Here is a 55396-nt window from a genome sequence, read left to right as displayed (position 1 = left end):
GCCTCGTCGAGCACCCTCGCCTCGTCGATCGCCGCCACGACCATCACGATAGTGGCTCGGCGCCCGCTCAGACTCGTCGCCTAGGCTGGAACGATGGCTACCGTGGCGCTCACCCTGGACACCTTCGAGAAGACCATCCTCGAAGGCGGCACCGTCTTCGTCGACTTCTGGGCGGCGTGGTGCGGCCCGTGCCGTCAGTTCGCGCCCAACTACGAGGCGGCCGCCGAGGCGAATCCCGACCTCGTGTTCGCGAAGGTCGACACCGAAGACCAGCAGCAGCTCGCCGCGGCGATGAACATCACGTCGATCCCCACGATCATGGCCTTCAAGGACGGCATCGGCGTGTTCGCCCAGGCGGGCGCGCTGCCCCGCCCGATGCTCGACGAGCTCGTCTCGCAGGTGCGCGCGCTCGACATGGACCAGGTGCGCGCCCAGCTCGACTCCGAGGAGGACGGCCGGGCGACGGGTACCGACGGCGTCTGACGTCCGATCGGCGGCTCAGCCCGCCTCCGGCGTGCTCGTCGTCGCGGGCACCGCGTGTTCGAGCCCTGACAGGTCGAGCTCGACGCCGAACGGGCGTGCGGCGCCGGTGATGCGGGCCGGCACCCGCACGTAGCCGCCGCGACGGGCGAGCGCGTCGAGCCGATCGCGCCAGTGCTCGTCGATCGCCTCGCCGAGGAATCCGGCGTGGCGGGGCCGGTCGCCGCCGACGAGCTGGACGCCGATGCGGTACCGCCGCGACAGCCATCGATTCGCCCGCGGCACGAGGACCGCCGGCTGGTCGGGCCCGCCGTGCAGTCGCGCGAGCTCGATCGCGGGCTGGTGCCTGCGGACATCGGCCACCGGTGCGACCGCGCGCACCTCGCGTTCGAGGTGCGGTGCGTCGACGAGTTCGAGCCCGTCGAGGGTCGCGAGGTCGCCCCACTGGTCGGGGTTGGTCGAGCGGCGACGCACGAGCCCGGCGACGACCCAGCCGATCGCGGCCACGAGGGCGATCGTGAAGGGCCAGAACAGCCATGGCGGCGACTCGGGGCGGATGGCGCTCGTGGCGATGAGCAGCACGACGACGACGAGGTACGGCAGCGGCTCCCAGGCGAGCAGGGGCTTCCGGCGGGGCGCAGACACGCCCTACAGGCTATCGCGGGATGCCTCGGAGCCGGGTTCAGCGGAGTGCGTCGAGCCGGCCCGCGACCTCGTCGAGCACCCGCTCGTCACCCGCGTAGATGCCGTCGGGCCGCGGCCAGTGCGCGACGACGTCGGTGAAGCCGAGTTCGCGGGCGCGCCCGACCGCCTCTTCGAAGGCACCGACGCTCGCGAGGCTCAGCCGCGCCTCCGAGTCGAGCGAGAGCGTGCGCGCGATCGACGCGCGCGCCCGCCCGGCCGCGTCGCACGCCGCATCGAGCCGCTCGACGAGGCGGGCGACGCCCTGCCACCAGGCATCCGTGCCGTCGTCGTCGCCGCCCGTGGTGATCCAGCCGTCGGCGACGGCGGCTGCGAGCGCGAGCCCGCGCGGGCCGTTCGCGGCGAGGTGCAGCGGCATGCGCGGTCGCTGGGCCGGTTCCCCGACCATGCGGGCGCCGTCGGCCGTGAACCACTCCCCCGCGAACGAGATGCCCTCGCTGCCGGGCTCCTCGAACCGGAGCAGGCGGTCGAGGCCGTGCACGAACTCCTCGAACCGGTCGGCGCGCTCGCGGGGCGTGAGCTGGGGCTGTCCGAGCACATGGGCGTCGAATCCGGTGCCGCCCGAGCCGACGCCGAGCAGCACGCGGCCGCCCGCGATCTGGTCGATGGTCGCGATGTCCTTCGCGAGGGTGACCGGGTGGCGGTAGTTCGGATGCGAGACGAACGTGCCGAGGCCGATGCGCTCGGTGACCATCGCCGCGGCGGTGAGGGTGGGAACGGTGGCATGCCATCGTTGGCCCGCGAGACTGCGCCACGCGAGGTGGTCGTAGGTCCAGGCGTGGTCGAATCCGTAGGACTCGGCCGCGCGCCAGTACCGGGCGGCGTCGGGCCAGTCGAACTGGGGCAGGATGACGATGCCGAATCGCATGGCGCCAGCCTAGGCCGCTCGATGCGGGTGCGGGGCGGGGTCGCTCGCGCGCCCGTCGGCAGCGGGCGGCGCTGCGCGCCGGCCTTCGACGACCGGCAGGGAGGCCGTCACCGGCACCGGCTCGGCCCCGAGCTCGACCGCCGGGACTCCCCGTGCCTCCGGCCGCTCGAGCTTGACGCACACGATGCCGCCGAGGATGAGCACCCCACCGAGGATCTGCAGCGGACCGAGGGCCTCGCCGAGCAGGATCCAGCCGGCGATCGCGGCGAACACGACCTCGGAGAGCCCGAGGAAGGAGGCGAGCCGCGAGCCCAGCATGCCGATCGAGGCGATGCCGGCGGTGTAGGCGAACGCCGTCGAGACGAGACCGACCGCGATGAGCGGGACGAACCACGGTGCCTGCGCGCCGAGGAACGCGACATCGGCGGTCGTCGCCTGCATCGGGAGCAGTCCGGTCAGGCCGGCGACCGCGAGGGCGACGGCGCCGACGACGAAGCCGGCGGCGATGAGCGCGACGGGCGGCAGCTGGTCGGCCGCCGTCTCGCCGATCGCGTAGTAGACGCAGACGCCGATCATCGCGAGCGCGGCGAAGGCGAGCCCGAGCGGGTCGAGGCCGCCGCCCCCTGGGCCGATCACGAGCACGAGGCCCGCGAGCGCGAGCACCGAGCCGGCCAGCACGACCCGCTGCGGCGTACGCCGCGTGCGCAGCCATGCGAACAGGACGAGCGCGATCGGGGCGAGGTACTCGATGAGCAGCGTCATCGACACCGGGATGCGCTCGAGCGAGGCGTAGAAGAAGAACTGCACGCCGGCGACGGCCACGAGCCCGTAGAGGAGCACGGTCCACTTGGCGCGCCACAGCGGCCGCAAGTCCCCGCGGAGCGCGATGAGGCCCGGGACGGCGAGCAGGAGCGCGGCGATGGAGATGCGCGCGAGCACCGCCGCGCCGGGCGACCAGCCGGCTTCGAGCAACGGTTTCACGAACACGCCGCCGATGCCGAACGAGAGCCCTGCCGCGAGTCCGAGCGCGATGCCGAGCACCCCGCGTCGTCGTGACGTCATGTCGCCTCCCAGCCCGATCGTCGCCGCCACCCTGCGTGTCGCCGCAAAGGCTGCCGCGTCATGAGTGAAGACCGTTATGCTCGTGACAGTACCCCTCACCCAGGTCAGGAGTCAAATGATTTTCACCGATGACACCGTCGCAGCGCTCGAGTTCATGGCGGCCCTCGCCGACACCGTGCCCGGCGCGTCGGAGTCGGGCGACGACGAGCTCGCGACGACGGCCCGGCTCACCGCCCTCATCGCGGCGTGGCAGTACTCGGGCCGGCACGACGGCGACACCCGCGAACTCGACGAGGTGCGCGAGGCTCGCGAGCGGCTGCGCGCACTCTGGGGCCGGCCGCGCGACGAGGTCGTCGACGAGGTGAACGCGATCCTCGAGGAGGCGCGCGCCCTCCCCCGCCTCGTGCGCCACGACGGCTCCGACTGGCACATCCACGCCACCTCGCCCGACGCGCCGCTCGCCGAGCGCATGCTCGTCGAGGCGGCGATGGCGCTCGTCGACGTCGTGCGCGCCGACGAGACCGCCCGGCTCCGCGAGTGCGCCGCCGACGACTGCACCGGCATCTTCGCCGACCTCTCGAAGAACGCCTCGCGGCGCTACTGCAGCACGCGCTGCGGCAACCGGATGGCGGCGAGGGCGCACCGGGCGCGCAGCGCCTGAACGGCGAGCCGAGCCGGCCGTCGGATCTGCGGCATCACCACGAGGCATCCCGACATGACGAAGGCCCCCGCCGATTCGGCGGGGGCCTTCGCAAGAAGTTCGCGGTGTCGTCGAGAGCCGCGCGGACTGCCGTGCTTAGCGGCGCAGCCCGAGACGCTCGATGAGCGAGCGGTAGCGCGCGATGTCGACATCGGCGAGGTAGCCGAGAAGACGACGGCGCTGACCGACGAGGAGCAGCAGGCCACGACGCGAGTGGTGGTCGTGCTTGTGCTCCTTCAGGTGCTCGGTGAGGTCCTTGATGCGCTTGGTGAGCAGCGCGATCTGGACCTCGGGGGATCCAGTGTCACCGGGGTGCGTCGCGTACTCTTCGATGATCGCCTTCTTGACGTCTGCTTCGAGTGCCATAGATGGGATCCCCTTTCTTCTCGTTGCGCGCTGCCCGGGGCGGGATGCCTGGGCTCTCTTGATGCGCGGCCGGTTTCACGGCAACCTCAATACTCTAGCAGAGCGGATGCCTCGGGGCCGACCACCCAGCACGACGCGGAGCGCGTCCGAAGTTCAGTCGAACGGCCGCTCGAGCAGGGTGAGCGCCGCGTCGACCGCCTCGGCCGGAGTGCCGTCGCCGCTGCGCGCCCACCAGCGCATCGCACTGAAGCCCGTCGTGACGTAGAGGTCGGCGAGCAGGTGCGCCCGAAGCGACGCCGGGTCGCCCAGGTACGGCTCGAGGAGTTCGTGCACGGCGCCGAACTTCGCCAGCCCGTGGGCGAGCACCGCGGGGTACGCATCGATGATGCGCAGGCGCTGCCGCGTCACCTCGATGAGCTCGGGCGGGAACTCGGCCATGGCGACGTAGGCGCGATGGAGGGCGGCGATGGACGCACGTCCGCCCGCCTCCGACGCGCCGCCGCCGCCGCCGGCGGCCGGGGACCGGTCGGCCGCCGGCGCGATCGCCGACTCGAACCGCGCCAGGGCCTCGTCGAAGCCGCCCCAGACGAGGTCGGGCTTCGACGGGAAGTACCGGAAGAGCGTACGGCGGCTCACCCCGGCGGCGTCGGCGACGTCGGCCATCGTGACCTCGTCGAACCCGCGCTCCGCGAAGAGGGCGAGGGCGATCGACGCGAGCGCATCGGCGTCGACCTCGATCGGGCGCCCGCGGGCCGCACGCGAGGACCCGTCGCCGGTCGGGCGGGCGTTCGGGGAGGCATCCATCGTCACACCGCCATTCTCGCGTGCCCGGGGTCGCATGGGGAACATTTTATGACACTCAGTGTTATAAAAGGTGGACCGGTCGCGAACCCGACCGGCGAACCCACCGCGACGCCGCGCATCCCACGACGCCGCACTCACCGCTGAGGAGCAGCAATGAACACCGCCATCACCCCCGGACGCTTCGACGGCAAGGTCGCGATCGTGACCGGCGCCGGGTCCGGCATCGGCCTCGCGACCACCGTGCGACTCGCCTCCGAGGGCGCGCGCGTGATCGCGGCCGACGTCTCGAAGGAGCGCCTCGACGCACTCGTCGCCGAGCACCCCTCGCTCGACATCGTCGCCGTCGCGGGCGACATCACCGTCGAGGAGAACGTGCAGGCGCTCGTCGCCGCCGCCGGCGACCGGGTCGACGTGCTCGCGAACGTCGCCGGCATCATGGACGCCTTCCTGCCGGCCGCCGAGGTCGACGACGCCACCTGGGAGCGGGTCATGAACGTCAACGTCACCGCCGTCATGCGGCTCACCCGCGCGGTGCTGCCCAAGATGGTCGAGCAGGGCACGGGCTCGATCGTCAACGTCACGAGCGAGGCGGGCCTGCGCGGCGCCTCGGCCGGTGCCGCGTACACGACCTCGAAGCACGCCGTCGTGGGCTTCACGAAGAACACCTCGGTCATGTACTCGGGATCGGGCATCCGCGTGAACGCGGTCGCGCCCGGCGGCGTGAAGACGAACATCGAGGCGCCCTTCAAGTCGGAGCACGCGGGCCGCGTGCTGGGCCCGGTGCTCGGCGCGCTCGCGCTCGTGCCGGCCGAGCCCGAGCAGCTCGCCGCCGCGATCACCTGGCTGCTGTCGGACGACTCGGCGAACGTGTCGGGCGTCGTGCTCGCCTCGGACGGCGGCTGGTCGGCGATCTGATCGCCCATCCGACGAGACGGATGCCTCGTGCCGCGACCCGCGGCACGAGGCATCCGTTGCTTCGGCGAGCGCGCGCGGCGAGACTGGGCGCATGGCCTTCGTGATCAAGCGCGTGTACGAGCCCGCCGAAGCGGGCGACGGCTACCGGGTGCTCGTCGACCGGCTGTGGCCGCGAGGCGTGAGCAAGGAGCGCGCCGAGCTCGACCTGTGGGACAAGGCGGTCGCCCCCTCCCCCGAGCTGCGCACCGAGTGGCACCACGCCGCCGACCGACTGGGCGACTTCGAGCACTTCGCGTCGCGCTACCGCGCCGAACTCGACGAGAACGCCGCAGCCGACGCACTGCTCGAGCTTGGGCGCGAGCATGATCGCGTGACGCTGCTCTACGGCGCACGCGACACGCAGGTCAACCACGCCGAGGTGCTGCTCGACTGGCTCGCCGGCCACGGAGCCGTCGTCGAGCGGAACTGACGCGTCGCGCGCGGCAGGCGAACCGCGGCGGGGTTGAGGCGAACCGCCGCGCAGCGTAGCGTGCGTCGTGACCCGAAGGAAGCGAGCATTCATCATGATTGCGCAGCATCGGACCCGCACCGCCGTCCTCGCCCTCGCGGCCGCCGCCGCACTCACGCTCACCACGGCGGCCGCCGCGCAGGCCAGGCCACCGGGCACACCGGCCATTCCGCTGAACAACGAGCAGGAGACGACCGGCGCCACCGGCGGCGGGCACGGCTTCATCGCCTACGAGATCGCCGACGGCGAGTTCTGCTACACCCTCGAGGTCGAGGGGCTCACCGCCGGCGCCGTGGCCGCGCACATCCACCTCGCCCCGCGCGGCGTCGCCGGCGGCGTCGTCGTGCCGCTCTCGGTGCCGAACGCCACGGCCTTCACCGTCGAGGACTGCGCCGACGCCGACGCGGCCGTGCTCGACGCCATCGCCGAGAACCCGCGCGCGTACTACGTCAACGTGCACACGCCGACGTATCCCGGCGGTGAGGTGCGCGGGCAGCTGAAGTAGCGCTCACGGCGCGTCGCGACGGCGGTCAGGGCACGAACGGGAAGATCGCCGGAGCACCCGTGTGCGCGTAGACGAGCACGAGGAACACGACGAGGTCGAACAGCAGGTGCACCACCAGCACGTAGGTCAGCGACTTCGTCAGCTTGAACGTGTAGCCCTGCACGAGTGCGAACGGGATCGTGAGCAGCGGCCCCCAGCTCTGGTAGCCGAGCTCCCACAGGAACGAGACGAAGACCGTCGCCTGCAGGAGGTTCGCCTGCCAGGCCGGGAAGTGCCGCAGGAGCAGCGCGAAGACCGTGCAGATGAAGAACAGCTCGTCCCACGTGCCGACCGCGGTCACCCCGACCGCGAGCCGACCGATCTCGTTCGCACCGTCGACCGCCGGCCAGTTCTCGTAGACCCCTGACCCGATGAAGTAGGCCGGCAGCACGAGCCAGCCGGCGAGCGTGACGCCCGCGAGGTAGGCCCACTGCGTGCGCGTCCACCGGCGGCCCGTGCGCCAGGGGAAGCGGATCACCCGTTCGCGGTAGACGAAGCGCGAGACGAGGAACGGCACCGCGACCGCGAGGCCCAGCACGAGCGCGAATCGGACCATGCCCGCATCGCTGAGGTCGGCCTTCAGCGACATGGTCGAGATGATCACGAGCCCGATCGCGATGAGCGCGAGGTCGGCGAGCAGCCGCTCGGTGCGCCCCGAACGGTCGCAGAGCCACGCGGCGAGGAGCCCGACCGCGATCATCGCGTAGCCCGCGATCGGCGCCATGAACCCGAACAGCAGCACGGCGGCGCCGCACACCAGGACCGCGGGCACGAGCGCGATCGGGTGCGCGCGCAACGCCGCCGCGTCGGCGGTGTCGGCAAGGTCGATCTTCGGCAACGGCGTGCGCCCTATTCGTCGTCGCCGAGGTCGCCGCGACGCGACGCCTCGGCCCAGCGGCCGAGGAACAGCGCCCCGGCCTCGTCGTGGATGAGATCGCCGGCGGTGAGCACCGGGTACCCGGTCGCGGGCACGCCATCGGCGGGGCGCACGTCGACGTGCCTGACCGACTCGCCCCGCTCGTGCAGCCAGTCGGCCATGCGGTAGTCGCCCCGCGAGTCGCCCATCGTGCGCCAGTGCCGCGGACGGACGCCGCGTTCGGCGAGCAGCTCGATCGCGCGTGCCGCGCCGAGATCCTTGCCGAGCCGCACCGACTCGACGTCGGTGGCGATGATGCTCGGGTCGACCCGCCAGTGCACGCGGCCCGAGGCATTCGGTCGTTCCTCGTCGCCCTGCACCGTGCCGAAGCCCCGGGCCGCGAGCGCCGCATGCGCGTGCGCGTCGAAGCGCGGCTGGGCCACGAGGTAGTCGCCGGATGACACGTGCACGTGCTGCTCGACCGACACCATCGCGCGCTTGGTCTCGTCGAAGAAGGCGACCTCGTCGAATTGCGACCGGACGACGTCGCGCATGTAGGCGGTGAACTCCTCGGGCATGGCGAGGTCGAGGTCGACGAAGACTTCGCCGAGCCCGCCACGATCGATCGCCGCCCAGACCGCCCCCTTCTCGCAGATCGCCCACACGGGCGCGCCGGGTTCGAGTCCCGCGTCGACGAGGGGCGGCACGACCCGTTCGGCGATGAAGGCGTCCGACCGGCCGGTGTTGAACACCACGGCGTTGCCGTCGTTCGCGAGGGCCGCGAGATCGCGCGCGATCGACGGGATCGCGATCGACCGGGTCACCGGGCTCGCGATGGGACCGTCGACGTCGAGCAGGAGGCCGAGGAGCGGGGCGCTGGTCACGCCACCAGCCTATGGCGCGGCGCGGCGCCGATGTCGCCGGCCGGTGCGACGATCGAGTCATGCAGCAGACGATCGTCCCTCCGTACCTGCTCGACCGCATCGCCGACGCCACCCACCGGTTCCCGCTCGCCGCCGAGGCGGCCCGGCGCTCGCTGCTGCACGACGCGCCGCGACGCGAACTGCGCGGGACGCCGCTGCTGCCGCCCGACCGCGCCGAGCCGCGACTGCCCGCCGCGCTGCCCGACGCGCCGTCGCAGCCCGACCGCCGCATCTCCGATGCGGAGCACGCCGAGCGGCTGCCGGGCCGGCTCGTGCGGCGCGAGGGCGAACGCGCGACGGGCGACGAGTCGGTCGACGACGCCTACAACGGGCTCGGCGACACGCACCGGCTGTTCGACCGCGTCTTCGGGCGCGACTCGATCGACGGCGCCGGAATGCCGCTCGAGGCGACCGTGCACTTCGGCGAGCGCTACGACAACGCGTTCTGGGACGGCGAGCGCATGGTGTTCGGCGACGGCGACGGCGAGGTGTTCCGCGGCTTCACCGATTCGCTGAGCGTCATCGGCCACGAGCTCGCGCACGGCGTCACCGAGCACACGGCGGGCCTGCGCTACCAGGGTCAGCCGGGCGCACTCAACGAGCACACCTCCGACGCGTTCGGCGCGCTCGTCGAGCAGTACGCGCTGGGTCAGGACGCCGAGGCAGCGACCTGGCTCATCGGCGAGGGCATCTTCACCGACGAGGTGCAGGGCAGGGCGCTCCGGTCGATGCTCGAACCCGGCACCGCCTACGACGACGACGTGCTCGGCCGCGACCCGCAGCCCGCGCACATGCGCGACTACGTCGAGACGACCGACGACAACGGCGGCGTGCACCTGAACTCGGGCATCCCGAACCGGGCGTTCGCGCTCGCCGCGCGCGAACTCGGCGGCTTCGCATGGGAGCACGTCGGCCGCATCTGGTACGACACGCTCACCTCCGGGCGGCTGAGCCCGACGGCGACGTTCGCCGAGTTCGCGGCCGAGACGGTTCGCCAGGCCGAGCGGCGCTTCGGCGCCGACTCGCGAGAGGCCCGCGCGGTGCGCACGGGCTGGCAGACCGTCGGCGTGCTGCCGGCGACCGACGGGGCCGAGCGCGGCGCCTGATCGAGGAGTAGCATCCAGCACGATGGAGGTCATCGTGCAGCGCACCGGGGGTCTGGCCGGCCTCCGCACCACGTGGCGCGTCGAGGTCGACGAGCAGCCCGACCCCGACGCCTGGGTCGTGCTCATCGGCGAGCTGCCGTGGCGCGAGGTGCCCCCCGCTCCCCCCGAGCCCGACCGCTACGTCTACCGCATCGAGTGCGCCCCGCACGAGGCGCTGCTCGCCGAGCGTCAGGTCACCGGTCCGTGGCGAGAACTGGTCGACCGGGTGCGCGAGACGGCGCCGCCGCACCGCGAACCGCCAGCAGCACCCCGAACGCGATGAGGCCCTGCGCCGCGAGGTAGGTCGACATCACGGCGAGGTCGTGCGCCGCGAACTCGTATCCGGGCAGGAAGCGCCCCATCGCGAGCACCGAGTCGGAGACCACGAACAGGGCACCGCCGAGGGCGATCCAGCCGCCGTGCAGCGAAGCGCTCACCGCCATCGCGCCGATGACGAGCGCGTACGCGACGACCGGCACGGCGAGCGCGCCGGCACCGGGCAGCAGGAGGGCGAGCATCGCGACGACCCACAGCGGATAGACGAGCGCCCAGGCCGGCGGGCGACGCCGGGCCCGAGGCATCCGCAGGAAGAGCACGATGTAGGCGACGTGCGCCGCCAGGAACGAGGCGAGGCCCGCCACGAACCAGGGGTCGCCCGGGAACGTCAGCAGCACGTCGCCGCCCCACGACAGCCCGATGCCGGCGAGCAGCAGGGCCGGCACTGGCGCGCCCGAACGACGGGAGACGATCACGACGGCGAGCGCGAGCAGCGGCATGAGCAGCGCTTTCGTCGCGGTCACGCTCCAGGCGGGGCCGACGTACTGGAGCACGAGGTGCCCGATCGAGACGACGAGGTAGGGGGCGAAGGCGGGCAGCACGCTCGAATCGTAGCCGAACGACGACGAAGGCCGGCGGGCGCTCGCCCACCGGCCTTCACAGCACGGACCGACTCAGCTGACGCCGAGCAGGTCGATGACGAAGATGAGGGTCTTGCCCGACAGCGGGTGACCGCCGCCGGCGGGGCCGTACGCCTTGTGCGGGGGCACGATGAGCTGGCGGCGACCGCCGACCTTCATGCCGGGGATGCCCTCTTTCCAGCCCGTGATGAGGGCCGAGAGGGGGAAGTTGATCGACTGTCCGCGACCCCACGAGGAGTCGAACTCCTCACCGGAGTCGAACTCGACGCCGAGGTAGTGCACGTCGACCGTCGAGCCGGGCTGGGCCTCGGCGCCGTCGCCGACGACGAGGTCTTCGATGACGAGCTCGACGGGGGCCGGGCCCTCGGGAGCGTCGATCTCGGGCTTGCTGTTCGTATCGGTCATGCCCTCAATCAAAACGGATTCCACGTGCCCGTGTCCATCGCGGACGGATGTCCACCGGGGTCTTGCGCTACTGGCGAACACCATGCACGCTGGAACCCTAAGAGATCCGTCGCCCCGTAGAGATGTCGGCAGTGCCACACCACAGGGCGGCGGATTTCTGTTGCGTTCCGGCACGCCGGGAGCACGACAGGGGCAGGCGGTTCCGCCGCCCTGCGGTGACCTCAGTCCTGCATCAGCCGAGACCTGATGAGGAAGCGAACGCCCTCGGGCGCCTCGATCGAGAACCCGCTGCCGCGACCCGGGACGACATCGACGGTGAGGTGGGTGTGCCGCCAGTAGGCGAACTGTTCGGCCGACATCCAGAAGCCGGCGACGCGCGCCGACCCCGAGGCATCCCGACCGAGCTCGAGCTCGCCGAGCAGCACGTCGGCCTCACTCGTGACGAACTCGCCCGCCGGGTAGCACATCGGCGAACTGCCGTCGCAGCACCCGCCGGACTGGTGGAACATGAGGGGACCGTGCATCGACCAGAGGCGGTCGAGCAGCGTCGCCGCCGCGGGTGAGAGCTCCACCCGCGACGACGACTCCCCCGCGATCACCACCCGGCCGACGACGCCGTCCGCGAATCGTTCGAGCGACAACGCGGCCCCGATTCAGAAGAACCCGAGCGGGTTCTCGTTGTAGCTCACGAGCAGGTTCTTCGTCTGCTGGTAGTGGTCGAGCGCGAGCTTGTTGTTCTCGCGGCCGATGCCCGACGACTTGTACCCGCCGAACGCGGCGCCCGCCGGGTACGCGTGGTAGTTGTTCACCCACACCCGCCCGGCCTGGATGTCGCGGCCGGCGCGGTACGCCTCATTGCCGTTGCGGCTCCAGACGCCGGCGCCGAGTCCGTAGAGGGTGTCGTTCGCGATCGAGATGGCGTCGTCGTAGTCGGTGAAGCTCGTGACTGCGACGACGGGGCCGAAGATCTCCTCCTGGAACAGGCGCATCCGATTCTGGCCCTCGAAGATGGTCGGCTGCACGTAGTAGCCCTCGCTGAGGTCGCCGCCGAGGTCGGCGCGCTCACCGCCGAGCAGCAGCTTCGCACCCTCCTGCTTGCCGATGTCGATGTAGCTCAGGATCTTCTCGAGCTGATCGTTCGACGCCTGCGCGCCGACGTGGGTCTCGGTGTCGAGCGGGTTGCCCTGCTTCGCCTGCTTCGTCCGTTCGATCGCGTCGTCCAGGAACGTGTCGTAGATCGATCTCTGGATGAGCGAGCGGCTCGGGCAGGTGCAGACCTCGCCCTGGTTGAAGGCGAACAGGCTGAAGCCCTCGAGGGCCTTGTCGTAGAACGAGTCGCGCCGATCGGCCACCGACTCGAACACGATGTTCGGGCTCTTCCCGCCGAGTTCGACCGTCGAGGGGATGATGTTGTTCGACGCGTACTGCAGGATGAGCCGTCCGGTCGTCGTCTCGCCCGTGAAGGCGATCTTGCGGATGCGGCTCGACGAGGCGAGCGGCTTGCCCGCCTCGACGCCGAAACCGTTCACGACGTTGAGCACGCCCGCCGGAAGCAGGTCGGCGATGAGCTCGACGAGCACGAGGATGGAGGTGGGCGTCTGCTCGGCGGGCTTCAGAACGACGGCGTTCCCCGCGGCGAGGGCCGGCGCGAGCTTCCACACCGCCATGAGCAGCGGAAAGTTCCAGGGGATGATCTGCCCGACCACGCCGAGCGGCTCCTGGAAGTGGTACGCCACCGTGTCCTCGTCGAGCTGCGTGAAGCTGCCCTCCTGCGCACGGATGAGGCTCGCGAAGTAGCGGAAGTGGTCGCTCGCGAGTGGGAGGTCGGCGTTCAGCGGCTCGCGGATCGACTTGCCGTTGTCCCACGTCTCGGCGACGGCGAGGAGTTCGCGGTTGCGGTCGATGCGGTCGGCGATCGCGTTGAGGATGCCGGCGCGGTGCGCGGCACTCGTGCGGCCCCACGCGGGTGCGGCCTTGTGCGCCGCGTCGAGCGCGGCGTCGATGTCGGCGGCGGTGCCGCGGGCGACTTCGGTGAAGGCCTTTCCGTTCACGGGCGAGATGTTCTCGAAGTAGGCGCCGCCTTCGGGCTTCACCCACTCGCCGCCGATGAAGTGCTCGTAGCGCGGCTTGAACTCGATGAGCGCGCCGGGGGTGCCGGGCGCGGCGTACACGGTCATCGTGTCTCCTTGACGTCGTTGTCGGATGCCCCGTGCTGGGACGACGTCACCGTAGGCCGGGCGGGGTTGCGTCCCGGTTGCCCGGACGTTGCACCTGCGTTGCGCCCGGTCGACGGGATGCGCGGACCACGCGGTCGACGGGAGACGGCCGGTCAGCCGAGCGCCGCGTCGAGTCGCTCGAGGTGGGCGACGACCGACGCACGGCGCGGCGACCGCGGGGGCAGCAGCCGGAGCACGGCGCGCCAGAGCTCGACGTCGTCGCGCCCCTCGTCGCGCTCGGCGTAGTCGAGGAGGAGCTCGGGGGCGGCATCCGCGAGGAGTGATTCGCGAAGTCGGCTCGCCACCTCGGCGCGGATCTCGACGATGCCGGGCGCGGCGGAGTCGGGCAGCAAGGGCCCCTGGTACGCGTCGAGCGCCCGGCGGCGGGCGCCGCGGCGCAGGCGCGCGAGCACTTCGTGCGCGTCGAGGGCGAGCGGCCGGACGAGGCGGTAGGGGCGAGACGCGACCGGAGGCTCACCCGCGGCGTCGAGCGTTCGCCGCAGCCGCACGAGTTCGGCGCGCAGGGTCACCGTGCTCGACTCGTCACCGTAGACGAGTGCGGCGAGGCGCTCGGCAGGAAGGCCGCGCGGATGCCAGGAGAGCAGCGTGAGGATCTCGGCGTGGCGGAGGCCGAGCTCGCGACCGCCGAGACGGGGGCGGCGCAGGCCGAGCACGTCGAGCGCGGTCGCCGCGGGCTCGACCGGCCGGATCCGCGTCCGCCGGAGCGTGCTGCGCACGGCGGACTCGAGGTGCGCGAGCTTGAGCTCGGCCTCGACCGCGGCCACCGTCGCCATGACGAGTGGGAGCGTGTGCGGAGCCACCGCGTGATCGGTGCCCGTGATGTCGATGACGCCCAGCACGGCGCCCGTCTGCGGGTCGTGCACCGGAGCTGCGGTGCAGCTCCATGGATGGACGATGCGGTTGAAGTGCTCGGCGCCGCGGATCTGGACGCCGCGGTCGACCTGGAGCGCCGTGCCGGGCGCGTTCGTGCCCACCGTCGACTCCGACCAGTCGGCGCCCGCGACGAACAGCATGTCCTCGGCCCGATGCCGAAGCGCGGGATCGCCCTCGACCCACAGCAGGCGTCCGTGTTCATCGCCGACGGCGACGACCAGGCCGGCCTCACCCGCATCGTCGACGAGCAGCCGCCGGATCACGGGCATCACCGGTGCGAGCGCGTGCGTCTCGCGGTAGGCCCGGAACCCGTCCTCATCGAGCTCCATGCTCGGCAGCGCGTGCGCCGGGTCGATCGCCCCGCGGAGCGCTCGCTCCCACGAGGCGCGAACCACCGGCCGGAGCGTCGGGGGCACCGCGCCCGAGGCGAGGGCGTCGTCCTGGGCACGCAGGAGTCGGTCGCGCAGGGCATCGGCATCGAAGCCCCGAGGGGGTCGCTGCGGCACGGGCACGCCGTCTCCGATCGCGTCGTTGCGGATGCCGACATCATATCCGGTGGCTCGCCTCGCCGCCGTTGCGGTACTCAGCGCATGAGCGCCGCACGCTCGGACACGATCGCGGCGAGCAGCGCCTGCTCGTCGGCGACCGACTTCGCCCCGCCCACACCCGACGCGATCCGTTGCCGGGCGAAGGCGAGGTGCGTGGCGTCGGTGATGAGCCGTCGCATTCCCGCCGTCCGCGGCGGGCGCTGTGCACGAGCCCACGCCAGTGCCTGTCGTCGGCCGGCCGGCGTCGCGAGCAGGTCGACCTCCGCCGGGCTGAACCAGCCCGCGGCCGCGTACTCGCCGAGCCGGCGGCGCGTCGTGCGCACCTCCTCGCGACGCAGCAGCACGGCCAGCAGGACGGCACCGGCGAAGATCGGCACCTGCACGGTGAGGTAGAGGCCGACCGCGTCGTCTCCGAAGGCGAGCGAGCCGTTCCAGAGCGCGTGCAGCGCGATCGCGGCGAGCAGTCCGAGCAGGAACCAGCCGATCACGCCGCCGCCTGCACCGCGTCGCGCGGCGATGCCGATCGCGAGCCCCGTGCAGGCGGTGAACAGCACGTGCGCGAACGGCGAGAAGATGCCGCGCACGACGAAGGTCGCGCCGAGCGATTCTGCACCGCCCTCGATGAGGGCGGACCCGAAGTAGATGATGTTCTCGGTGAAGGCGAAGCCCGCCGCGACCGTCGCGGCGTAGACGAGCCCGTCGACCGGCCCGTCGAACTGCCACCTCGCGAAGGCGTAGACGAGCAGCACGCCCAAGCCCTTCGCGACCTCCTCGACGACGGGCGCCTGCACGACGGCCCCGACGGCCTCGTCGGCCCCGCCGCCGGGCGAGACGAACGCCACCGCGAGCTGCACGCCGAGATCGACGACGAGCGCGACGACGACCGAGACCGCCGCGCCCCAGAGGAACGCGAACCACAGCGCGCCGCGCGGCTCGGGCTCCCAGCGGTCGACCCAGCGGATGGCGAGCAGCACGCCGGCCAGCGGCACGAGGGCGAGCAGGGAGCCGATCACGAGGGTCGAGGCGCCGAGCGCGATCGCAAGGTAGGCGATCACGAGCAGTGCGGCGAATCCGCCGAGCACGATGCCGATCACGGCGAAGACGGTGCCGCCGCTCCGCGCCCGGACGGGCGCCGCCCAAGCGGGGGCGGCGGGTTGCGGGGCTGGGCCGGGGGCGACGTGGCTCACCGGGGCAGCCTACCGAACCGCGGCGGTCCCTCGGCGGCGTGGAGACCTCCTCCGTTCCCGGCGCGTCAACCGGCCGGCGCGGATGCCTCGAACATGACGCCGGGATTCAGGATGCCGGTCGGATCGAAGGCGGCCTTGACCGCCCGCTGGAGCTCGAACACGTCGTCGCCGAGCTCCTCGGCGAGCCATCGGCGCTTGAGCACGCCCACCCCGTGCTCGCCCGTCAGGGTGCCGCCGAGTGCCACGGCCGCGCGGAACATCTCGTCGGCCGCCGCCCAGATGTGCTCGGGCACCTCGTCTCCCGTGAACACGAAGTTCGGATGCAGGTTGCCGTCGCCGGCGTGCGCGATCGTCGGGATCTCGACGCCGCGTCGTGCCCCGATCTCCTCGATGGCGCGGAACATGGCCGGCAACGCGCTGCGCGGCACCGCGACGTCCTCGATGAGCACCTGGCCGCTCGCCGCGAGCGCCGGGTGCATCGCCCGCCGGATGTCGAGCAGCCGCTCGCCCGTCTCTGCGTCGTGCGAGAGCGTGACCCGTCCGCCCGCCGCGGCGAAGAGCTCGGCGATGCGCGCGGCCTCGGCGGCCGCGGAGCCGTCGTCGGCCTGCGCGATGAGGAACGTCTCGCCCGGTGCCGTCGTCTCGAGCGGCGTGCCGGCGAGCGCGTCGTCACCGAGGTACGCGGCGACCCTGGCCACGACGCCCGCGTCCATGAGCTCGAGCACCGCGGGTCGGATGCGGGCGGCGGTGACCGCCGCGCACGCGGCGGCCGCGGCCTCGACGTCGGTGAACGCGGCGGCGACGGTCACCGGGGTGCCCGCCGTGATCGGCCGCAGCCGCACGGTCGCTTCGACGATGACCCCGAGGGTGCCCTCGGACCCCGTGAAGAGGGCGGTGAGGTCGTACCCCGTGACGCCCTTGACCGTGCGGTGGCCGAGGCGCACCAGGCGGCCGTCGGCGAGCACCACCGCGAGGCCCAGCACCGCCTCGCGGGTGACGCCGTACTTCGCGCAGAGCAGGCCTCCGGCGTTCGTCGCGATGTTGCCGCCGATCGATGAGATGGCGCGGCTCGCCGGGTCGGGCGCGAACCAGAGCCCGAGCGGGGCGAGCGCATCGTTGAGGTCGCCGTTGATGACGCCCGGCTCGACGACCGCGAGCTCGTCGGCCTCGGAGATCTCGATGATGCGGTCCATCCGCGAGAGGTCGAGCACGATCGCGCCCGGGCTCGCGATGGCGCCGCCGGCGAGGCCGGTGCCGGCGCCGCGCACGACGACGGGGGTCGCGGTCGCGTGCGCGATGCGCATGACCGCCTGCACGTCGTCGACCGACCCCGCGTGCACGACGGCGAGCGGCGGGCTGTCGCTGCGCCATCCCGAGCGGTCTTCGCGGGTCGCCTCGAGCGCGGCTGGGTCGACGGTGACGGCGGCGCCGAGGGCGTCGTTGAGCTGGGCGAGGACGTGCGGCATGCCTCAACCCTAGCCACGCCGCGGCGACGTCCGATTTCCGCGAGTTGTTGTCGGCGGGCCGTGCGAGGCTGAGTGCATGACCATCTCCGCCACGCGCATCGAGGACCCGCTCGACGACCCGGTCTTCGCCGAGCGCTACCGAGCCATGCAGGCGCGCGACGCACGGTTCGACGGCCAGTTCGTCACCGGCGTGCACTCGACGGGCATCTACTGCCGGCCGAGCTGCCCCGCCGTCGCGCCGAAGCCCGGCAACGTCAGCTTCTACCTGACCGCCGCGGCCGCGCACGACGCCGGGCTGCGGGCGTGCAAGCGGTGCCTTCCCGATGCCGTGCCCGGCTCCCCCGAATGGGACCTCCGCGACGACCTCGCAGCCCGTGCGATGCGCCTCATCGCCGACGGCGTCGTCGAACGCGAGGGCGTGCCCGGCCTCGCCGCGCACCTCGGCTACACGCCGCGGCACCTTACCCGCGTCGTCACCGCCGAGCTCGGCGTCGGGCCGCTGGCGCTCGCTCGAGCGCACCGCGCCCAGACCGCGCGGGTCCTCCTGACCTCGACCGACCTCCCGACCGCCGACGTGGCGTTCGCGGCAGGCTTCGGCAGCGTGCGGCAGTTCAACGACACGGTCAAGGCGGTCTACGAGCGCACCCCGCGACAGCTGCGCCTGACCGCGCGATCGGCCGAACGTCGCGTACCGAGCGGCGACGGGCTCGTGCGACTGCGCTTGCCCGCGCGAGCCCTGTTCGACGCAGCCGGCGTCTTCGCCTGGCTCGCCGCGCGGGCCGTCGACGGGGTCGAGGTCGCCGACGGCGGCCGTTTCACGCGATCGCTGCGCCTTCCGGGCGGCCCGGCCGTCGTCTCGCTCGAGTCGAGCGGCGACGAGCGGTCGCCCGCGATCGAGGTGGAGGCGCGGCTCGCGTCGCTCACCGACCTGCCCCCGCTCGTGGCCCGCGTGCGCCGCCTCTTCGACCTCGACGCCGACGCCGTCGCGATCGATGCCGCGCTCGGCGCCGACCCGGCCCTCGCTGCATCGGTCGCCGCGCACCCCGGCCTCCGCATGCCGGGGTGCCTCGACGCGCACGAACTCGTCTTCCGGGCGCTCATCGGCCAGCAGATCTCGGTCAGGGCCGCGCGCACGACGCTGTCGAGACTGGCGGCCGAGCTCGGCGAACCGCTCGTGCCGGGCGATCGGCCCGGCCCCGTCGGCGGCGAAGGGCTGCTGCGGCTCTTCCCGACCGCGTCGGCGATCGCCGAGCACGGCATCGACGTGCTGCGCGGCCCGGCGACCCGGATCCGCACGATCATCGACGTCGCCTCACGCCTCGACTCCGGCGAACTCGTCGTCTCGGCCGACCGCGATCGCGGCGAGCTGTACCGCGACCTGATCGTGATTCCCGGCATCGGCCGCTGGACGGCCGGCTACGTGGCGATGCGGGTCACCCGGGCGCCCGACATCCTGCTGACCAGCGACCTCGCCCTGCGCGCAGGTGCCGAGCGCCTCGGACTGCCCGGTTCCGCAGCCGAGCTCGACGCGCTCGGCGCGGCATGGGCGCCGTGGCGCAGCTATGCGTCGATGCACCTGTGGCGCGCCGCAGCCGCAGAGATCTGATGTCTGGCGCCGGACGCTACGATTCCGGCATGGCCGTCACCGACGAAGCGATCCTGCGCATCAAAGAGATGATCATGTCGGGCGAGCTCGCGCCCGGTGATCGCCTGCCGCCCGAGAAGGAGCTGAGCGAGCGGCTCGGCCTCTCGCGCTCGTCCCTCCGCGAGGCCGTGAAGGCGCTCGAGGTGATCCGCGTGCTCGACGTGCGCCGCGGCGACGGCACCTACGTCACGAGTCTCGAGCCCCGGCTGCTGCTCGAGGCGATGTCGTTCGTCGTCGACCTGCACGACGACCATTCGGTGCTCGAGATCTTCGCGGTGCGTCGCATCCTCGAACCGGCCGCCGCCTCGCTCGCCGCCCGGCACGCGGCCGAGCCCGACCTCGAGCGTCTCCGGGAGTCGGTGGCGGGCGTCGATCACGCCGCCGACGTCGAGGGCCTCGTCGCCCACGACCTCGAGTTCCACCGAGGCATCGCCGACGCGACCGGCAACAGCTATCTCGCGAGCCTCATCGACTCGCTCTCGAGCCACACCGTGCGCGCCCGCATCTGGCGCGGCATCACCCAGGAGAGCGCCGTCGAGCGCACCCTGCAGGAACACCATGCGATCCTCGACGCGATCGCCGCGGGCGACGCCGAGCTCGCCGCGGCGCTCACGGTGGTGCACGTGTCGGGCGTCGAGCAGTGGCTGCGTTCGGCCCTCTGATCCGCTGAGCGCCCGCGCCGCGTCCGCCTGGGTGCGCCCGCGCGGGGCCTCGCCCGCCACGAAGAAGGGGGCGCCGGCCGAAGCCGGCGCCCCCGAGGCGTCCCCAGGGCGTCACTCGTAGAGGACGGCCTGGATCTCCTCGTCGTCGATGTTCGACGCGTCGTACCAGTAGAACCCGGTGTCGATCGTCTTCGGCAGCTCCTCGCCGTCGATCGCCTCGACCGCGGCCTTGACGGTCTCGTAGCCGATGCCGATCGGGTTCTGCGTGATCGCGCCGAGCATGAGCCCGTCGCGGATGGCGTCCATCTGCGCCTTGCCCGAGTCGAAACCGACGACCGCGAGCTTCGCGGGGTCGATGCCGAGCTCCTTCACCGCCTGCACGACGCCGATCGCCGAGCCCTCGTTCGAGCCGTAGATGCCCTTGAGGTCGGGGTGGGCGGCGATGATGGCCTTCGCGAGGTCGGCGGACTTCGCCTGGTCTCCGCCGCCGTACTGGACGTCGACGATCTCGATGTTCGGCTCGTTCTCCTCCATGTACGACACGAAGCCGTCGCGGCGCTGCTGGCCGGTCACCGAGGTCTGGTCGTGCACGACGAGCGCCACCTTGCCCTCGTGGCCGACGGCCTCGGCCATGTGCTTCGCGGCCTCGGCGGCGGCGGCGAGGTTGTCGGTCGCGGCGGTCGTCAGCGGGATGTCGCTCTCGACGCCCGAGTCGAACGCGATGACCGGGATGTTCGAGTCCTTCGCCTGCTGCAGCAGAGGGCCCGCGGCCTGGCTGTCGAGCGCGGCGAACCCGATCGCGGCGGGGCTCTTGTCGAGGGCGGTCTGCAGCATCTGGATCTGCTGGTCGACGTCGGCCTCGGTGTCGGGGCCCTCGAACGTGATCTCGACGTCGAACTCCTCGGCCGCCTGCTCGGCGCCCGTCTTCACGGCCTGCCAGAACTGGTGCTGGAAGCCTTTCGAGACCAGGGCGACGTACGGCTTCTCGCCGCTGCCGCCGTCGGCGGATCCCGAGTCGCCGCCGTCGCTCGCGCAGCCCGCGAGGATCAGGGCCGCGGCGACGGCGCCGACGACGGCGCCCAGTGCGCGCTTCTTGAACATGCTCACTCCTTGGTGTAGGTGGTGCAGGTGGTACTTGTTGGGGGTTGGGGTGGTGGGTGGTGCCGCGGCCCAGCCTGCGGGCGGATGCCTCGGCCGAATGCCGCTCAGGCGCGTCGGCGCCGCAGCATGTCGAGGTAGACGGCCACGAGGATGACGATGCCGACCGCGACCGACTGCCACTCCTGCGGGACCGAGATGATGCGCAGGCCGTTCGTGAGCACGGCCATGATCAGTGCGCCGATCACGGTTCCGACGATCGAGCCCTTGCCGCCCTGGAGCGACGTGCCGCCGATGACGACGGCGGCGATCGCCTCGAGCTCGAGCCCCATGCCGCCCGTCGGCTGGGCCGACGAGAGGCGCGAGGCGCTGAGCACGCCGGCGAGTCCGACGAACAGGCCCGCGAGCGTGTAGATGATGATCTTCCAACGCCGCACGTTCACGCCCGACAGCGCGGTGGCCGCCTCGTTCGAGCCGATCGAGAACGTGTAGCGGCCGAGGATCGTCTTCGACAGCAGCACGGCGGTGACGACGATCATGACGATGAAGATCGCGACGCCGAGCGGGAACCGCATGCCCGGGATGATCGACAGGTTCATGATCGACTGGAACTCGGGGGTCTCCGAGAAGTAGATCGGCTTCGTGCCCGAGATCACGAGCGAGAGGCCTGCGGCGATGAGCATCATGCCGAGCGTCGCGATGAACGGCGGGATGCCGAGCACCGAGACGTTCACGCCGTTGACGAGCCCGATGAGCGCGCCGAACAGGATCGTCGCCGTGACGCCGGCCCAGAGAGGCCAGCCGAGGTAGGTGAGGAACACGCCCGCCATCACGCCGCAGAGCACCATGCCGGTGCCGATCGACAGGTCGATGCCGCCCGTGATGATGACGAACGTCGTGCCGAGCGCGAGGATGCCGGTGACGGTCGCCGCCGTGAGGATCGACACGAGGTTGTTGGCGGTGAAGAAGTGCGGACTCGCGAACGAGAACACCGCGACGATCACGATGAGGCTCGCGAAGGCGAGCAACTGCTGCAGCGAGCCGCGCAGCCACGCCGTTCGGGGCTTGCCGGCGTCGATCGCGGCGTACGCGCTCGTCGACGGCGTCGTCGCGGCGTCGGGGCGGCCGGATTCCGGTTTCGTCGTGGTCGGGCTCATCGTGCGATCGTTCCTTCGCTTGAGAATCGGGTTGCGTAGTCCATGAGGTTCTCCTGGGTGGCCTCGGCGTTGTCGAGCACGGCGGTCAGCCGGCCCTCGGCCATGACGGCGATGCGGTCGGAGAGGCGCAGCACCTCGGGCAGCTCCGACGAGATCATGACGATCGCCTTGCCCTCGTCGGCGAGCCGTCGCAGCAGCACGTAGATCTCCTCTTTCGCGCCCACGTCGATGCCGCGGGTCGGCTCGTCGAAGATGAGCACGTCGCAGTCCTTCACGAGCCACTTCGCGATGACGACCTTCTGCTGGTTGCCGCCGGAGAGGTTCTGGACGAGCTGCGCGGTCGAGGGGGTCTTGATGCGGAGCCGCTCGACGTACTCGCGCCCCGTGGCCTCGATGCGCCGGTCGCGCACGAAGCCGAGGCCCGAGGCGTAGTCGCGCAGCGACGAGAGCACGATGTTCTCGCGCACGCTGCGCTCGAGCAGCACGCCGAGCTGCTTGCGGTCCTCGGAGAGGTAGCCGATGCCGAGCCGGGCCGCCTCGGCCGGGTTCGCGATGTCGACCGCCGTGCCGCGGATGCGGATCTCGCCGGACTCGCGCCGGTCGGCCCCGACGACGGCGCGGGCGACCTCGGTGCGTCCCGCGCCCATCAGCCCCGCGAAGCCGAGGATCTCGCCCGGGTACACCTCGAAGTCGACGTCGCGCAGGAGGTGCTTGGTCGAGAGGCCGCGCACGGAGAGCACGGGCTCGCCCTCGGGATGCCTCGGGACCGGCCGCTGCTCGCCCTTGATCTCCCGACCGACCATGAGCGAGATGATCTCGCGCGGCTCGGTCTCGGCGGTCACGCGGGTGCCGACGTACCGGCCGTCGCGCAGCACGCTGACGCGGTCGGAGATGCGGGCGAGTTCCTCCATGCGGTGGGAGATGTAGATGACCCCCGTCTCCGGCGTGCGGAACCGCTCGATGAGCCCGAACAGCACGTCGACCTCGGCGTCGTTGAGCGCCGCGGTCGGCTCGTCCATGATGAGGACCTTGGCGTCGAACGAGAGCGCTTTCGCGATCTCGACCATCTGCTGCCGGGCGACCGTCAGCCGTTCGACCCGCTCGGCGGGGTCGAGTGCGAGGCCGAGCCGGTCGAACAGCTCCTGCGCCCGGCGGTTGAGCGCCCGGTCGTCGAGGAACAGCCCGGCCTGCCGTTCTTCGCGGCCGATGAAGATGTTCTGCGCGACCGTGAGGTCGGGCATGAGGTTGAACTCCTGGTGGATGATCGAGATGCCGAGCTCCTGCGCTTGGCGCGGACCCTCGATCGACAGCTCCCGGCCGTTGAGGCGGAACGTGCCGGCGTCGGGGGTGTAGATGCCCGCGAGCAGCTTCATCAGCGTCGACTTGCCGGCGCCGTTCTCGCCGACGAGGGCGAGCACTTCGCCGTGCCGGAGCTCGAGCTGCACGTCGGCGAGCGCCTGCACGCCCGGGAAGCCCTTGCTGACGCCCTCGACCTCGAGCAGGGCGCCGGTCGCCGCGGTCACTGCGCCGCTCCCGTCGACCGGTAGGCGTTCACGACGCCCTTGCGCAGGACGAGGTTGCCGTAGGGCCGGAGCTCGCCCGTCCGGACGATCAGTCGAGCGCCGGCCGCCCGCTCGTAGAACGCGAACCGCTCGAGCTCGCCGACGCGGTCGTCGGCCACGGCCGCAGCCGCGACGAGCTCGTGCTGCACGGGCAGCCGCTCGCCGCCCTCGGCGGTCATGAGCAGCACCGACGCGCCCTCGTAGCCGTCGAGCGGCACGACGGTGCGGATGGCCTCGACCACCTGCGCGGCGGCGATGCCTGGTGCTTCGACGACGGCGGCCCCGACCCGGTGCGCCGGGAAGTTCGCATCGGCGACGACGAGTTCGTCGCCGTGGCCGAGCCGATCGAGCGCGGCCAGCAACTCGCCGCCGAGGATCGGGTTGATGCCACTCAGCACGTGGGCCTCTCTTCCTTGAGATGTGGTGATGAGTGTACTACTCATCCGATGTTTCATGAGGTTTCAGCGATGAACGTTGCGAATCCGTAGCGAAAGCGGCGCAGAGATCGGATTACTCAAGGCAATACACCCGCTCGGCCGTACCGCCGAGGACCGCGGCCAGCTCGGACGGGGCCAGGTCGTCGAGGCACGCGCGCATCACGCGCCAGGTCGATGCGTAGCCGCCGTGCGGCACCGACATCGGCCAGTCGCCACCGTACATGAGCCGGTCGGCGCCGAACAGGTCGAGCGCGACCTCGAACAACGGTCGCACGGACGACTCGTCGAAGGCGACCCCGGGCAGGTGGAGCCCCGAGAACTTCGCGACCGTGTTGGGCAGGGCGGCCGTCGCGGCGAACTCCCGACGCCACTCGTCGAAGCCGTCGCCACCGACGGGCGGTTTCGCCAGGTGGTCGATCACGACGGTGAGCCCGGGGAGCTCAGCCGCGAGGCGACGGGCGGCACCGAGGTGGCGCGGCCACGCATCGGGCACGTCGAACGCGAGGCCGCGCGCTGCGACCTCGGCGAGCGACGACCGCACGGCCGGCAGGTCGAGGAAGTCGTCGCGCGGGTCGTCGTGCACGAGATGGCGGATGCCTCGGAGCCGACGCTCCTCCGAGAGGTCGTCGAGCGCGTCGATCGCGGCAGCGGTGTCGTCGAGGGGCACCCAGCCGACGACGCCGGCCACCCACTCGTGCCGCGCGGCGACGTCGAGCATGAATCGGGTGTCGGCGGCGGAATCGGCGGCCTGGACGAGGATGGCCGCATCGATTCCGGCGGCGTCGAGCTCCACCCGGGCGTCGCCGGGGCCGAAGTCGGCGTAGAGCGGTCCGAGCTCGGGCGTGATCCAGGGGTAGGCCCCCTCCGAGCGGGTCCACAGGTGGAGGTGGGCGTCGATCGTGCGGGCCGCGGTCACGGGATGAGCCCCTCTTCGCGGAGTCGCGACCAGAGCCCGTCGGGCAGCGGGGCGTGCACGCGCCGCGCGTTCTGCGCGATGTCGGCGGCGCGAGCCGACCCGACGACGACCGCGCGCACCGCGGGATGCTGAAGCGGGTACTGGATCGCGGCGACGGGCAGTTCGACGCCCTCGGCCTCGCACGCCGCGGCGAGCCGGCGCGCGCGCTCGAGCAGCCGGGGAGGGACGGCGCCGTAGTCGTACCGCGCGGTCGCGACCGGCGTCGAGGTCGCGAGCAGGCCCGAGTTGAACACCGCGGCCGCGACCACCCCGACGCCCCGCTCGCTGCAGAGCGGCAGCAGTTCGGCGAGCGCGGGCTGCTCGAGCAGGGTGTACCGCCCGGCGATCATGACGAGGTCGAGGTCGCCCTCGCGAACGGCTCGCGCCGCGGCATCCGCGCTGTTCGTGCCGATGCCGATCGCGCCGACGACACCCTCCTCCCTGAGCCTGGCGAGCGCGGGGAGGCCCTCGGCCAATCCCCGGTCGAGGTCGTACGCGTCGGGGTCGTGGAGGTACGCGATGTCGATGCGGTCGATGCCGAGCCGCTCGAGCGAGTCTTCGATGCTGCGCCGGATGCCCGCCTCGCCGGGGTCGAAGCGCCGCACGGTGCGGTCGGGCACCGCGAAGTCGAAGGCCATGTCGTCGCCGCCCGAGAAGTCGGGGTTCGGGTCGAGCACCCGGCCGACCTTCGTCGAGACGACGAACTCGTCTCGCGGCCGGTCGCGCAGGGCCTCGCCCAGCCGGCGCTCCGAGAGGCCGAGGCCGTAGTGCGGCGCGGTGTCGAAGTACCGGACGCCCGACTCCCACGCCGCGTCGACGGCGGCACGGGCGTCGTCGTCGCTCACCTCGCGATAGAGATTGCCGATCGAGGCCGCCCCGTAGCCGAGGGGACCGAGACGCTCGGCGGTGAAGGGTCCGCTCATGCGGGCACCTCGGTCGGGTCGTCGATCACGTGCGAGCCGCGCCAGGTGTAGCGCTCGATCGATGCGGCGAGCATCTCGGTGCCGGCACCCGGCGCGGTCGGGGTGAGGTAGCGCCCCCGCTCGACGACGGCGGGCGTGGCGAAGTGCTCGTGGAGGTGGTCGACGAACTCGATCATGCGTCCCTCCATGCTGCCGGAGAGCGCGACGTAGTCGAACATCGAGAGGTGCTGCACCGCTTCGCACAGCCCGACGCCGCCGGCGTGCGGGCACACGGGCACGCCGTACTTCGCCGCGAGCACGAGGTTCGCGAGGTTCTCGTTGACCCCGCCGACGCGCGCCGCGTCGATCTGCATGACGTGCATGCCGCCGGCCTGCAGCAGCTGCTTGAAGACGATGCGGTTCTGCACGTGCTCGCCCGTGGCCACGCGCACCGGCGCGATGCCGCGGGCGATCGCGGCGTGGCCGAGGACGTCGTCGGGACTCGTCGGCTCCTCGATCCAGGCGAGGTCGAACCCGGCGAGCGCTCGCACCCATTCGATCGCCTCGTCGACGCCCCAGCGCTGGTTCGCGTCGATCGCGATCGGGAAGTCCTCTCCGACGGCGGCCCGGGCGATGCCGAGCCGGCGGATGTCGTCGTCGAGCGAGGCGCCGACCTTGAGCTTGATCTGCGGGTAGCCGTCGGCGACGGCTTCGCGGCAGAGCCGGTCGAGCTTCTCGTCGGAGTAGCCGAGCCAGCCGGGCGTCGTCGTGTACGCGGGGTAGCCGCCTTCGAGGAGCTTCGCGGTGCGTTCGGCGCGCCCGGGCTCTGCGGCGCGGAAGAGCTCGAGCGCCTCGGCGGGGGTGACGGCGTCGGAGATGTAGCGGAAGTCGATGAGGGCGACGAGCTCCTCGGGGCTGAGCCCGGCGAGCAGCTGCCAGAGCGGGAGCCCGGCGCGCTTGGCCTTGAGGTCCCACAGGGCGTTGAGCGCGGCGCCGATCGCCATGTGCATGACGCCCTTCTCGGGGCCGAGCCAGCGCAGCTGCGAGTCGTGCGCGAGCAGGCGCCAGGCCGCGCCCATGTCGCCGAGCAGGGTTTCGACGTCGCGGCCGAGGAGGTGCCCGCGGAGCGCGTCGAGCGCGGCGACCTGCACGTCGTTGCCACGGCCGATCGTGAAGACGAAGGCGTGACCGGCGAGCCCGTCGGCCGCATCGGTGCGGATGACGAGGTAGGCGGCCGAATAGTCGGGGTCGGGATTCATCGCATCCGACCCGTCGAGTTCGAGGGAGGTCGGGAACCGGATATCCCGGGTGTCGACACTGACGATCCTGCTCATGGCGTCCTTTCGTGGGCGCCTTGAGCATAAACATCGGATGTCTCGAATGTCAACCGCCTCGCAGTATGCAAGAATCGCCGTGAATCATCACCAAGCCTCGCGCATACTTCAGATGTTCGCGTGCCCGTGACCGGAAGGACCACCAGAATGAGATTCGCCAGGCTCGGCGACGCCGGCTCCGAGATCCCCGTGCTGCTCGACGGCGAGCGCGTGCTCGACCTGCGGGGCCTCACCGCCGACATCGACGGCGCCTTCCTCGCCGGCGACGGCCCGGATCGCGCCGCGGCCGCACTCGCGGCGGGGCGGCTGCCCGAGCTCACGGGCGCAGCCGGCCTCCGCGTCGGGGCGCCGATCTCCCGACCGGGCGCGGTCTACTGCATCGGCATGAACTACGCGGCGCACGCCGCGGAATCGGGGTCGGCCCCGCCCGAGCAGCTCGTGATGTTCATGAAGTCGCCGAACACGGTCGTCGGGCCCGACGACGACGTGACGATCCCGCCGGGCAGCGAGAAGACCGACTGGGAGGTCGAGCTCGGCATCGTGATCGGGCGACGCGCGAGCCGGCTCCGCTCCCCCGCCGAGGCGCGTGCGCACATCGCCGGGTTCGTGACGGCCAACGACCTCTCGGAGCGCGACTGGCAGCTGGCGGTCTCGGGCGGTCAGTGGTCCAAGGGCAAGAGCGCACCAGGGTTCTGCCCGACCGGCCCGTGGCTCGCGACGCCCGACGAGCTCGACGCCGACGACGTGCGCCTGCGCAGCTTCGTGAACGGCGAGCCCCGCCAGGACTCGCGCACGAGCGACCTCATCTTCGGCATCGACACGATCGTCTGGGAGCTCAGCAGGTTCCTCGCGCTCGAGCCCGGCGACCTCGTGCTCACGGGCACCCCCGAGGGCGTCGCCCTGTCCGGCCGCTTCCCCTACCTCCGTGCGGGCGACGTCGTCGAGATCGAGATCGACGGGCTCGGCCGCCAGCGCCAGCGCTACGTCGACGCCTGACCCCCTCCCCGAAGCAGTGAACGATCTCCAAGGAGCGAACATGAGCCAGCAGCCGACCGGCCCCGGTGAGTTCGACGGCCTCGTCGCCGTCGTCACGGGCGGGGCGTCGGGCATCGGCGCCGCGATCGCGACGCGCCTGCGACGCGGGGGCGCCAGGGTCGCGGTCTTCGACCTCCGGCCCGAAGCGTCCGACGCCGACCTGGCGGTCGCCGTCGACGTCGCCGACGACGCGAGCGTGCGGGCGGGGGTCGGGCGCGTCGTCGCCGAGTTCGGCCGGCTCGACATCGTCGTGAACAATGCCGGCATCGGCGCCCAGGGCACGATCGAGGCGAACGCCGACGACGAGTGGCACCGGGTGCTCGACATCAACGTGCTCGGCATGATGCGGGTCGCCCGTGCGGCGCTGCCGCACCTGCGGCGGTCCCCCGCCGCCGCGATCGTCAACACGTCGTCGATCGCGGCGACCGCGGGCCTGCCCGAGCGGGCGCTCTACAGTGCGAGCAAGGGCGCGGTCTCGGCGCTGACCCGCGCGATGGCGGCCGACCACCTGCGCGAGGGCATCCGCGTGAACGCGGTCAATCCGGGCACGGCGGACACCCCGTGGATCGGCCGGCTGCTCGCCCAGGCGCCCGACCCCGCGGCGGAGCGCGCCGCCCTCGAGGCACGCCAGCCCCACGGCCGGCTCGTGGCCGCCGACGAGGTCGCCGGCGCCGTCGCCTACCTCGCGAGCCCGGCCTCGGGCTCGACGACGGGCATCGAGGTCGCAGTCGACGGGGGCATGCAGGAGCTCCGGTTGCGTCCCGCCTGACCCGGCGACGCTACGGCTCACCTGCTCCGGCGGGACCGTTTTCAGTCCGGCGGGATGCCGCGAGGCATCCGGGCCCGACCGGGAACGACCGCCGGAACGTGTCGTAGGCCACGCGCGGGAGGCGAGATCCTTTCGCATCATGGAATTCGACTGTCGCCTTCGTGGAAGGTCGCCGCCGTCGGCTTGTACATGTCGACAAACGATCCCGGCGTACGGCGCGATAGCGTGGACGAGTGAAGTTCGCGCACCTGAGAGCCGAAGGCCAATCGACCCCACGGCTCGCGGTGGTCGTCGCCGAAGCGGCGCTCTTCCTCGACGAGGTGCTCGAGCACTCCCCCCGAGACCTGCAGGACCTCATCGAACGCGGCCCTGAGGGCCTCGCCGAGGTGCGCGCCGCCGTCGACACGGCCCTCGATGCCGGCGCCGAGCTCACGCCCGTGAGCGAACTGCGCCACTCGTCGGCCGTGCTGCGGCCGCCGCACATCCTGGCCATCGGAGCGAACTACGCGGCCCACTCGCAGGAGCTGAAGCTCCGCCACGAGACGGCGCCGACGATCTTCTCGCTCTGGCCGAACTCCCTCGGAGCGCACGGCGCGACGACGACCTGGCCTGAAGACCTCACCCACCAGGTCGACTACGAGGCGGAGCTCGGCGTGATCATCGGCCGGCCCGCCCGCGGCGTGCACGAGCGCGACGCCCTCGACTACGTCTGGGGCTACACCGTCGTCAACGACATCACGGCGCGAGACATCCAGTTCTCCGAGGCCCAGTGGTCGCGCTGCAAGTCGTTCGACGGCTTCACCCCGACCGGGCCGGTCGTGGTGACCGCCGACGAGGTCGCCGACCCGCAGGACCTCTGGCTCACCACGAACCTCGACGGCCGCATCCTGCAGGACGCCTCGACCGGCGACATGGTGCGCAGCGTCCCCGAGATCATCGCGTACCTCTCGCGCTCGGCGACCATCCCGCCGGGCACGCTCATCTCGACCGGCAGCCCCGGCGGCGCCGGCTACTCGCGCAACCCGCAGGTGTTCCTGCAGGACGGCTCGACCGTGACGGTGTCGATCGGCGGCATCGGGTCGCTCACGACGCACTGCCGCGTGATCTGACGCCACGCCGCCCGATCACGACACGAGCTCCGCTCGACCGATGCCCGCGCCGAGGTGCCGACCGAGGAAGGCGCCGGCCCGATCCAGTGCCGCCGTCGACGCCTCGAGCGCGTCGAGCGACGTCTGGTAGTTGTGCGGCGCCCGGGCGGCAGCCTCGAGCACGACCTCGACGTCGTCGTGCGCCGCGTTGGCCGCGAGCCGCACTGCGTCGTCGAGCAGGAGCTCACGGGTGCCCACCTGCACGAGCATGGGCGGCAGGCCGCGGAGGCTTGCGAACACCGGGCTCGCGAGCGGCGACGCCGCAACCTCGGCGGCGCCGCCTTCCGGGAGGTAGCGATCGGCGTAGCCGCGGATGTCAGCCTGGCTGAACAACGGGTCGTCGCCGACCCGGTCCGTGAACGAGTCGCCGCTGAGCGTCAGGTCGGCCCACGGTGAGAACACCGCGACGGCCGCCGGCATCTCGAGCCCGGCGTCGCGTGCGGCGACGAGGGTTGCGACGGCGAGCCCGCCGCCGGCCGAGTCGCCCGCGACGACCAGACGCCGCCCGCCGACCCGATCGACCAGCTCGCGAAATGCGGCGAGCGCGTCGTCGACGGGCGCCGGAAAACGGTGTTCGGGTGCGAGCCGGTAGTCGAGCGAGTAGGCGGTCGTCCCCGCCCGCTCGGCGAGCGCCGCCGCAATGCCGACGCCGGTCGCGGCGGAACCGATGACGTACCCGCCGCCGTGCAGGTAGAGGAGTGCCCCTGCTCCCCCGTCGCCGGGCACGAGTTCGATCGCCGGACGGCCGCCGAGCACCGTGTCGCGGGCCGCGAACCCCGGGGGCGGCGGGACGGCGCCCGCGGCGAACGCGGTCCGCATCTCGGCGACGGTGGCGTCGGCGGCGAACCTCGACGCGGCGTAGTCGGCCGAGAGTCGGTCGAACTCGAATCGTGACATGGGGCTCCTCCTCGCGTAGATTGCTTCCCAGGAATCGATATTACGGTCAATTAGATTCCTGTCAATCTAATTACAAGGAAACAATGTCCGCGGATCTCGCCCTCTTCCTCCAGCTCGTGCGCGTCGAGACGCTCTGGTACGAGCGGCTCTCCGACGAGTTGCAGGCGGCGCACGGGTTGCCGCTGTCGAGCTACGACGTGCTCAACGTCGTCGCCACCGTCGAGGCCTGCCGGGTGCAGGACATCGCACGAGAGATCGGCATCACGGTGGGGGCCGTCAGCAAGGCCGTCGATCGGCACGAGCAGGCCGGATGGGTCGCTCGGCGCGCGAATCCGGCCGACCGCCGGTCGTCACTCGTCGAACTCACCGGCGAAGGACGTCGCCTCCTCGACGAAGCGACCCCCCTCGTGGCGACGTCGCTCCGAGCGCGCCTCGCCGTGCTCGACGCCGGTCGGCGTGCGGCGCTGGCCGACGCCCTCGCCGCGCTCCGCGAGGCACTCGACTCCCCCGCCTGACCGCACCGGTGCGCCCGCAGAGACGGGATGCCTCGGGCCGACGTCGGCGAGACGCCCGCCCCGAGGCATCCGCGTCACTCGTGCGGTTCGCCCTGCAGGTGCTGCACGGGGATGACGGTCGTGATCGGACGGATGCCCGACAGCTTCGACGGCTGCAGCTGGGCGACGACCTCGTCACGGCTCATGAGGCCGGCCTCGACGACGAGGTCGGCGACGGGCCGGCCGCTCGCGAGGGCGAGCTTCGCGAGCTTGGCCGCCTCGGTGTAGCCGATGAACGGGATGAGCGCGGTGATGACGCCGACGCTCGAGGCGACCATCTGCTCGAGGCGCTCGGTGTTCGCGGTGATGCCGTCGACGCAGTTGACGCGGAGCGTCCAGCAGGCCTGGCGCATCCACGTGATCGACTGCAGCAGCGAGTGCGCGATGACCGGCTCGAAGGCGTTGAGCTGCAGCTGGCCGCTTTCGGCCGCCATCATGACGGTGACGTCGGCGCCCGCGACCGAGTAGGCGACCTGGCTCACGGCCTCGGGGATGACCGGGTTGACCTTGCCCGGCATGATCGACGAGCCCGCCTGCATGGGCGGCAGGTTGATCTCGCCGAGTCCGGCCTGCGGGCCCGACGAGAGCAGTCGCAGGTCGTTGCAGATCTTCGAGAGCTTGATCGCACTGCGCTTGAGCGCGCTCGAGAACGTCATGAACACGCCCGTGTCGCTCGTCGCCTCGATGAGGTCGGGCGCCGTCTCGAGGCGCAGCTCGGTGATCGCGCTCAGGTGCTCGACGACGGATGCCGCGTAGCCGGGGTCGGCGGTGATGCCGGTGCCGATCGCGGTCGCCCCGAGGTTGACCTCGCCGAGCAGCTTGATCGTCTCGCGCAAGCGGTCGATGTCCTCGCCGAGGGTCGTCGCGAAGCCGTGGAACTCCTGGCCGAGCGTCATCGGCACGGCATCCTGCAGCTGCGTGCGGCCGACCTTCAGCACCTCGTGGAACTCGCGGCCCTTGCGGCTGAACGCGATGCGCAGCTGGTCGAGCTCGACGAGCATCGTGCGCAGCGAGAACGCCATCGCGATCTTCACCGCAGTCGGATACGTGTCGTTCGTCGACTGGCTGCGGTTGACGTCGTCGATCGGGTGCAGCACGTCGTAGCGCCCCTTGGGGTAACCCGCGATCTCGAGCGCGAGGTTCGCGATGACCTCGTTCGCGTTCATGTTCGTCGACGTGCCCGCCCCGCCCTGGATGACGCCGACGATGAACTGGTCGTGCAGCTCGCCGTCGATGATGCGCTGGCACGCCTCGTCGATCCACGCGGCCTTCTGCTGGTTCAGCACGCCCACCTGCCGGTTCGCGCGCGCCGCCGCCTGCTTGACCGAGGCGAGCGCCACGACGAGTTCGGGGTAGACCGAGATGGGGCGCTTCGAGATCGGGAAGTTGTCGAGCGCCCGCTTGGTGTGCACCCCCCAGTAGGCGTCGGCCGGAACCTCGACCGAGCCGAGCGAATCGGTCTCGGTACGGGTCGCCTCGGTCGCTTCGGGCTCGTGCATCAGTGTTTCCTCCACGGAGCCGTGCGCCGCGTCGGGGATCGACGCGCCGGACCGGCTCCATCGCCTCGGTGAGCGCGGGATCGCCGCGCAGTCGTCGCCTCGAGCCTACCGTTCGGGTGATGCCGCTTTCCGCATCCGGGCGTCCGGAGAATGCCCGCCGTCGGGACGCTCTGCCCGGCTCGCGACCCACCGTCGCCCCGTGGCGGCCATGGCACCGGTGGAAGCACGGAGCGGCGGCGGGCGCCCCCACGCCCGCCGCCGCTCCGTCCGCGCCGCTAGGCGCGATCCGGCTCGTCGACGCCGTCGGTCGCGAGCAGCTCCTCCTCGACGGCGCCGCCGTAGCCCTCCGCCTGCGGGTCGCCGTGCAGTCCGCCGGAGACGGCGTACTCCTCCTCCGGCGAGAGGATCAGCCGGTGCCGGCCCCAGACCCCGAAGCCGATCAGCATCACGACGTAGACGACCGCGATCGCGATGATCGCGGGCACGAACGTGGGGTTGAGCAGGAATCCGAGGAAGATGAGCGCGGCGATGATCGCCGCGACGACCGCGCCCGTCACGCCCCACGGGCTGACGTACGGGCGCTTGGCGTTCGGGAACTTCCGCCGCAGGATGACGAAGGCGACCATCTGGAGGAGGTAGGCGAGCACCGCACCCCAGACCGCGATGTTGAGCACGATCGCGCCGGCGACGGCCCCCGCCCCCTCCTCGTCGATCCGCGCCAGCACGTCGAGCACGACGAGGGCCGCGAACCCGATCACGGCGCCCGCGACGAGCGCGACCCACGGCGTCTGCCGCTTGCCGGTGAGCGAGAGGAACTTCGGGTAGTAGCCCGCCCGCGACAGCGAGTACATGTTGCGGCCGTAGGCGAACATGATGCCCTGGAGCGAGGCGAGCAGGCCGATGAGCGCGAAGAGGGCGAGCACCGCGGCGGCGCCGTCGCCGACGATCGCGCGGAAGCCGTCGAGCAGCGGCTCGCCCGCCGTGCCGGTGGCCTCGGCGCCGAGGACGCCCGTGTTGAGGAACAGCACGAGCAGACCCGTGATGATGAGCGTCGCGCGGGCGATGAGGCCCGCGCGCGGGATGTCGCGGACGGGGTCGTGCGACTCCTCGGCGGCGAGCGGCAGCTCTTCGATGCCGAGGAAGAACCACATCGCGAACGGCAGCGCGAACAGGATGGGCAGCACGCCGTGCGGCAGGAACTCGGTCTGGCCGGGGTCGGGTGCGATGTCCCAGAGCGCGTCCCACGAGAACTGGCCCGAGAAGAGCGCCATCGCGCTGAACACGAGGATGATCGCGATCGAGATGATCGACACGACGATCGCGAACTTGAACGAGATGCTCGCTCCGGCCGAGTTGAGCGCGATGAAGGCGACGTAGAGGATGACCCACCAGATCCAGGCGGGCATCGAGAAGCCGAGCAGCTCGCTCGTGATGCCGTCGGCGTAGGCGGCAGAGAAGTACACGATCACGGCGGTCGTCGCGACGTACTCGATCGTCTCGGCGAGACCGGTGACGAATCCGCCCCAGGGCCCCATCGCGGCGCGCGAGAACGAGTAGGCGCCGCCCGTGTGGGGCATCGCCGAGCTCATCTCGCCGATCGAGAAGATGAGGCCGTAGTACATCACGATGAGGATGGCGAAGGCGATGAGCATGCCCCCGAAGCCGGCGAAGTCGATGCCGAAGTTCCAGCCCGAGAAGTCGCCCGAGATGACGGCGGCGACCGCGAGGCCCCAGAGCCCCCAGACGCCCGCCGAGCGCTTCAACCGCCGTTTCTCGAAGTACCCTTCGTCGGCCGTCGCGTACGTGACGCCGGAGACCTTGAGCGTGTCCTTGGCCATGCTGCTCCCTTGCGGTCATCGCGCGGGCCGGTCGGCGGCGCGCGGGGGTGCGATGTGGTGGGCACGATGATAGGGCGCTCAATGGTCGCTTGTACAGACCATTTTTCGAGCTGGTTCCCTCATCAGGCTCACCCGGTCATGACGATTTCGCTCACGCACCCACCGATGGTGTGGTGTAATGGTCGCCACCACCGACCATTCCAACTCGAGGAGGAGCCCGGATGTCGTCACCCACCGGTCACCTGACGCTCGACCAGCTGCGCAGCGCGGTCGCCGACGATCACGTCGACACCGTGATCGTCGCCTTCACGGACATGCAGGGCCGGCTCGTCGGCAAGCGGGTCTCGGCGAGGCTGTTCCTCGAGGACGTCGGCGCCCACGGCGCCGAGGCCTGCAACTACCTGCTCGCGGTCGACGTCGAGATGAACACGGTCGACGGCTACGCGATGTCGAGCTGGGAGCGCGGCTACGGAGACATGGCGCTCATCCCCGACTTCGCGACGCTCCGCATGACCCCGTGGCTCGAGCGCACCGCGCTCGTCACGGCCGACCTGCGGTGGCTCGACGGCGCACCCGTCGAGCCGTCGCCCCGCCGCATCCTGCAGCGCCAGCTCGAGCGCCTCGCCGAGCGGGGGCTCACCGCCTTCGTGGGCACCGAGCTCGAGTTCATCGTCTTCGACGACTCGTACCGCGACGCCTGGCGCAAGGGCTACCGCGACCTCACCCCCGCGAGCGACTACAACATCGACTACGCGCTGCTCGCCTCCACCCGCATGGAGCCGCTGCTGCAGGACATCCGGCGATCGATGGACGGCGCCGGCATGTACTGCGAGGGCGTGAAGGGCGAGTGCAACCTCGGCCAGCAGGAGATCGCCTTCCGCTACGCCGACGCGCTCACCACGTGCGACAACCACTCGCTCTACAAGAACGGGGCGAAGGAGATCGCCGACCGCCACGGCAAGGCCATCACCTTCATGGCGAAGTTCAACGAGCGCGAGGGCAACAGCTGCCACATCCACATCTCCCTGCGCGGCGCGGGCGGCGAAGCCGTCTTCAGCGACCCCGACGCCCCGCACGGCATGTCGAAGCTCTTCCGGCACTTCCTCGCCGGCCAGCTCGCCGCGATGCGCGAGCTGACCCTGTTCTCCGCGCCGAACATCAACTCGTACAAGCGATACGTCGCCGGCAGCTTCGCACCGACCGCGATCGCCTGGGGACTCGACAATCGCACGTGCGCCCTGCGCGTCGTCGGCCACGGCCACGGCATGCGCGTCGAGAACCGGGTGCCCGGCGGCGACGTCAACCAGTACCTCGCGGTCGCGGCGCTCATCGCGGCCGGCCTGCACGGCATCGACCAGGAGCTCGAGCCCGGTGAGCTCTTCGCCGGCAACGCCTACGAGTCCGATGTCTCGCGGGTGCCGGCGACGCTCCGGGACGCTGCCGACCTCTTCGCCGCCTCGGCCGTCGCGCGCGACGCCTTCGGCGACGAGGTCGTCGAGCACTACCTCAACAACGCGCGCGTCGAGCTCGCCGCCTACGACGCGGCCGTCACGGACTGGGAGCGGGTGCGTGGCTTCGAACGTCTCTGACTTCAGCGACTCAGTGGTCGGGCCGGGGGGCCGTGCGGATGCCTCGGCGACGGCCGAGGCATCCGCGCCGGTGATCGGGGTGACCACCTACCTGGAGCAGGCGCAGACCGGAGTGTGGGACGTGCCCGCCTCGTTCCTGCCGAAGGTGTACCTCGACGCCGTCACCGACGCCGGCGGCATCGCCGTGCTGCTGCCGCCGCAGCCCGTCTCCCCCGGAATCGCGCGTGCCGTGCTCGCCGGTCTCGACGGTCTCATCGTGGCCGGCGGCGCCGACGTCGACCCGGCGCGTTACGGCCAGGCGCCGCACGAGCGCACCGGCGCGCCGCGCATCGACCGCGACGACTGGGAGGATGCGCTGCTCACCGCCGCCATCGAGGCCGACCTGCCGTTCCTCGGCATCTGCCGCGGCGCCCAGATGCTCAACGTCGCGCTCGGCGGCACGCTGCACCAGCACCTGCCAGAGGTCGTCGGCACCGAGGCGTACCAACCCGGCCCCGCCGTGTTCGGCGAGACGACCGTCGAGGTCGCACCCGGCTCCCGGCTCGCGAGCCTCGTCGGCGACACGGGCGACCTGCCCGTGCACGTCTACCACCACCAGGCGCTCGACGAGGTCGCCGACGGGCTCGTCGTCACGGCCCGCACCGCCGAAGGGGTGATCGAGGCGGTCGAACTGCCCGATGCGGCCTTCGGCGTGGGCGTGCAATGGCACCCCGAGGAGAACGCCGCCGACCGTCGCCTGTTCGCCGGCCTCGTCGAGGCCGCCCGATCGCACCGCGCCGCCCGCACCGACCGCGAGAGGACCCGACCATGACCCGCACGATCGTCAACCCCGCCGACGAACGCATCGTCGCGACCGTCGAGCCGGCCACGGTCGAGGAGGCCGACGCCGCGATCGCACGGGCCGCCGTCGCGCAGCGCGACTGGGCGGCCGTGGCACCCGTCGACCGGGCTCGGGCCCTCCGTCGTTTCGCCGCGGCGGTCGACGGTGCACTCGAGGAGCTCGCCGCGCTCGAGGTGCGCAACTCCGGTCACCCGATCGTGCAGGCGCGGTGGGAGGCCGGGCACGTCCGTGATGTGCTCGAGTACTACTCGGCCGCACCCGAACGCCTCTTCGGCCGCCAGATCCCGGTCGCCGGCGGCCTCGACGTCACCTTCCAGGAGCCGCTCGGTGTCGTCGGCGTCATCACGCCGTGGAACTTCCCGATGACGATCGCCTCGTGGGGCTTCGCCCCTGCACTCGCGGCCGGCAACGCCGTCGTGCTGAAACCCGCCGAGTGGACGCCGCTCACGAGCCTCCGGCTCGCCGAGCTGGCGCTCGAGTCGGGCCTGCCCGAAGGGCTCTTCCAGGTGATCCCCGGCAAGGGGTCGGTCGTCGGTGAGCGGTTCGTCACGAACGAGACCGTGCGCAAGGTCGTCTTCACGGGCTCGACCGAGGTCGGCACGCGCATCATGGCCGGCTGCGCCGAGCAGGTGAAGCGCGTGACCCTCGAGCTCGGCGGCAAGAGCGCGAACATCGTGTTCGCCGACGCCGACCTCGAGAAGGCCGCGGCGACCGCGCCGTACGGCGTGTTCGAGAACGCCGGCCAGGACTGCTGCGCCCGCAGCCGGATCCTCGTCGAGCGGAGCGTCTACGAACGCTTCATGGAACTGCTCGAGCCCGCCGTCAAGGGCGTGGTCGTCGGCGACCCGACCGACGAGGCGACCGAGATGGGGCCGCTCGTCGCTGCCGCCCACCGCGACCGGGTGCGCTCGTTCGTGCCCGACGACGCCGACGTCGCGTTCCGCGGCAGCGCACCCGACGGCCCGGGATTCTGGTACCCGCCGACGGTGCTGACGCCCTCGCGCACCGCGCCGACCGCGACCGAGGAGATCTTCGGACCCGTCGTGACGGTCTTCCCCTTCGATGACGAGGCCGACGCCGTGTCGTTCGCGAACGCGTCGCGGTACGGGCTCTCCGGGTCGATCTGGACGCGCGACATCGGCCGCGGCATCCGGGTCGCCCGGAGTGTCGAGTCGGGCAACCTCTCGGTCAACTCGCACTCCTCCGTGCGCTACGCCACGCCGTTCGGCGGGTTCAAGCAGTCGGGGCTCGGCCGGGAGCTCGGCCCCGACGCGCCGCTCGCGTTCACCGAGACCAAGAACGTCTTCATCGCCGTCGACTGATACCGCCCACCCACCGCGCCCGCACCGGGCACCCGCCGCCGAACCAGCAAGGAGCACCATGGCCACCGCACCGATCGATCTCACCCAGCGCCTCGCCGGCCGCGTCGCCGTCGTCACGGGCGGCGCCTCCGGCATCGGTCTCGCGACCGCGAAGCGCTTCGCCGCCGAGGGCGCGAAGGTCGTCATCGGCGACCTCGACCCCGTGACCGGCGCCGCAGCGGCCGCCGACGTCGACGGGCTGTTCGTGCAGGTCGACGTCACCGACGAGGAGCAGGTGAACCACCTCTTCGACGAGGCGGCCCGCGTCTACGGGTCGGTCGACGTCGCGTTCAACAACGCGGGCATCTCGCCGCCCGACGACGACTCGATCGAGACCACCGAGCTGCCCGCGTGGCAGAAGGTGCAGGACGTCAACCTCAAGAGCGTCTACCTGTGCTCCCGGGCTGCGCTGCGGCACATGGTCGCGCAGGGTCGCGGCTCGATCATCAACACCGCCTCGTTCGTCGCCGTGCTCGGGTCGGCCACCTCGCAGATCTCGTACACGGCCTCGAAGGGCGGCGTGCTCGCGATGAGCCGCGAGCTGGGCGTGCAGTTCGCCCGCCAGGGCATCCGGGTCAACGCGCTCTGCCCGGGGCCCGTGAACACGCCGCTCCTGCAGGAGCTGTTCGCGAAGGACCCCGAGCGCGCCCAGCGACGCCTCGTGCACGTGCCGGTCGGCCGCTTCGCGAAGCCCGAGGAGCTCGCCGCGGCGGTCGCGTTCCTTGCGAGCGACGACGCCTCGTTCATCACCGGCTCGACCTTCCTCGTCGACGGCGGCATCAGCGCCGCGTACGTGACGCCGCTCTAAGCTCGGAGCATGGACCAGGTACCGCAGGAGAGCCCCGACGTCCTCGACGCCGGGCTCCTCCTGCGGCCCGCCCGGCCCGCGAACGCGTTCGAGGAGACGGTGCAGCGCCTGCTGCAGACCATCCGCCTCGGGCTCATCCCGCCCGGCGAGCGGCTGCCCGCCGAGCGCGAGCTCGCCGTCACCCTCGAGGTGAGCCGCGACACCCTGCGCGAGGCGATCGGCTCGCTCGCCGAGGCCGGGTGGGTCGTCTCGCGGCGCGGCCGCTACGGCGGCACGTTCGTCTCCGATCCGCTGCCCGAGCGGTCGACGACGGGCGCGCGCACGGTCGACCGCGCCCGGCTCGAGGACACGCTCGCGCTGCGCGCGGTCGTCGAGGTCGGCGTCGCCCGCCGCGCAGCCGAGAGCGAGCTCACCGCGGGCGATCGCGATCGCCTCTGGCAGGCGTGCGAGGAGTGCGCCGCCGCCGAACCCGGCCAGTACCGCGTCGCCGACTCGCGGCTGCACCTCGTCATCGCCGAGGTCATCGGCGCCGAGTCGGTGACGCCGCTCGTGGCCGAGGTGCGCATGCGAGTCAACGAGCTGCTCGACGGCATCCCGCTGCTCGCACCGAACATCGCGCACTCCGATGAGCAGCACCGGGCGATCGTGAGCGCCATCCTGCGCGGATCCGCCGACGAGGCCGCCGCGGCGATGGCCGAGCACCTCACGGGCACCGAGGCGCTGCTGCGCGGCTTCTACGCCTGAACGGCCCCGACGACGAGCGGGGCCCGAGCTGTGCTCGGGCCCCGCGCGGGTCGGATCGGCGTTCGGCTCAGAGGAACGCGAACGGCAGCATCACGAGGCCGAAGACGGCGGCGCCGAGCGCGACGACCACGGCACCCGCGAGCATGACGGCGTTCAGCACGATGCCCCAGATCGCCGTCGTGCGGGTCGCGGGCTCGCGCTTGAGGGCCATGATGCCGAGCACGAGCCCGACGATCGGGACGACGAAGCTGTAGCTCGCGACGATCGAGACGATGCCGAGCACGAGGCTCGCGATGCTGAAGCCGCGCGACTCCGCGACGGGCGCGGCGGGCTGCCCCTGGTACGGCGCCTGGGTTGCGGTGTCGGTGACGGTGGTCATGGTGTGTGCTCCTTCTCGGTTGTACTTCAACGCTAGAAGCGCGCCGGGGCTGGCGGTATGGGGGTATCCCCCCGATACGATCTGAGGACTTCCGCCCCTCGATGTCGATCGGAGACCCATGAACCTGCCCTGGACCCTGCACGGCGACGGCAAGCACGTCGCACCGGGCGAGGTCGTCGCCCCCGGCGAACGCCTCAGCTGGCCGCGCACGATCGGCATCGGTGCGCAGCACGTGGTCGCGATGTTCGGTGCGACGTTCCTGGTGCCGCTGCTGACCGGGTTCCCGCCGGCCACCACGGTGCTGTTCTCGGGCATCGGCACGCTCCTGTTCCTCGTGATCACGCAGAACAGGCTGCCGAGCTACCTCGGTTCGTCGTTCGCGTTCATCGCCCCGATGCTCGCGGCGCTCGGCTCGACGCAGCTCGACGACCCGATGGGCGCCGCCCTCTTCGGCATCGTCAGCGTCGGGCTCCTGCTCGCCGCGATCGGCGCACTCGTGCTGTGGACGGGCACGGGCTGGATCGACGTGCTCATGCCGCCGGTGGTCGCCGGTGCGATCGTCGCTCTGATCGGCCTCAACCTCGCCCCGGTCGCGAAGGTCAATTTCGACGCCGCCCCGCTCACCGCCCTGATCACGCTCACGGCGATCCTGCTCACGACCGTGCTCTTCCGGGGCATGCTGGGCCGAATCTCGATCCTCGTCGGCGTCGTCGTCGGCTACATCGCCGCCGTCATCCAGGGACAGGTCGACTTCGCGGCCCTCGAGAAGGCGGCGTGGGTGGGCCTGCCGGACTTCCACCTCGCGACGAACCCGTTCGCCGACCCGGCGGTGTGGGGCCTCCTGCCCGCGTTCCTCCCGGTCGTGCTCGTGCTCATCGCCGAGAACGTGGGCCACGTGCGCGGTGTCGCCCAGATGACCGACGCCTCGGTCAACAAGCAGACCGGCCGCGCGCTGTTCGCCGACGGCCTCGCCACCACGATCGCAGGCATGTTCGGCGGCTCGGGCACGACGACGTACGGCGAGAACATCGGCGTCATGGCCGCGACGCGCGTGTACTCGACCGCGGCGTACTGGATCGCGGGCATCGTCGCCGTGCTGCTCGGCCTCTCCCCCAAGTTCGGCGCGCTCGTCGCGACGATCCCGCAGGGCGTGCTGGGTGGGGCGACCGTCGCGCTCTACGGCCTCATCGGCATCATCGGCGTGAAGATCTGGGTCGACAACAAGGTCGACTTCACGCGGCCGGTGAACCAGTTCACGGCCGCCGTAGCGCTCGTCATCGGCATCGCCAACTTCACCATCGAGTTCGGCAACGTCGTCTTCGGCGGCATCGCGCTCGGCACGATCGCGGCGCTCGTCGTCTACCACGGCATGAACGCGATCTCGAAGGTGCGCGGCACGAACTGACGCCACTCGAGTCGCGACGGCCACGCGGATGCCTCGTGCCGCATGCGGCACGAGGCATCCGCGTGCTGTCGCCGGACTCGGAGTCCCAGGCGTACGCCGAAGCCGGGGTCGACCCCTGCGCTCCGGGAGGGTCCCCGAACCCGGCAACACGCAGGCGGGTCAGCCCCCGAGGAGCGCCTCGATCGGCCCGCGCGCGAAGTAGATCAGGAAGCCGGCGGCGACCACCCAGAGCAGCGGGCTGATCTCCTTCGCCCGGCCCGACAGCGACCGGATCACGACCCAGCTGATGAAGCCGGCGCCGATGCCGTTCGCGATCGAGTAGGTGAGCGGCATGACCGTGACCGTGAGGAACACCGGCAGCAGCACCGAGAACTCGCTGAAGTCGATGCCCTTGATCTGCGACATCATGAGCGCACCGACGATGACGAGGGCCGCCGCGGCGACCTCGGTGGGCACGATCGACACGAGCGGCGTGAAGAACATCGCGATCAGGAACAGCGCGCCGGTCACGAGGTTCGCGACGCCCGTGCGCGCCCCCTCGCCGATGCCGGCGCCCGACTCGATGAACACCGTGTTCGACGAGGCCGAGGTGTAGCCGCCGACGACGGCTCCGACGCCCTCGACGACGAGCGCCGACTTCAGCCGCGGGAAGTTGCCCTTCGCGTCGGCGAGCTCCGCCTCCTTCGAGAGGCCGGTCATCGTGCCCATCGCGTCGAAGAAGTTCGTGAAGACGAGGGTGAAGACGAGCATGACCGCGGCGAGCACCCCGATGCGCTCGAAGCTGCCGAACGAGACCTGGCCGACGAGCGAGAGGTCGGGCACGCTCACGGGCGATCCCGACAGCTCGGGCACCGAGAGGCCCCAGCCGCCGGGGTTCACGACCTCGCCGCCGGCGACCCTGGGCCCGAGGTTCATGATCGCCTCGACGACGACCGAGACGACGGTTCCGGAGACGAGGCCGATGAGGATGCCGCCGCGCACCTTGCGCGCGACGAGGAGCCCGGTGAGCAGCAGGGTGAAGACGAAGATGAGCGACGGAACCGTCGCGACCGAACCGCCGACGCCCAGGCCCACGGGCGGCGAACCGACACCGGTCGCCGTCACGAAGCCGGCGTCGACGAAGCCGATGAACGCGATGAACAGGCCGATGCCGACGGTGATCGCGAGCTTCAGCTGGATCGGCACGGCATCGAAGATCAACCGGCGCAGACCGGTCGCCGCGAGCACCACGATGATGAGGCCGTTGATGACGACGAGGCCCATGGCCTCGGGCCAGGTCACCTGCCCGACGACCGACACCGCGAGGAACGAGTTGATGCCGAGGCCCGCCGCGAAGCCGAACGGCAGTCGCGCGACGACGCCGAACAGGATCGTCATCACACCGGCGGTGAGCCCCGTGACGGCCGAGAGCTGCATGAAGTCGAGCTGCTGCCCGTCGATGTCGGTGCCGCTCGACAGGATGATCGGGTTGAGGATCACGATGTAGGCCATCGTGACGAACGTGACGATGCCGCCGCGTACCTCGGTCAGGAGGTTCGAGCCGCGCGCGGAGATCTCGAAGTAGCGGTCGAACGCACCGACCGGCTTCTCGCCGGCGGGCTCGGTCGGGTCGGTCGTGGGAGGCGTTGCAGTGGTCATCCGGGAACCTTCGATGAGGGACGTGCGGCAGGGTCGCACGACGGGTGGACTGTCATGACGTCACGGCCGTGACCGGGTGCGGCGGGTCGCCCCGCCGGCATCACCCGCCCAGCAGCTTGATGACGTGGTCGCCGACGATCAGGTAGATGCCGTAGACGACGGCGATGGCGCTCACCGCGAAGCAGGCCCACGCACCCACGAGGGCGGCGCGCTTCTGGCCTTCGGAGAGCGGGCTCTTCTTCGCCGCCTTCTTGGCGCGCTTCTCCGCGGCCTTGATCTCGGCGGGCGTGACGATCGTGATGGCGTCGGTGAACTCTGCGGGCGTGACGATCGGCGTGCGTCCCGAGATGGTGAGCAGCCGGATGCCGAGCGAGTACGCGGAGACGACGACCGCGGTGCCGACGAGGGCGGACACGAGGACGAGGACGAATGCCAGCCAGTCGATCACTTCTTGACCTTCTTCTTCGGCTTCGGGTTGCGCTTGATCTTGACGGCGCGGCCGGAGTCGGCCACCTCGCTGACGACGTTGTTCGCCGAGACCTCGCTGCGCCGCGACCAGAGGAAGATGCCGGCGATGACGGCGACGCCGACGACGGTGTCGATGATGATGCCGACGACGCCGAGCTGCAGGGCGACGAACGCGGCGAGCGCGCCGACGGCACCGGCGGCCGGCAGGGTCATGAGCCAGCCGATGCCGATGCGGCCGGCGGTGCGCCAGCGCACCTTCGAACCCCGACGACCGAGGCCGGAGCCGATCACCGAGCCCGAGGCGACCTGCGTGGTCGAGAGCGCGAAGCCGACGTGGCTCGACGCGAGGATCGTCGCGGCGGTCGCCGTCTCGGCGGCGAAGCCCTGCGCGGGCTTGACGTCGGTCAGGCCGGTGCCGAGCGTCTTGATGATGCGCCAGCCGCCCATGTAGGTGCCGAGCGCGATCGCGACGGCGCAGGTCACGATGACCCAGGGCTGCACGTCGCTGCCGACCGCCTGCACGCCCGCGGCGACGAGCGTGAGCGTGATGATGCCCATCGTCTTCTGCGCATCGTTGGTGCCGTGGGCGAGTGCGACGAGCGACGAGGAGAAGATCTGCGCGTGCCGGAAGCCGTCGCGGCCGTCGGGCTTGCCGTCGTGGCGGCGCGTGATGGCGTAGGCGAGCTTCGTCGCGATATAGGCGATGAGGCCCGCGGTCAGCGGGGCGAGCAGCGCCGGCAGGATCACCTTCGACAGCACGACCGAGAAGTCGATCGCGCCGACGCCGAAGCCGACGAGCGCTGCGCCGATGAGCCCGCCGAACAGGGCGTGGCTCGACGACGACGGCAGGCCGAGCAGCCAGGTGATCATGTTCCACACGATCGCGCCGATGAGGCCCGCGAAGATGAGCTCGGGCGTGATGAGCACGCCCCCCGGCCCCTCTTTGATGATGCCGCCCGAGATCGTCATGGCGACCTCGGTCGAGAGGAACGCGCCGACGAGGTTCAGCACCGCCGCGAGGGCGACCGCCACCTTCGGCCGGAGCGCACCGGTCGCGATCGGCGTCGCCATGGCGTTCGCCGTGTCGTGGAAGCCGTTCGTGAAGTCGAAGAAGAGCGCCAGCGCGATGACCAGCACGACGATGAGGGGCGTATCCACCGGCGTCTTTCTTGCGAGAGGGAGCGGTTCACCTGGAGTTCAGGGCCGCGTCGATCCTACGCGACGGGAGGCCCCTCTGACACCACCGTCGCGAGATCCTCGCCAAAGACGAAGGTGCGCCGGGCCAGCCCGCCGGCGAGCACGCCCGGCAGCCAGAGCCGGGCGTCGTCCCACATCGCCTCGTACGGCACCGCTTCGAGCGCGAACCACTCGGGGTCGAGTTCGACGGATGCCTCGGGCTCGCCCCGCCAGGCACGGGCGACGAACACGTGGGAGCGCTGGCTCCACCCCTCGCGGTGGGGGAAGTGGTACGTCATGAGCCCGCGCGGCTCGAGGTCCTCGGCGGCCACGACGAGGCCGACCTCTTCGAGGATCTCCCGCACCGAGGCATCCGCCGCGGTCTCACCGGGCTCGAGCTTGCCACCGGGTGCGACGATGCGCCCCTTGCCGAGACCCTGCTTCTTGCGGCCCAGGAGCACCTCGGTGACCCCGTCGCGCTCGCGGAGCAGGTAGCAGACGCAGACGTCGTACACGGATTCAGCCGAAGAGGATGCGCGCCTCGTCGTACCGCGACTGCGGCACCCGGTTGAGCGTGCCCACGGCCTCGGCGATCGACACCGTCTCGATGTCGGTGCCGCGCAGCGTCACCATCGAGCCCCATGCGTGGGCGTAAACCGCGTCGATGGCGGCCATGCCGAGGCGGGTCGCGAGCACGCGGTCGTAGGCCGATGGCGCACCGCCGCGCTGGATGTGGCCGAGCACGGTCGCGCGCGACTCGATGCCGGTGCGCTCCTCGATCATCGGCGCGAGGATGTCGGCGATTCCGCCGAGCCGCGGGCGGTTGAAGGCGTCGAGGCCCTTGTGCGAGTGCGCCTCGTCCATGCCGTCGAGCGTGAACCCCTCTGCGACGACGACGAGCGGGGCACGGCCTCGGTCGCGGACCGACTCGACCCACTCGCAGATCTGCTCGATCGACTGCGGCTGCTCGGGGATGAGGATGGCGTGCGCTCCCCCGGCCATGCCCGAGTGCAGCGCGATCCAGCCGACGTGGCGGCCCATGACCTCGAGCACCATGCAGCGGCCGTGGGAGTCGGCGGTCGTGCGCAGGCGGTCGATCGCCTCGGTCGCGATCTCGACGGCTGTGTCGAAGCCGAACGAGTAGTCGGTGGCGGCGAGGTCGTTGTCGATCGTCTTGGGCACGCCGACGACCTTGATGCCGCCCTCGTCGTGGAGCCGGCGGGCGGCCGTGAGGGTGCCCTCGCCGCCGATCGCGATGATCGCGTCGATGCCGTGCTCGTCGAGCATGCGCTGGATGTTCTCGGGGCCGCCGCCCTCGCCCTCGAACGGGTTGGTACGGCTCGAGCCGAGGATCGTTCCGCCCTGCTTCGAGAGGCCGCGCACGTCGTGACGGGTGATCGGCATGATGTCGGCCTCGACGACGCCCTTCCAGCCCCAGCGGAACCCGACGAACTCGGTGTCGTGCGAGATCACGCCGTTGAGCACGGCGCCGCGGATCACCGCATTCAGGCCGGGGCAGTCGCCGCCGGAGGTGAGGATGCCGATCTTCATGCTCGCTGGACTCCTTGGGGGTGAGGGGGGAATCGTCGGTGGAGCCGCTTCATCGGGGCACGACGTTCGGAAGTCTAGCGAACCTCGACTCTGGTGAGACGTTTCGGTCGGGCACTCGAATCGAGGTCGCCAAATGGCGCAAGCATCACGCCAACCGCGTCGGCTCCGGCGTCACAGCGCCCCGTCCGCGCGCCCGGCACGGGCGTGCAGAAGCACGGTGCTGCACCGAGTCCGCCTCAGAGCGCCCCGTCCGCGCGCCCGGCACGGGCGTGCAGAAGCACCGTGCTGCACCGAGTCCGCGTCACAGCGCCCCGTCGAGGGCCTGGCGCAGCAGGTGCTGGAGAGCGTCGAGCTGCACGGAATCGGCCGAGCCCGGCTCGACGTCCTGGCCGTCGAGCGCGCGCGCCGCGAGGCCCTGCTTCGAGTCGATCAGCTCGGCGATGCGGGCGTCGATCGTGTGCGCGGCGATGATGCGCCACGCGGTCACGGGCTCCTCCTGGCCGATGCGGTGCACGCGGTCGATCGCCTGGGTCTGCTCGGCGGCCGTCCAGCTGAGCTCGGCGAGCACGACGTTCGACGCGGCCTGCAGGTTGACGCCGACGCCGGCCGCGGTGAGCGAGCAGACGGCGACGTGCACCTCGGGGTCATTGTTGAACGCGTCGATCGCGGCCTGGCGCTGCAGGGCGGTCTGGTCGCCGCGGAGCGACACGGTGCGGAGCTCCCGCGACGCGAACGCCGCCTCGGCCTGGTCCATGACGTCGATGTGCTTCGCGAAGAACACCACCTTGCCGACGGACCGGGCGAGCTGCGCCGCGTAGTCCGCCGCGAGGCCGGCCTTCGCCTGGCCGATGCGCCGCACCATCGTGAAGACGTTCTCGCCGGACTTCGCCGCCTTCGACTCCTCGAGCTCGGCGCTCGCGACCGCCCGGATGAACTGGTCGCGGGTGTCCTCGTCGAGGTCGCCGATGCGCAGGTGGCGCGCCTCGACGAGCGCACGGAAGCGCGAGGCGAGGCGGTTGCCGAGCTCGCGCTCCGCGGCGCGCACGGAGCGGCCGAGCTCGTCGTCGAGTTCGACGGGGAGGTCGGCGATGCGCTTGGCCGGAAGGTCGGCCGCGACATCCACCTTGCGACGTCGCACGATGCCGAGGTCGATGACGGAGCGCCGCGCCTCGGCGTAGAAGCCGGGTTCGGCGGGGGTGAGCCCCGTCTCCTCGAGCTTGCCGAGGAGCTCGGGCGAGGGCTTGTCGCCTTCGATCCAGCCGAGGAACTGCCAGATCGCGCGGAAGTCGTCGACGTCGTTGATGAGCGGGGTGCCCGTGAGCGCGAGCAGCAGCGGGTCGCCGCCGGGCGTGGCGCGCCGGATGCGGTCGGCGAGCGCGAGCACGTTGCGCGAGCGCTGCGACTGCAGGTTCTTGATGAAGTGCGCCTCGTCGACGACCATGCCGCGGAAACCGAGCGTCGAGAGCCACGCCATGTGCCGGTCGAGCACGTCGTAGTTCACGACGACGACGTCGGCGAAGGCGTCGAGGGTGTCGCCGTCGCCGTGGATGACGGTCGCGCGACGGTGCGGGGTCCAGCGCTCGACCTCGCGAGCCCAGTTCATCTTCACGACGTTGGGCACGACCGCGAGCAGCGGGTAGGCGTTCGAGACGGATGCCGCGAGCACGGACTGGGCCGTCTTGCCGAGGCCGGGCTCGTCGGCGAGCAGGAACGTGCGGTGCCCGTTGCGGGCGCTCTCGATGAAGCGCGCCTGGTGCTTCATGAGCTCGAGGCCGCGGGGTGCGAGCCGGTCGACCTTCGGCGCCTCGGGCAGCTCCATCGTGGCGGCCTGGCCGCCGGAGCCCTGCTCGAACGCCTTGAAGAGGGGGCCGAGCAGCTCCCAGTTCGCGAGCCGGCGCACGGGCACGACGGGCGCGACGGCCTTCGAGAAGTCGGGGGCGAGGAACGGGTTCGCGAGCTGGCGGGACTTCACGGAGCGCGGCACGACCTGGTTCTCGGACAGCTGCGGCACGACCGGCTCGGCCTCACGGGTGATGATGAGCTCGTCGGGGCTGAGCTCGGCGCCCGACTCGAGCAGCCAGTCGCGGCGGAATCGCTGCGCGACCGTCGAGATCGAGGCGTCGGGCTCGAGCAGCTGGATGAGGCTCGTGTCGCGCGCCGCGGTCTTCGCGAGGATCTGCGCGATGCCGTCGAGGCGCTTGAGCAGTTCGGCGCGGGCGGCGTCGGTGATCTCGGAGTCGGCCTTCACCCGGGCTCGCTCCTCGCGCATGAGCAGGGCGATCACCTGGAACTTCTGCCGGTTGGTCGGGCCGAGCTTGCCCTTCTGCGCCTTCTGCTCGACCTCTCGCACCTTGCGGGCGAGGATCGGGATGATGGGCGCGTCGTCGTCGCGCGAACGCGTGCGCTGCCGCTGCCTCTGCTGGGCCATTGTTCTCCCGTTCGTTCGTGCCGGAGCCCGGCACGCCCCCTGCGGCACCGATGGGTGATCGGGCCGACTGCCACGGCTCGGAGGCCGCGCGACGCGGTACGCCGAATCCCGAACCGAGCAGCGGCGAGCGGGGCTCGCACGGTCGGCCGAAGAACGGATTCGTCGGGCGCGGTGCCCATTCTAGCGGGACCGGGGCTCAGAACGGGAAACCGGGGCTTCACCCGGCGACATGCACGGCGTAGCTCAGCAGGAAGCCCGCGGTCGCGAGGAGCCCCGTGAAGGCGTGTGCGGTGCGGAACGCCTCGGGGATCATCGTGTCGCAGATCATCGCGAGGATCGCCCCCGCTGCGATCGCCGTGATGAACGCCGTGAGCTCGCCCGACGCGTCGTCGAGCAGCGTGTAGCCGGCGAGCGAGGCGAGCCCGCTCGCGAGGGCGATGCCCGTCCACAGCAGGAAGACGTAGGCGCGCGAACGGCCGTTCGCCTTCAGTTCGGCGGTCGAGCTGAGTCCTTCGGGCAGGTTCGAGATGACGACCGCGACGAACACCGGGACGCTCACCCCTGCGCCGCCGACCATGCTGAGCCCGAGCACCGCCGATTCGGGGATGCCGTCGAGCAGCGCCCCGATCGCGATACCGGTGCCGGTGCCCGGGTCCTGCCCGGTGCCGCGCGGGTTGCGCTGGTCGAACCGGTCGAGCAGGCGGTTCGCGAGCACGTACACCACGGCGCCGACCGCGAAGCCGACGACCGTCGGCCAGAAACCGCCCTCGTCCTGCGCCTCGAGCACGAGATCGTAGGCGAGCGCCGAGACGAGCACGCCCGAACCGAACGCCATGATGCCGGCGACGATGCGCGTCGGCACGTCGACGAACCAGGCGATGACGGCGCCGGCGAGCAGTGCGCCGCCCGCGATGAGGCCCGCGAGACCCGCCAGCATCCAGTCGGCCATGGGGCGAGCATATGGCGGAGGGCTACCCCTGAGGCGCCGACCCGCCTACCCTTGGAGTATGGACGAGCTCGCGGGGGCGGGCGCGGAGTTCGCGCCCGAGGACGACGACTTCACGGTGTCGCAGGACACCGAGTTCGACGAGGCCGACGAGGCGCACGACGACGACGAACGCTCGCTCGACGACGCGCTCGACGACGAACTGCCGGGCGTCGACGCCGAGCGCCGCGTCGACCTGCGCGACGAGCGGGTGCCCGCGGCCGACGACGAGTGACCGAGGCGAGCGGGGCTCAGACGCCGCCGCCCCCGCCGCCGCCACCACCACCGCCGGAGGAGCCGCCGCCGCCCGAGCCGCTCGACGACGAACTCGAGCTCGAGCCCGACCACGAACTGCTCGACGCCGATGAGAACGACGAGACGCCCGCCGCGAACCACGCCGCGTTGAAGCCGCCGCGGCCCGAGTACCACTCGGGAGCGCTGCCCTCGCGCTCGTAGAGCACGGCGAGCTCGCGGCTCCAGTCGCGCTCGAGGCCGAACAGCACGGCGTACGGCAGCAGGCGTTCGTTCAGCTTCAGCACGGCGCGCTGATCGGTCGCGTCGACCCGCAGGGCACCGCTCGGGCTCTGCAGCACGCGCAGTCGGTCGGCCTCGGCGAGCCGGATGTAGAGCCGGAGGCCCTCGAGGTGGTCGCGAAGCTCGCGCCCGTGCTCGGTGAGCGGGCGGACGTCGATGACCAGGCCGAGCGTCATGAGCGAGGCGGCGAGCGCCACGACGAAGCAGATCGCAGGCCACGCGCCGCCCATGACGCCCTCGAGGGCGACGATGCCCAGGACGACGCTCAACGCGGCCGCGACGACGGCGATGAGCCCGAGCAGCACGCGCAGGCCGCGGTCGGGGCGGCGGCGGAGACCGGCGGCGACGACGCCCTTCGTCACCCGCTGCCGGATCGCGAGCAGGCGTCGCCCGAGCACGGTGTCGCGCGACTTCAGGTCGCGCACGGCGCCGCGCGCGGGCGGAGACCCGAACAGCGCCCGCGTGACGGCGCTCGCGTGCTCGTCGGCCCGCGTGGTGCCGCCGACGTACTCGACGGCGTAACGGCGCCGACCCGTCTCGACGATGCGCACCTCGCCGGCCACGGCGCGCTCGAGGATGGTCGAGGTCACCCCCTTGCCGGGCTGTCCAACGAGATCTGCGGAGACGAATGCGGACACGCCCTCGGGCGGTTCGTACTGCGCCACGATCGTGCCGCGGCCGGGATGGTCGCGCCACCGGGTGAGCCGGGCGATGAGGGCTGCGAGTGCGGCGCCGACGGCGACGAGGGCCGCGATGCCGCCGCCGACCGCTGCGGGCGACGACCAGAAGGCGTCGTCGCGCGGCACGACGGTGCCCGCGCGGAAGCCCGCCGCGATCGTGAGGTTCTCGTAGGGTCCGATCGACGCCGCCTGCGCGACGACGACCGTCTCACCGTCGGCGCCCTCGTCGGTGGTGATGCCGTCGCACGGGGTGCTCGAACCGCTCCAGCCGCGGTAGCAGGCCACGGCGCCGGTGAAGCCGTCGGCGAGCGCTCCCCCGAACCGGAGTTCGGCGCGCACGACGCCGAACGGCTGCGCCCACCCGGTGCCGTTGACGTCCCAGTAGAACTCGTCGATCGCGGCGTCGTCGGGCACGTGGGTGACGCTGCGCTGGCGGTAGTCGATGACGTACGTCTGCCTGCCGTGCACGAAGTCGTCGGCCCGGATCGTGACGAGCAGGAACTCGCCGTCCTCGTCGGTCTCCGTCTCGAACGCGCGCGGGGTACCGGTGCCGTCGGTGACCGATTCGATGACGAGGTCGGTCGGGTGGCCGTCGTAGTCGAGCGGGATGGCGCGGCGGATGCCCCGGTTCTGGTCGAACTCGGGGAACTCGGCGACGAGGGTCTCGGTGGTCCCGAGCATCGAGCGCCCCTCGGCGTCGAGCGAGAGCTCGTACACGGCGTCGAACGACGAGAACGTGAAGTCGTCGACGCCTGCGCGAGGACCGATCGCCGAGACGGGCGCCGGCGCTCCGCCCTGGCCGGCGGCGGAGGACGAGGCCTTCGACGCCGACGGCGCCGACGGCGCCGCATCCGCATGGCCGGCCCCGACGCCGACGAGCAACGGCCCGGTCGCGACCATCGCGGCGACCACGGCGGTGAGGGCCCGGCGGAGCGGACGACGAAGCGGCATGCCTCCCACGCTAGCGGCCCGCATCGTGCGTGGTGATCCCCAGAGCGCGCGGGAGTCCGCCGCCTCGTCGCCGTCGGGCGCGTGCTCGGACGTCGGCCCGGGCTCGGAGCTCAGGCGCGGCGCAGCCGCAGGCTGTTGAGCACGACGAACACGCTCGAGAACGCCATCGCGGCGCCCGCGATCATCGGGTTGAGGAACCCGGCGGCGGCGAGCGGGATCGCCGCGACGTTGTAGGCGAACGCCCAGAACAGGTTGCCGCGGATCGTTCCCAGCGTCGCGCGCGCGAGTGAGATCGCGTCGGGGATGGCTCCCGGCTCGTCGCGGGTGAGCGCGAGGTCGCTCGCGCTCGCCGCCGCGTCGGTGCCGCCGCCCATCGCGATGCCGAGGTCGGCCGCGGCGAGCGCTGCGGCGTCGTTCACGCCGTCGCCGACCATTGCCGTCTTGTGGCCGCCGGACTGCAGGCCGGTGACGACCGCGAGCTTGTCCTCGGGGCTCGCGCCGGCGTGCACCTCGTCGATCCCGAGCTCTGCGGCGATGCGACGGGCGGGTCGTTCGGCGTCGCCCGTGAGGAGCACCGGGGTCAGCCCCTGGCCCCGCAGCCGGTCGATCGCGGCGCGGGCGCCTGGTCGGGTGGCGTCGCCGACCTCGAGCACGGCGCGCACCTCGCCGTCCCAGCCGACGGCGACGGCCGTCGCGTCGGAGTCGGCGATGCGGCGCGCGAGCTCCGTCGGCAGGCGCAGCCCCGACTCCTCGAGGAACGCCGGTCGACCGACCGCGGCACTCCGCCCGTCGACGACGCCGGTCACTCCGAGGCCCGCGTGGGCGCGGAAGTCGCGCACGACGGGCACGGAGACGCCGCGCTCGGCGGCGCCGGCGACGACGGCGCGCGCGATCGGGTGCTCGGACCGCTGCTCGAGCGCGGCGGCGACGGCGAGCGCCGTCGTCGCGTCGGTCGCAGCATCCGCCGCTCGCTCACCGTCGCCCGTGATGCGGGCCGACCCGCCTCCGCCGGCGGCGACGACGACGGACCCGGCCGTCACGACCTCGCCGAGCCGCATGCGCCCGGTCGTGAGCGTGCCGGTCTTGTCGAGCAGGATCGTGTCGATGCCGGCGATGCGGTCGAGGGTCTCAGGCCCCGTGATGAGGATGCCGCGCTCCGCCCCGCGTCCCGTTCCGACGAGGATCGCCATGGGCGTCGCGAGTCCGAGCGCGCACGGGCACGCGATGACGAGCACGGCGACGGCGGCGGTGATCGCCTGTTCGACCGGGCTGCCGGTCGCGATCCACGCGATCGCGGTGCCGAGGGCGATCGCGATCACGATCGGCACGAACACGGCGGAGATGCGGTCGGCGAGCCGTTGAGCGCGCGACTTGCCGAGCTGCGCGTCTTCGACGAGGCGGGCGATCTGGGCGAGCCGGGTGTCGGCGCCGACCCGCGACGCCTCGACGACGAGGCTGCCGCCGTGCACGATGGTCGCCGCCGTGACCTCGCTGCCGGGCGCGGCGTCGACCGGCGCGGGCTCCCCCGTGAGCATCGACTCGTCGACACTCGCCTCGCCGTCGACGACGGTGCCGTCGGCGGCGATGCGCTCGCCCGGGCGCACGACGAAGCGGTCGCCGGGGTGGAGGTCGGCGATCGGCACGCGGGTCTCGACCGTCGCGCCGGCCGCACCGCGCAGCACGGTCACCTCGCGCGGGGCGAGTTCGAGCAGGGTGCGCAGCGCGCGGCCGGCGCGGCGCTTCGAGCGCGCCTCGATGTACCGCCCGAGCAGGATGATCGTGATGACGCCCGCCGCGACCTCGAGGTACACGTCGCCGCCGGGCGTGCCCCGCACGCCGAAGGTCCACTCGTGCGTCATGCCGGGCATGCCGGCGTGCCCGAGGAAGAGCGCCCACAGCGACCAGGCGAACGCCGTGAGCGTGCCGAGCGAGACCAGGGTGTCCATCGTGAGCGAGCCGTGCCGCAGGTTCACCCAGGCGGCGCCGTGGAACGGCCAGCCGCCCCACACGACGACCGGTGCGGCGAGCGCGAGCGACAGCCACTGCCAGTAGGTGAACTGCAGCGCCGGGATCATCGCGATCGCGACGACCGGCACCGTGAGCACCGCAGAGACGATCAGCCGGGTGCGCAGCGGGTCGTCCGCGATGGATGTCTCGGCGCCGGCGCCGAGCGCCGGCGCCTCCGCCGTTCGGGGCGAGCGCGTCGCGGTGGACGTGCGGGGCCCTTCGGCCGCGATCGGCGACTCCCCCGTCCGCGCCGGCGCCGCGGCATCCCGCCCCGCATCGCGCTCGACCGGGGTCGCCGTATAGCCCGCCTGTCGAACCGCGTCGACGAGCGCGTCGATCGAGGTCGTCGACGGGAATCGCACGCGTGCCCGCTCGGTCGCGAGGTTGACGGCGGCCTCGACGCCGTCGAGCCGGCCGAGGCGCTTCTCGACGCGCCCCACGCAGCTCGCACAGGTCATGCCCTCGATGTCGAGGTCGATCGTGCGCACCTGGGAGTCGTCGAGCGTGGTCATGGGCTCGAATATACCCCCTAGGGGTATCGGGTGCAAACGCGCTATCCTGAGATGGTGATCGAGGACATCAAGAAGCGCGCCCTGCACCGCACGAAGATCATCGAGGGCCAGCTGCGCGGCATCGAGAAGATGATCGAGAACGACGACTACTGCGTCGACATCATCACCCTGTCGCTCGCCGTGCAGAAGTCGCTCGGGTCGCTCAACAAGCTGCTGGTCGAGAACCACCTGCGCACGCACGTCACCCACCAGTACGAGGCGGGCGGCGACGAGCGCGAGGCGGCGGTCGCCGAGCTCGTGCGCATCTTCGAGCTCTCCAACCGCGGCTGAACGCTCGCACC

At 71.7% G+C, this 55396-nt stretch carries 56 protein-coding genes (1 of these 56 cut by a window edge); 21 read left to right on the top strand and 35 right to left on the bottom strand.

All coding sequences use genetic code 11. The features are described from left to right. Nucleotides 1–44, bottom strand: the beginning of a protein-coding gene (locus PX701_RS14835) for an alpha/beta fold hydrolase (RefSeq protein WP_374201167.1). 865 nt of this gene lie to the left of the window's left edge; the window shows 44 of its 909 coding nt (coding positions 1–44); its start codon is at nucleotides 42–44; the stop codon falls past the left edge of the window. A gap of 49 nt (nucleotides 45–93) precedes the next feature. On the opposite strand from PX701_RS14835, the gene trxA reads away from it, so the two are divergent. Further along, entirely contained in the window at nucleotides 94–483 is a 390-nt protein-coding gene (gene trxA, locus PX701_RS14830; RefSeq protein WP_231431352.1) for a thioredoxin, read from the top strand. Between the two features lie 15 nt (nucleotides 484–498). Here the strand turns inward: trxA and PX701_RS14825 are convergent, their stop codons facing one another. From PX701_RS14825 to PX701_RS14815, 3 genes are read right to left on the bottom strand one after another with little or no spacing between them, the layout of a single operon-like run. Then, a complete protein-coding gene (locus PX701_RS14825; protein ID WP_275506730.1) occupies nucleotides 499–1125 on the bottom strand; it encodes a hypothetical protein in 627 nt (208 codons plus the stop codon). Nucleotides 1126–1162: 37 nt separating this feature from the next. After that, nucleotides 1163–2050, bottom strand: coding sequence for an LLM class flavin-dependent oxidoreductase (locus PX701_RS14820; RefSeq protein ID WP_275506729.1), 888 nt, complete (start codon nucleotides 2048–2050; stop codon nucleotides 1163–1165). 9 nt (nucleotides 2051–2059) lie between these two features. Then, nucleotides 2060–3112, bottom strand: a complete 1053-nt coding sequence (locus PX701_RS14815; protein WP_231431355.1) for an EamA family transporter — start codon at nucleotides 3110–3112, stop codon at nucleotides 2060–2062. 115 nt (nucleotides 3113–3227) lie between these two features. Between PX701_RS14815 and PX701_RS14810 the strand changes: the two genes are divergently transcribed. Then, nucleotides 3228–3773 (top strand): CGNR zinc finger domain-containing protein, encoded by a 546-nt coding sequence (locus tag PX701_RS14810; RefSeq protein WP_231431356.1) that lies wholly within the window; start codon nucleotides 3228–3230, stop codon nucleotides 3771–3773. A gap of 135 nt (nucleotides 3774–3908) precedes the next feature. On the opposite strand, the gene rpsO is transcribed toward PX701_RS14810, so the two are convergent. Together rpsO and PX701_RS14800 are read right to left on the bottom strand one after the other, a co-directional pair. Then, nucleotides 3909–4178, bottom strand: coding sequence for a 30S ribosomal protein S15 (rpsO, locus tag PX701_RS14805; protein WP_231431357.1), 270 nt, complete (start codon nucleotides 4176–4178; stop codon nucleotides 3909–3911). Between the two features lie 153 nt (nucleotides 4179–4331). After that, nucleotides 4332–5018: a TetR family transcriptional regulator gene (locus PX701_RS14800; protein WP_275506728.1), complete on the bottom strand. Its 687-nt coding sequence runs from the start codon at nucleotides 5016–5018 to the stop codon at nucleotides 4332–4334. 117 nt (nucleotides 5019–5135) lie between these two features. Here PX701_RS14800 and PX701_RS14795 point away from each other — a divergent pair, with 117 nt between their 5' ends. The 3 genes from PX701_RS14795 to PX701_RS14785 all read left to right on the top strand — a co-directional run bounded on the left by PX701_RS14795 (nucleotide 5136) and on the right by PX701_RS14785 (nucleotide 6910). Next, the gene (locus PX701_RS14795) at nucleotides 5136–5897 is read left to right on the top strand and encodes an SDR family NAD(P)-dependent oxidoreductase (RefSeq protein WP_275506727.1); all 762 of its coding nucleotides are present in this window, start codon (nucleotides 5136–5138) and stop codon (nucleotides 5895–5897) included. A gap of 91 nt (nucleotides 5898–5988) precedes the next feature. After that, on the top strand, nucleotides 5989–6366 hold the full coding sequence (locus PX701_RS14790; protein ID WP_231431360.1) for a DUF488 domain-containing protein: 378 nt from the start codon (nucleotides 5989–5991) through the stop codon (nucleotides 6364–6366). A 94-nt stretch (nucleotides 6367–6460) separates the two neighbouring features. Beyond that, nucleotides 6461–6910 carry a CHRD domain-containing protein gene (locus PX701_RS14785; protein WP_275506726.1) on the top strand — a complete coding sequence of 150 codons (450 nt, stop codon included), beginning with the start codon at nucleotides 6461–6463 and terminating at the stop codon, nucleotides 6908–6910. A gap of 25 nt (nucleotides 6911–6935) precedes the next feature. Here PX701_RS14785 and PX701_RS14780 read toward each other — a convergent pair whose 3' ends face one another. Then, entirely contained in the window at nucleotides 6936–7778 is an 843-nt protein-coding gene (locus tag PX701_RS14780; protein WP_275506805.1) for a CPBP family glutamic-type intramembrane protease, read from the bottom strand. A gap of 20 nt (nucleotides 7779–7798) precedes the next feature. Next, nucleotides 7799–8689, bottom strand: a complete 891-nt coding sequence (locus tag PX701_RS14775) for a hypothetical protein (protein WP_275506725.1) — start codon at nucleotides 8687–8689, stop codon at nucleotides 7799–7801. A gap of 59 nt (nucleotides 8690–8748) precedes the next feature. Between PX701_RS14775 and PX701_RS14770 the strand changes: the two genes are divergently transcribed. Both PX701_RS14770 and PX701_RS14765 read left to right on the top strand, forming a co-directional pair. Continuing rightward, the gene (locus PX701_RS14770; RefSeq protein ID WP_275506724.1) at nucleotides 8749–9834 is read left to right on the top strand and encodes a M4 family metallopeptidase; all 1086 of its coding nucleotides are present in this window, start codon (nucleotides 8749–8751) and stop codon (nucleotides 9832–9834) included. Between the two features lie 22 nt (nucleotides 9835–9856). Further along, entirely contained in the window at nucleotides 9857–10156 is a 300-nt protein-coding gene (locus tag PX701_RS14765) for a protealysin inhibitor emfourin (RefSeq protein ID WP_231431365.1), read from the top strand. Here PX701_RS14765 and PX701_RS14760 read toward each other — a convergent pair. From PX701_RS14760 to PX701_RS14730, 7 genes are all read right to left on the bottom strand, one after another. Beyond that, on the bottom strand, nucleotides 10068–10751 hold the full coding sequence (locus tag PX701_RS14760) for a lysoplasmalogenase (RefSeq protein ID WP_231431366.1): 684 nt from the start codon (nucleotides 10749–10751) through the stop codon (nucleotides 10068–10070). The two genes, PX701_RS14765 and PX701_RS14760, sit on opposite strands and share 89 nt — an antisense overlap. 72 nt (nucleotides 10752–10823) lie before the next feature. Next, on the bottom strand, nucleotides 10824–11195 hold the full coding sequence (locus PX701_RS14755; protein WP_231431367.1) for an FKBP-type peptidyl-prolyl cis-trans isomerase: 372 nt from the start codon (nucleotides 11193–11195) through the stop codon (nucleotides 10824–10826). A gap of 221 nt (nucleotides 11196–11416) precedes the next feature. Further along, entirely contained in the window at nucleotides 11417–11836 is a 420-nt protein-coding gene (locus tag PX701_RS14750) for a DUF779 domain-containing protein (RefSeq protein WP_275506723.1), read from the bottom strand. A gap of 12 nt (nucleotides 11837–11848) precedes the next feature. Then, nucleotides 11849–13372, bottom strand: a complete 1524-nt coding sequence (exaC, locus tag PX701_RS14745; RefSeq protein WP_275506722.1) for an acetaldehyde dehydrogenase ExaC — start codon at nucleotides 13370–13372, stop codon at nucleotides 11849–11851. 152 nt (nucleotides 13373–13524) lie between these two features. Beyond that, nucleotides 13525–14811 (bottom strand): GAF domain-containing protein, encoded by a 1287-nt coding sequence (locus tag PX701_RS14740; RefSeq protein WP_275506721.1) that lies wholly within the window; start codon nucleotides 14809–14811, stop codon nucleotides 13525–13527. A gap of 77 nt (nucleotides 14812–14888) precedes the next feature. Further along, nucleotides 14889–16040: a PrsW family intramembrane metalloprotease gene (locus PX701_RS14735; RefSeq protein ID WP_231431371.1), complete on the bottom strand. Its 1152-nt coding sequence runs from the start codon at nucleotides 16038–16040 to the stop codon at nucleotides 14889–14891. Between the two features lie 65 nt (nucleotides 16041–16105). Continuing rightward, entirely contained in the window at nucleotides 16106–17506 is a 1401-nt protein-coding gene (locus PX701_RS14730) for an FAD-binding oxidoreductase (protein WP_275506720.1), read from the bottom strand. A gap of 76 nt (nucleotides 17507–17582) precedes the next feature. On the opposite strand from PX701_RS14730, the gene PX701_RS14725 reads away from it, so the two are divergent. Beyond that, nucleotides 17583–19112, top strand: a complete 1530-nt coding sequence (locus PX701_RS14725; RefSeq protein ID WP_275506719.1) for an AlkA N-terminal domain-containing protein — start codon at nucleotides 17583–17585, stop codon at nucleotides 19110–19112. A 29-nt stretch (nucleotides 19113–19141) separates the two neighbouring features. Next, the gene (locus PX701_RS14720; protein WP_231431374.1) at nucleotides 19142–19813 is read left to right on the top strand and encodes a FadR/GntR family transcriptional regulator; all 672 of its coding nucleotides are present in this window, start codon (nucleotides 19142–19144) and stop codon (nucleotides 19811–19813) included. 111 nt (nucleotides 19814–19924) lie between these two features. Here PX701_RS14720 and PX701_RS14715 read toward each other — a convergent pair whose 3' ends face one another. From PX701_RS14715 to PX701_RS14685, 7 genes are all read right to left on the bottom strand, one after another. Beyond that, nucleotides 19925–20914, bottom strand: a complete 990-nt coding sequence (locus PX701_RS14715; RefSeq protein ID WP_231431375.1) for an ABC transporter substrate-binding protein — start codon at nucleotides 20912–20914, stop codon at nucleotides 19925–19927. Nucleotides 20915–21018: 104 nt separating this feature from the next. Then, the gene (locus PX701_RS14710; protein ID WP_275506718.1) at nucleotides 21019–22068 is read right to left on the bottom strand and encodes an ABC transporter permease; all 1050 of its coding nucleotides are present in this window, start codon (nucleotides 22066–22068) and stop codon (nucleotides 21019–21021) included. Continuing rightward, entirely contained in the window at nucleotides 22065–23591 is a 1527-nt protein-coding gene (locus PX701_RS14705) for a sugar ABC transporter ATP-binding protein (RefSeq protein ID WP_275506717.1), read from the bottom strand. The genes PX701_RS14710 and PX701_RS14705 overlap by 4 nt, the downstream gene beginning before the upstream one ends. Then, nucleotides 23588–24028, bottom strand: coding sequence for an RbsD/FucU family protein (locus tag PX701_RS14700; RefSeq protein ID WP_231431378.1), 441 nt, complete (start codon nucleotides 24026–24028; stop codon nucleotides 23588–23590). The genes PX701_RS14705 and PX701_RS14700 overlap by 4 nt, the downstream gene beginning before the upstream one ends. A 112-nt stretch (nucleotides 24029–24140) precedes the next feature. Then, complete coding sequence (locus PX701_RS14695; protein WP_275506716.1) at nucleotides 24141–24983, bottom strand: amidohydrolase family protein; 843 nt, start codon at nucleotides 24981–24983, stop codon at nucleotides 24141–24143. Beyond that, nucleotides 24980–25945 (bottom strand): aldo/keto reductase, encoded by a 966-nt coding sequence (locus tag PX701_RS14690; RefSeq protein ID WP_275506715.1) that lies wholly within the window; start codon nucleotides 25943–25945, stop codon nucleotides 24980–24982. The genes PX701_RS14695 and PX701_RS14690 overlap by 4 nt, the downstream gene beginning before the upstream one ends. Continuing rightward, entirely contained in the window at nucleotides 25942–27258 is a 1317-nt protein-coding gene (locus tag PX701_RS14685) for an L-fuconate dehydratase (RefSeq protein ID WP_275506714.1), read from the bottom strand. Before PX701_RS14685 ends, PX701_RS14690 begins: the two co-directional genes overlap by 4 nt. A gap of 147 nt (nucleotides 27259–27405) precedes the next feature. On the opposite strand from PX701_RS14685, the gene PX701_RS14680 reads away from it, so the two are divergent. The 3 genes from PX701_RS14680 to PX701_RS14670 all read left to right on the top strand — a co-directional run bounded on the left by PX701_RS14680 (nucleotide 27406) and on the right by PX701_RS14670 (nucleotide 30171). Continuing rightward, entirely contained in the window at nucleotides 27406–28254 is an 849-nt protein-coding gene (locus tag PX701_RS14680) for a fumarylacetoacetate hydrolase family protein (protein ID WP_275506713.1), read from the top strand. 40 nt (nucleotides 28255–28294) lie between these two features. Continuing rightward, nucleotides 28295–29062, top strand: coding sequence for an SDR family NAD(P)-dependent oxidoreductase (locus PX701_RS14675; protein ID WP_275506712.1), 768 nt, complete (start codon nucleotides 28295–28297; stop codon nucleotides 29060–29062). A 233-nt stretch (nucleotides 29063–29295) separates the two neighbouring features. Continuing rightward, on the top strand, nucleotides 29296–30171 hold the full coding sequence (locus PX701_RS14670) for a fumarylacetoacetate hydrolase family protein (protein ID WP_275506711.1): 876 nt from the start codon (nucleotides 29296–29298) through the stop codon (nucleotides 30169–30171). A 15-nt stretch (nucleotides 30172–30186) separates the two neighbouring features. Here the strand turns inward: PX701_RS14670 and PX701_RS14665 are convergent, their stop codons facing one another. Further along, a complete protein-coding gene (locus PX701_RS14665; RefSeq protein WP_275506710.1) occupies nucleotides 30187–31107 on the bottom strand; it encodes an alpha/beta hydrolase in 921 nt (306 codons plus the stop codon). A gap of 83 nt (nucleotides 31108–31190) precedes the next feature. Here PX701_RS14665 and PX701_RS14660 point away from each other — a divergent pair, with 83 nt between their 5' ends. Beyond that, nucleotides 31191–31622, top strand: a complete 432-nt coding sequence (locus PX701_RS14660; RefSeq protein ID WP_231431386.1) for a MarR family winged helix-turn-helix transcriptional regulator — start codon at nucleotides 31191–31193, stop codon at nucleotides 31620–31622. A 74-nt stretch (nucleotides 31623–31696) separates the two neighbouring features. Here PX701_RS14660 and PX701_RS14655 read toward each other — a convergent pair whose 3' ends face one another. Together PX701_RS14655 and PX701_RS14650 are read right to left on the bottom strand one after the other, a co-directional pair. Further along, the gene (locus tag PX701_RS14655) at nucleotides 31697–33160 is read right to left on the bottom strand and encodes an aspartate ammonia-lyase (protein WP_231431387.1); all 1464 of its coding nucleotides are present in this window, start codon (nucleotides 33158–33160) and stop codon (nucleotides 31697–31699) included. Between the two features lie 275 nt (nucleotides 33161–33435). Continuing rightward, a complete protein-coding gene (locus tag PX701_RS14650; RefSeq protein ID WP_231431388.1) occupies nucleotides 33436–34998 on the bottom strand; it encodes an amino acid permease in 1563 nt (520 codons plus the stop codon). Nucleotides 34999–35219: 221 nt separating this feature from the next. Here PX701_RS14650 and PX701_RS14645 point away from each other — a divergent pair, with 221 nt between their 5' ends. Genes PX701_RS14645 through PX701_RS14625 form a run of 5 tightly spaced genes read left to right on the top strand, consistent with a single transcriptional unit; the run spans nucleotide 35220 to nucleotide 40341 of the window. Then, nucleotides 35220–36587, top strand: coding sequence for a glutamine synthetase family protein (locus PX701_RS14645; protein ID WP_231431389.1), 1368 nt, complete (start codon nucleotides 35220–35222; stop codon nucleotides 36585–36587). A gap of 13 nt (nucleotides 36588–36600) precedes the next feature. Beyond that, nucleotides 36601–37398: a gamma-glutamyl-gamma-aminobutyrate hydrolase family protein gene (locus tag PX701_RS14640; protein WP_231432355.1), complete on the top strand. Its 798-nt coding sequence runs from the start codon at nucleotides 36601–36603 to the stop codon at nucleotides 37396–37398. Then, nucleotides 37395–38750 carry an aldehyde dehydrogenase family protein gene (locus PX701_RS14635; protein WP_231431390.1) on the top strand — a complete coding sequence of 452 codons (1356 nt, stop codon included), beginning with the start codon at nucleotides 37395–37397 and terminating at the stop codon, nucleotides 38748–38750. Before PX701_RS14640 ends, PX701_RS14635 begins: the two co-directional genes overlap by 4 nt. Nucleotides 38751–38808: 58 nt before the next feature. Then, nucleotides 38809–39597, top strand: a complete 789-nt coding sequence (locus tag PX701_RS14630) for a 3-oxoacyl-ACP reductase (protein WP_275506709.1) — start codon at nucleotides 38809–38811, stop codon at nucleotides 39595–39597. A gap of 9 nt (nucleotides 39598–39606) precedes the next feature. Further along, nucleotides 39607–40341 (top strand): FadR/GntR family transcriptional regulator, encoded by a 735-nt coding sequence (locus PX701_RS14625; RefSeq protein ID WP_231431392.1) that lies wholly within the window; start codon nucleotides 39607–39609, stop codon nucleotides 40339–40341. Nucleotides 40342–40408: 67 nt separating this feature from the next. Here PX701_RS14625 and PX701_RS14620 read toward each other — a convergent pair whose 3' ends face one another. Next, nucleotides 40409–40720, bottom strand: coding sequence for a DUF4190 domain-containing protein (locus tag PX701_RS14620; protein ID WP_231431393.1), 312 nt, complete (start codon nucleotides 40718–40720; stop codon nucleotides 40409–40411). Nucleotides 40721–40838: 118 nt separating this feature from the next. Here PX701_RS14620 and PX701_RS14615 point away from each other — a divergent pair, with 118 nt between their 5' ends. After that, nucleotides 40839–42125 carry a uracil-xanthine permease family protein gene (locus tag PX701_RS14615; protein WP_231431394.1) on the top strand — a complete coding sequence of 429 codons (1287 nt, stop codon included), beginning with the start codon at nucleotides 40839–40841 and terminating at the stop codon, nucleotides 42123–42125. 159 nt (nucleotides 42126–42284) lie between these two features. Here PX701_RS14615 and PX701_RS14610 read toward each other — a convergent pair whose 3' ends face one another. The 7 genes from PX701_RS14610 to PX701_RS14580 form a co-directional block, all read right to left on the bottom strand. Continuing rightward, on the bottom strand, nucleotides 42285–43763 hold the full coding sequence (locus PX701_RS14610; protein ID WP_231431395.1) for an NCS2 family permease: 1479 nt from the start codon (nucleotides 43761–43763) through the stop codon (nucleotides 42285–42287). Between the two features lie 100 nt (nucleotides 43764–43863). Further along, complete coding sequence (locus PX701_RS14605; protein ID WP_231431396.1) at nucleotides 43864–44211, bottom strand: peptidase; 348 nt, start codon at nucleotides 44209–44211, stop codon at nucleotides 43864–43866. Then, the gene (locus tag PX701_RS14600) at nucleotides 44208–45389 is read right to left on the bottom strand and encodes an inorganic phosphate transporter (RefSeq protein WP_231431397.1); all 1182 of its coding nucleotides are present in this window, start codon (nucleotides 45387–45389) and stop codon (nucleotides 44208–44210) included. Before PX701_RS14600 ends, PX701_RS14605 begins: the two co-directional genes overlap by 4 nt. 56 nt (nucleotides 45390–45445) lie before the next feature. Beyond that, nucleotides 45446–45922 carry an 8-oxo-dGTP diphosphatase gene (locus PX701_RS14595; RefSeq protein ID WP_275506708.1) on the bottom strand — a complete coding sequence of 159 codons (477 nt, stop codon included), beginning with the start codon at nucleotides 45920–45922 and terminating at the stop codon, nucleotides 45446–45448. A 4-nt stretch (nucleotides 45923–45926) separates the two neighbouring features. Continuing rightward, nucleotides 45927–46958, bottom strand: a complete 1032-nt coding sequence (locus PX701_RS14590; RefSeq protein WP_231431399.1) for a 6-phosphofructokinase — start codon at nucleotides 46956–46958, stop codon at nucleotides 45927–45929. A 301-nt stretch (nucleotides 46959–47259) separates the two neighbouring features. Further along, nucleotides 47260–49386 carry a DEAD/DEAH box helicase gene (locus tag PX701_RS14585; protein WP_275506707.1) on the bottom strand — a complete coding sequence of 709 codons (2127 nt, stop codon included), beginning with the start codon at nucleotides 49384–49386 and terminating at the stop codon, nucleotides 47260–47262. Nucleotides 49387–49603: 217 nt separating this feature from the next. Then, the gene (locus PX701_RS14580) at nucleotides 49604–50335 is read right to left on the bottom strand and encodes a ZIP family metal transporter (RefSeq protein WP_275506706.1); all 732 of its coding nucleotides are present in this window, start codon (nucleotides 50333–50335) and stop codon (nucleotides 49604–49606) included. A 58-nt stretch (nucleotides 50336–50393) separates the two neighbouring features. Here PX701_RS14580 and PX701_RS14575 point away from each other — a divergent pair, with 58 nt between their 5' ends. Continuing rightward, on the top strand, nucleotides 50394–50606 hold the full coding sequence (locus tag PX701_RS14575; protein ID WP_231431403.1) for a hypothetical protein: 213 nt from the start codon (nucleotides 50394–50396) through the stop codon (nucleotides 50604–50606). Nucleotides 50607–50622: 16 nt separating this feature from the next. Here PX701_RS14575 and PX701_RS14570 read toward each other — a convergent pair whose 3' ends face one another. Beyond that, the gene (locus PX701_RS14570) at nucleotides 50623–52536 is read right to left on the bottom strand and encodes a DUF2207 family protein (RefSeq protein ID WP_275506705.1); all 1914 of its coding nucleotides are present in this window, start codon (nucleotides 52534–52536) and stop codon (nucleotides 50623–50625) included. 110 nt (nucleotides 52537–52646) lie between these two features. Then, complete coding sequence (locus tag PX701_RS14565) at nucleotides 52647–55055, bottom strand: heavy metal translocating P-type ATPase (RefSeq protein WP_275506704.1); 2409 nt, start codon at nucleotides 55053–55055, stop codon at nucleotides 52647–52649. Between the two features lie 54 nt (nucleotides 55056–55109). Here PX701_RS14565 and PX701_RS14560 point away from each other — a divergent pair, with 54 nt between their 5' ends. After that, nucleotides 55110–55385: a metal-sensitive transcriptional regulator gene (locus PX701_RS14560; RefSeq protein ID WP_275506703.1), complete on the top strand. Its 276-nt coding sequence runs from the start codon at nucleotides 55110–55112 to the stop codon at nucleotides 55383–55385. The last annotated feature ends 11 nt before the right edge of the window (nucleotides 55386–55396 follow it).

Source organism: Agromyces chromiiresistens (genome assembly GCF_029167465.1).
In the GTDB taxonomy this organism is placed as follows: domain Bacteria; phylum Actinomycetota; class Actinomycetes; order Actinomycetales; family Microbacteriaceae; genus Agromyces; species Agromyces chromiiresistens.
This window is presented reverse-complemented; position numbering and strand designations above follow the sequence as displayed.

Coding starts and splice junctions, on each gene's coding strand:
- trxA (WP_231431352.1), top strand. CDS start 94: ATGGCTACCGTGGCGCTCACCCTGGACACCTTCGAGAAGACCATCCTC.
- PX701_RS14820 (WP_275506729.1), bottom strand. CDS start 2,050: ATGCGATTCGGCATCGTCATCCTGCCCCAGTTCGACTGGCCCGACGCC.
- PX701_RS14815 (WP_231431355.1), bottom strand. CDS start 3,112: ATGACGTCACGACGACGCGGGGTGCTCGGCATCGCGCTCGGACTCGCG.
- PX701_RS14810 (WP_231431356.1), top strand. CDS start 3,228: ATGATTTTCACCGATGACACCGTCGCAGCGCTCGAGTTCATGGCGGCC.
- rpsO (WP_231431357.1), bottom strand. CDS start 4,178: ATGGCACTCGAAGCAGACGTCAAGAAGGCGATCATCGAAGAGTACGCG.
- PX701_RS14800 (WP_275506728.1), bottom strand. CDS start 5,018: ATGCGACCCCGGGCACGCGAGAATGGCGGTGTGACGATGGATGCCTCC.
- PX701_RS14795 (WP_275506727.1), top strand. CDS start 5,136: ATGAACACCGCCATCACCCCCGGACGCTTCGACGGCAAGGTCGCGATC.
- PX701_RS14790 (WP_231431360.1), top strand. CDS start 5,989: ATGGCCTTCGTGATCAAGCGCGTGTACGAGCCCGCCGAAGCGGGCGAC.
- PX701_RS14785 (WP_275506726.1), top strand. CDS start 6,461: ATGATTGCGCAGCATCGGACCCGCACCGCCGTCCTCGCCCTCGCGGCC.
- PX701_RS14770 (WP_275506724.1), top strand. CDS start 8,749: ATGCAGCAGACGATCGTCCCTCCGTACCTGCTCGACCGCATCGCCGAC.
- PX701_RS14765 (WP_231431365.1), top strand. CDS start 9,857: ATGGAGGTCATCGTGCAGCGCACCGGGGGTCTGGCCGGCCTCCGCACC.
- PX701_RS14755 (WP_231431367.1), bottom strand. CDS start 11,195: ATGACCGATACGAACAGCAAGCCCGAGATCGACGCTCCCGAGGGCCCG.
- exaC (WP_275506722.1), bottom strand. CDS start 13,372: ATGACCGTGTACGCCGCGCCCGGCACCCCCGGCGCGCTCATCGAGTTC.
- PX701_RS14730 (WP_275506720.1), bottom strand. CDS start 17,506: ATGCCGCACGTCCTCGCCCAGCTCAACGACGCCCTCGGCGCCGCCGTC.
- PX701_RS14725 (WP_275506719.1), top strand. CDS start 17,583: ATGACCATCTCCGCCACGCGCATCGAGGACCCGCTCGACGACCCGGTC.
- PX701_RS14720 (WP_231431374.1), top strand. CDS start 19,142: ATGGCCGTCACCGACGAAGCGATCCTGCGCATCAAAGAGATGATCATG.
- PX701_RS14715 (WP_231431375.1), bottom strand. CDS start 20,914: ATGTTCAAGAAGCGCGCACTGGGCGCCGTCGTCGGCGCCGTCGCCGCG.
- PX701_RS14710 (WP_275506718.1), bottom strand. CDS start 22,068: ATGAGCCCGACCACGACGAAACCGGAATCCGGCCGCCCCGACGCCGCG.
- PX701_RS14690 (WP_275506715.1), bottom strand. CDS start 25,945: ATGAGCGGACCCTTCACCGCCGAGCGTCTCGGTCCCCTCGGCTACGGG.
- PX701_RS14685 (WP_275506714.1), bottom strand. CDS start 27,258: ATGAGCAGGATCGTCAGTGTCGACACCCGGGATATCCGGTTCCCGACC.
- PX701_RS14680 (WP_275506713.1), top strand. CDS start 27,406: ATGAGATTCGCCAGGCTCGGCGACGCCGGCTCCGAGATCCCCGTGCTG.
- PX701_RS14675 (WP_275506712.1), top strand. CDS start 28,295: ATGAGCCAGCAGCCGACCGGCCCCGGTGAGTTCGACGGCCTCGTCGCC.
- PX701_RS14665 (WP_275506710.1), bottom strand. CDS start 31,107: ATGTCACGATTCGAGTTCGACCGACTCTCGGCCGACTACGCCGCGTCG.
- PX701_RS14660 (WP_231431386.1), top strand. CDS start 31,191: ATGTCCGCGGATCTCGCCCTCTTCCTCCAGCTCGTGCGCGTCGAGACG.
- PX701_RS14655 (WP_231431387.1), bottom strand. CDS start 33,160: ATGCACGAGCCCGAAGCGACCGAGGCGACCCGTACCGAGACCGATTCG.
- PX701_RS14650 (WP_231431388.1), bottom strand. CDS start 34,998: ATGGCCAAGGACACGCTCAAGGTCTCCGGCGTCACGTACGCGACGGCC.
- PX701_RS14645 (WP_231431389.1), top strand. CDS start 35,220: ATGTCGTCACCCACCGGTCACCTGACGCTCGACCAGCTGCGCAGCGCG.
- PX701_RS14635 (WP_231431390.1), top strand. CDS start 37,395: ATGACCCGCACGATCGTCAACCCCGCCGACGAACGCATCGTCGCGACC.
- PX701_RS14630 (WP_275506709.1), top strand. CDS start 38,809: ATGGCCACCGCACCGATCGATCTCACCCAGCGCCTCGCCGGCCGCGTC.
- PX701_RS14625 (WP_231431392.1), top strand. CDS start 39,607: ATGGACCAGGTACCGCAGGAGAGCCCCGACGTCCTCGACGCCGGGCTC.
- PX701_RS14620 (WP_231431393.1), bottom strand. CDS start 40,720: ATGACCACCGTCACCGACACCGCAACCCAGGCGCCGTACCAGGGGCAG.
- PX701_RS14615 (WP_231431394.1), top strand. CDS start 40,839: ATGAACCTGCCCTGGACCCTGCACGGCGACGGCAAGCACGTCGCACCG.
- PX701_RS14610 (WP_231431395.1), bottom strand. CDS start 43,763: ATGACCACTGCAACGCCTCCCACGACCGACCCGACCGAGCCCGCCGGC.
- PX701_RS14590 (WP_231431399.1), bottom strand. CDS start 46,958: ATGAAGATCGGCATCCTCACCTCCGGCGGCGACTGCCCCGGCCTGAAT.
- PX701_RS14585 (WP_275506707.1), bottom strand. CDS start 49,386: ATGGCCCAGCAGAGGCAGCGGCAGCGCACGCGTTCGCGCGACGACGAC.
- PX701_RS14580 (WP_275506706.1), bottom strand. CDS start 50,335: ATGGCCGACTGGATGCTGGCGGGTCTCGCGGGCCTCATCGCGGGCGGC.
- PX701_RS14575 (WP_231431403.1), top strand. CDS start 50,394: ATGGACGAGCTCGCGGGGGCGGGCGCGGAGTTCGCGCCCGAGGACGAC.
- PX701_RS14570 (WP_275506705.1), bottom strand. CDS start 52,536: ATGCCGCTTCGTCGTCCGCTCCGCCGGGCCCTCACCGCCGTGGTCGCC.
- PX701_RS14565 (WP_275506704.1), bottom strand. CDS start 55,055: ATGACCACGCTCGACGACTCCCAGGTGCGCACGATCGACCTCGACATC.